Origin of the sequence: Pseudomonas sp. RIT-PI-r (assembly GCF_001297015.1) — a bacterium.
Classification (GTDB): domain Bacteria; phylum Pseudomonadota; class Gammaproteobacteria; order Pseudomonadales; family Pseudomonadaceae; genus Aquipseudomonas.
This window is the reverse complement of the sequence record NZ_LIGE01000037.1, coordinates 173015-229322: the sequence shown is the minus strand read 5'-3', so window position 1 is coordinate 229322 and position 56308 is coordinate 173015. Positions and strand designations below refer to the sequence as shown.

The following is a 56308-nucleotide window of genomic DNA, read 5'->3' as shown; positions in this document are numbered from 1 at the left end:
GCAACAGCAACTCCCGATCATTGGCCGAGTGCTTGAACACCTTTTGTTCCAGCGCCTGACGTGAGCTGAAGCGCTGCAATCCGCCGGACTGCCCGGGCCAATACAGCAGCAGGCTTTCAGTGGCACCGGGCTCCAGCGCAAAAGGCGCAGCGATGACCAGCACACCGTTCAGATCCTCTACCATCGGTTGGTCATCTGCCGCTGCCGCCAAAGTCACACGGGCAAATACTGTTTCCTGATGGAGCAGCGGACGCTCGGGTGCCTCGAGCAAGGCAATGATCCGCCGGTGTTCATCGACGGAGAGCTGATTGAGCGTCAGTTGCAGTTCGACTTCTGCACGCAACCCGCGTAACCGGGCCTGATGCAGGACGTGGTAATGGGCATTGGTGGCGTGGCGCAGCTCAAGCATTTTCAGTGGCGCGCGGTGGTCGAGCAACGCTGACGCCGCGTTATGGCTGGCGTTTTGCGCCTCGCTCAAGGCGTCGAACTGTTGCGTCAGTTTCTGCCGTAACGGGGTGTTCAGGCTGGCTGCCACGGCATCGCCCAGCAACTGTTCGAGGGCTTTCTGCTCAAGGGCCAAAGCTTGGCTGCGCTGGCTGAAAGGAATGTCGGGGTTCAGCAGACCGAACAGGGTCGGGTCGTCGACAGGCTCTGCTTCATCGGGAGTTGGCAAGGGTGGTTCGGCGATCAGGCTCGACAAGTCGGGCGATGCGGGTGAAAGGCGCGCATCGGCTGGCAGGTTGAAAAGTGCTTCAAGGTTACTCCCGAGTGGGTCGTGATCGAGCGCGACTTCCACCACTGTCGGTGCTTTCAGCTGCGGCGGCGGGCTGTGTTTCTGGCAATGTCCGATCAGCCAGCGGTGCAGATCGGCGTGTTGCCTGAAGAGACTCAAGGCTGGCGAGTATGAAGGCAGATACAACAGATGACAGCCGGGCGAATCGTTGCCAATGCGCAATAGCAATGCACCCGGCAACGAGACGTGGCTGTCATCGGCACGTTTGAGCTGAAGCTGCGCGATATGCACCTCGGGTGTGACCGCTGTTGAAGGATCTACGGCCGCCGACAATGTCTGCAACTGTCCGATGCTGATCATCCCTTCTGCACAGGCGATCTGGCTGGCCGCCTCGAAGTGCTGACGGTAGATGCGCAGGGCCTGATCCCGGCGCGACAGTGGTGTGCCGGTTGCACGCAGGCTCCAGTCGCGGTCGCTGCCGGTCGGAAACCGGGCCATGAGGTCCAGCCACTGGCGGTGACAGTCGCGCAGACGTGCGCCAGCGCTCAGGTAAAGGTTTTGATCGAGGTTCGACCGTAGAGGCTGGTCCAGGCCGAAGTCGGCCGTAGAAGGGGTATCGGACATGCGACAGGCTCCAGAAAACATGAAGGCCGGCTTATCCCGGTCTTCATGCCATTAGAGGCGAGCCGTCACTGGCATCTGCGGTACATAGTTATCGCTTTTTGCCGCGATCGTTTCAGGAGGTGTCGAGGTCACGCGGGGCTGTCGTGAGCATGCGTGCATGACCATTCGGCAAACTTCATCAAACTGTCACGCAACTGTGGCAGCGCGCTTGAACAAACTTCATCAGACTCGCGCTCTACTGGGGTTCTGCGTTTCGGTGTTTTTCATGCGTTTATTTTTCCTGTTGGCCGCGCTGATGTTCGGCCTGCCGTCGATGGCGGCTTCGCGTTGCGATGTCAATGTACCGACCGAACGGGTCGACCTGGCGCAAGTGAGCCTGGCCTACCAGAGCATCGGCCGTGCATCGGATCCGGCGTTGCTATTGGTAATGGGCCTTGGCGGGCAGTTGATCCACTGGCCGGATGAAGTCGTGGCGGCTCTGTGTCAGCAAGGCTTTCGGGTGATCCGCTACGACAACCGCGATGTCGGTCTGTCGACCTGGCGCCAGGCACCGGCCGAGGCCAACCTGACGTTTGAAGTGCTGCGCTACAAACTCGGTTTGCCGGTGGCGGCGCCCTACAGCCTGACCGACATGGCCGACGATGCGTTGGGTTTGATGGATGCGCTGCACGTCGAGCAGTTTCATGTGCTGGGTGCCAGCATGGGCGGGATGATCGCCCAGCACATGGCCGCGATGGCGCCGCAGCGAGTCGAGAGTCTGACGCTCATCATGACTACATCCGGAGCCGAGGGGTTGCCGGCACCGAGCGCGGCGCTGGTGCAATTGCTGTCGCGACGCGGCGCACCGAATCGGCAGGCAGCGCTGGAGCAGCAGGCTGATTTGTTGGCAGCACTGGGTAGCCCGGCGGTCAGTGACGATCGGCAAACATTGCTGCAACAGGCGGCGGCGTCCTACGACCGCGCGTTCAATCCTGAGGGCGTGAAGCGGCAGATCATGGCGATCCTCGCCGAACCGAGCCGGGTGGCGCTGCTCAATCAGTTGCGGCTGCCGACGCTGGTGGTGCATGGCACGGCGGATCCATTGCTGCCGGTGATGCATGGCGTGCATCTGGCGGCGCATATTCGCGGCAGTCAGTTGAAGCTGATTCCGGGGCTGGCGCATCGTTTTCAGGAGGCGTTCAAGGAGCCGTTGCTGGCGGCGGTGCTGCCGTACTTGCAGGCGCATCGGGAAGACACATCGCACTGGGCGCAGATTGAGCCGGTGGTGGGCGGGAATTTGCTGTAACCGAGGGATTTTTGGTGTTGGTAGTTGCCCCTTCGCGAGCAGGCTCGCTCCCACATTTGGAATGCGTTCCCCTGTGGGAGCGAGCTTGCTCGCGAAGGGTACGCCACAAAATCCGGGGCAGGTGTATCGTGCAAACTTTCCCGCACGATTTTCCCCCGCGAGGTGAGTGATGAGTTCTGCCTTGAAAATCGATTTTGTCAGCGACGTCTCTTGCCCGTGGTGCGTCGTTGGTTTGTATGGCCTGTTACAGGCACTGGAAATCCTGCGCAACGAAGTGCAGGCCGAGATCCGTTTCCAGCCGTTCGAGCTGAATCCGAAAATGGGCGTCGACGGGCAGAACATTGCCGAACATATTCAAGAGAAATACGGCTCGACACCTGAGCAGTCGCAGAAGAACCGCGAAGCGATCCGCGCCCGGGGGGCCGAGCTTGGGTTTGCCTTCCGCACCGATGGCAACAGCCGCATCTACAACACCTTCGATGCACACCGCTTGCTGCATTGGGCGGGGCTTGAAGGTCTGCAATTGCCGCTGAAAGAGGCGTTGTTCAAAGCCTATTTCAGTGATGGCGGCAATCCGTCGGAACATCTGCAACTGGTGCAGATCGCTGAAAGTGTCGGGCTGGATCGCCAGCGGGCCGAGGCAGTTCTGGCGTCGGACGAGTTTGCCGATGAGGTGCGCGAGGAAGAGCAGCTGTGGCTGCAGCGCGGGGTGAGTTCGGTGCCGACAGTGGTGTTCAACGGTCAGTACGCGGTGACGGGCGGGCAGCCAGTGGAGACGTTTGTCGGGGCGATCCGGCAGATCATGGCCGACTCTAAGGGCGGTACCGTCAACTGAAGAGCAAAAGCCCCTTACCCTAGCCCTCTCCCGGAGGGAGAGGGGACTGAATGGGGATGCAGGAGTGATACGCCGACCTGAGCGTGCTGTACCGAATCCATAATCGACGGAATCTTTCAGGTCGATGTCAGCGGTCGGCCTCTTTCTGTGAGGGAGAGGGGACTGAATGGGGGATGCAAGAGTGATACGCCGACCTGAGCGTGCTTCGCTGAATCCATAATCGACTCGGTTTTTCAGGTCGATGTAACTTGAACGACACCTCGGTCGGCCCCCTCTCCCTCCGGGAGAGGGCTGGGGTGAGGGTCAGCTGTGTAGCCGAACCCAAACGGTCACCAAAACAGTGGCGGCCATCAACCATGCCACCGCCGCCACGGCCAGTGACGCTTCAAGCCGCAATCGATCAACCATCACATACAACGTCGCCAGATACACAAAATACGGAATGATCGACCACATGCCGAACACGATCGTGGTCTTCAGATCGTCGATCGAGCGCCCCTTGCCGACGATGTAATGCGCGATCAGCGCAAACGTCGGAAACAGCGGCACCAGCCCGGCGATGTAGTAGTTTCTGGTCTTCGACAATGCCGCCAGGATCACCACCACCGCTGCGCCCAACAGGGCTTTGAAAATCAGGTCCACGTCGTTCTCGCTTAATGGCTCAGGCCGTACTTTTTCACTTTGTCGAACAGCGTGGTCTTGGCCATGCCCAGCTCAAGGCTGGCCTGCGTCAGGTTGCCGCCGCTGCGTTGCAAGGCATCGCTGAGCAGGTTGCGTTCGAAAGCTTCCACCGCTTCGGCGAAGGCCAGGCCCTGTCCGCCGCTGCTGGCGCCGGACTTCTTGAAGGCCGGCAAGCCGAGAGCAAAGCGTTCGGCGACGTTGCGCAGTTCACGCACGTTGCCCGGCCAGTCGTGGCTCATCAAATTCGACAGGGTCTGGTTATCCAGTTCTGGCAGCGCACGATCAAAGCGCAGCGCCGATTGCTGGGTGAAGTGTTCGAACAATTGCAGGATGTCTTCGCGGCGCTCGCGCAGGGGCGGCAACTCCAGCGTCACCACGTTGAGGCGATAGTACAAGTCGCTGCGGAATGCGCCGGCCTTGCTCGATGCGTCGAGGTCGGATTTGGTCGCCGCGATCACCCGGCAATCCACCGCCACACTCTGGTTCGAGCCGAGGCGTTCGAGGGTGCGTTCCTGCAACACCCGCAGCAGTTTGATCTGCAACGGCAGCGGCATGCTTTCCACTTCGTCGAGGAACAGTGTGCCGCCGTCAGCGTGTTCGATCTTGCCGATCCGCCGTTTGCCCGCGCCGGTGAATGCGTTGGCCTCATGACCGAAGATCTCGCTTTCAAAGAGGTTCTCCGGCAGACCGCCGCAGTTCAGCGCGACGAACTGTTTGCTGTGGCGACGACTGAAATCGTGCAGGCAACGGGCGACCAGTTCTTTGCCGGTGCCGGTCTCGCCTTCGATCAACACGTTGGCCGAGGTGTCGGCAACGTTGGCGATCAGTTCGCGCAGGTTCTGCATCGCCGGTGAGCGACCGATGATCCGGCCTTCAAGGGAGTCACGTTCGGCCAGTTGTCGGCGCAGCGACGACACTTCGCGGGCGAGGCTGCGCTGCTCCAGCGCTCGTCGCGCGACATCCACCAGACGCTCCGGCGAGAACGGTTTTTCCATGAAGTCATAGGCGCCTTTCTGCATCGCGCCGACGGCCATGGAAATGTCGCCGTGGCCGGGGATCAACACCACCGGCAGGCTGCGATCGCGCTGCTTGAGGCGGGTCAGCAGTTCCCGGCCCTCCATGCCCCGCAGGCGGGGGTCGCTGGTGACGATGCCGGCCAAGTTTTCGCCGACCTTCTCCAGCGCTTCCTCGGCGCTGCCGACACCGACGCAGGGAATGTCTTCGAGGGTCAGCGCTTGCTGGCAGCCGAGCAGCACATGGGGGTCGTCTTCGACGATCAGTACACTGAGTTCGGGGTTCATATTGGCTCGGCCGGTGTAGGGCTTACCAACGGTAAACTGAGGACGAAGGCGGTGCCACCGCGGGCCGGGGGGTCAACACCCAGGTGTCCGCCGGTGGCGGCCGCGAGGCTGGCGGAAAGGGTCAGGCCCAGGCCCAGGCCCTGTTCGCCAGGCTTGGTGGTGAAGAATGGCTCGAACAGATGCTTGCGCGCTTCGGCATCGCTGCCGGGGCCGGTGTCGCGAACCCGCAGGCGCTACTTGCCGTTGAACTCCTCGCCGTCGAGCCACAGTTCGGGTTGTGGTTGCGCCTGCATGGCGTCGAGGGCATTGCCGATCAGGTTGACCAGAATCTGTTCGAGGCGGGTCTGGTCGATCTGCACTTGCACGTCGATGAACTGCCGATGCACGTTCAGCGCCGAGGTTTCCACCCGGGCACCGAGCACTTGCAAGGCGGCATCGACCGCTTTGCCGAGGCTGGCCTGACCCTGATTGTCGCCGCGTCGGGCGAACGAACGCAGGCTGGCGGTGATGCGGCCCATGCGGTCGATCAGGTCGTTGATGGTGTTCAGGTTGGTGCTGGCGACATCGAGCTGACCGCGTTCGAGGAAGCGTACGGTGTTGCCGGAGAGCGTGCGCATCGCCGCCAGCGGCTGATTCAGTTCGTGGGCAATGCTGGTCGACATCTGGCCGATGGCCGCGAGTTTGCCGGCCTGCACCAACTCATCCTGCGCGCGGCGCAAGGTCTCCTCGGCCTGGCGGCGTTCGCGGATCTGGCTCTTCAACCGCTCGTTGCTGGCGCGCAGGTCGGTGGTGCGTTCGGTAATCCGACGCTCCAGCTGATTGTTGGCTTCCTGCAGGGCTTCGCGGGCGGCGAGGCGGGTGGCGATGACCTTGCGCCGCTCGTTCCAGGCGATCAGCAGGAAGGCGACCAAGGCAAACGCTACAGCGACGAGAATGCCTTGGTTGATCGCTTCGCGACGCAGATCCTGAAGGGGCGTGAGCAGGGTGAAATTCCACGGCGTGTCACTCAGCGGTCGGGTTTGCGCCAGATAGCTGATGTCGTCCTCGCCTGACTGCACTTCACTGTTGGCCGGGAAAGTGAGTTTCTCCACGCCTTCGGACAGGGTTTCGCGAGCCAGCGGTTGCAGTTCGTTGAGCGGGAACCAGTAATACTGCAGGCTGCGGGCGAGTTTTTCCTTGGTGGCTTCACTCAGGGGAATAACCGCTTTCAGGCGCCGGGCCGGATCGCTGGAGAGAATGATGATGCCGTTTTCATCGCTGACAAACGCTTCCAGACGCGCCCGCTGCCAGCGTTCTTCCATGGCCTCAAGGCGCACTTTGACCACGGCGACGCCGATGATCTTGCCGTGTTCTTCGAGGCCATGGGCGAGGTAGTAACCGGGTTCACCGTTGGTGCTGCCGATGCCGTAGAAACGCCCGGGTTCGCCGCGTACGGCTTTCTGGAAATAGGCGCGAAAGGACAGGTCTTCGCCGAGGTAGCTGTCGACATCGCGCCAGTTGCTGGTGGCCATGACGCGGCCGGTGGTGTCCATCACGTAGATGGCCCGACTGCGGCTGCGCCGGTTCAGGCCTTCGAGGTAAGCGTTGACCGTTTCCCGGTACTCCGGGGTCGGGTCGGCCAGCAGCTGCGAAACACTGGTTTCGAGTTCCAGCAGGCTGGGCAGGTAGGTGTATTTGCTGATCTCGCTTTCGACCGCGCGGGCGTGCAGTTCCAGTTGACGCTGGCCGTTCTCGCCGAGGCTGCGGATGCCGAAATGTTCACTGGTCCAGAAGCCGATGAAACCCAGGCCGATCATCAGGGCGATGATCAGTGGCGGCAGGAACAGATGACGAATCAGACGGGGCTTCACGGCAAGTGATGGCGGCGCTGCGCGATAGAGATTGGGGTCGCATTTCATCACAGATGCCTTGGGTCAACCACCACAACAAACTTCACCAATCCCCTGTAGGAGCTGCCGCAGGCTGCGATCTTTTGACTTTGTTTCTAAAGATCAAAAGATCGCAGCCTGCGGCAGCTCCTACAAGGGGAGGCGGTGTTGCTTTTAGTGCTGCAGGATTTTCTCGAGGAAGTGTTGCGCGCGTTCGGAGCGGGCGCTGATGTCGCCGAAGAATTCCTCTTTCGGGCAGTCCTCGATGATCTTGCCGGCGTCCATGAAGATCACCCGGTCCGCTACTTTACGGGCGAAGCCCATTTCGTGGGTCACGCACATCATGGTCATGCCTTCGTGGGCCAGTTGCACCATCACGTCGAGCACTTCGTTGACCATTTCCGGGTCGAGCGCCGAGGTCGGTTCGTCGAACAGCATGACGATCGGGTCCATCGCCAGCGCGCGGGCAATCGCCACACGCTGTTGCTGGCCACCGGACAGTTGCCCCGGGTGCTTGTGGGCGTGCGCCGACAGGCCAACGCGTTCGAGCAGTTGCAGACCTTTCTTGGTCGCCTCTTCCTTGCTGCGGCCCAACACCTTGATCTGCGCGATGGTCAGGTTTTCGGTGATGGTCAGGTGCGGGAACAGTTCGAAATGCTGGAACACCATGCCGACGCGCGAACGCAGTTTCGGCAGGTTGGTTTTCGAATCGGCAATCGAGGTGCCGTCGACGACGATGTCGCCTTTCTGGAACGGCTCCAGCGCGTTGACGCATTTGATCAGGGTCGATTTGCCGGAACCCGACGGGCCGCAGACCACGATCACTTCGCCTTTTTTGACCTCGGTGCTGCAATCAGTCAGCACCTGGAAGTCGCCATACCACTTGTTGATGTTCTTGATAGAGATCATACGGCAAACCTTTTTTGCAGACGCTTGACCAGCAGCGAGGCGGAAAAGCTGATGATGAAGTAGACGACACCGGCGAAGATCAGGAACTCGTTGGAACGACCGATGATGTCGCCGCTGGAGCGGGCGGAGTTGAGGAAGTCCACCAGGCCCACGGTGTAGACCAGCGAGGTGTCCTGGAACAGGATGATCGACTGTTGCAGCAGCAACGGGGTCATCTTGCGGAACGCCTGGGGCAGGATGATCAGACGCATGGTCTGGCCATAGGTCATGCCCATCGCTTGTGCTGCGGCCATCTGGCCTTTGGGGATCGACTGCACACCGGCCCGGACAATTTCGCAGAAGTACGCGGCTTCGAACATCATGAACGCCACGACGCAGGAGGTGAACGCACCGATCGGCGTGTCTTCACCGGTGATCCAGCGCAGCACGAACGGCACCGCCAGGTAGAACCAGGTGATCACCAGCAGCAGCGGGATCGAGCGGAAGTAGTTCACATAAGCGCCGGCCACGCGCGACAGCAGTTTGCTCGACGACAGGCGCATCAGCGCGAGGATCGTCCCTAGTACGATGCCGCCGACCACGCCCATGACCATCAACTGCAAGGTCATGACCATGCCGTTCCACAGGCCCGGGATAGCGGGGATGATGCCGCTGAAATCGAAGTCCATTATTTACCCCCCACGGAGATCAGGCCGGGCACCGCAACTTTCTTCTCGACCATGCGCATCAGCAGCATCAGGCTCATGTTCAGGGTGAAGTAGATCAGCGTGGCCAGGGTGAAGGCTTCAAACAGGTTGGCCGAGAATTCGGCGGTCTGTTTGGTTTGCGCGAGCAGTTCCATCAGGCCGATCAGGGACGCCACGGAGGAGTTCTTGAAGACGTTGAGGAATTCCGAGGTAAGCGGCGGAATGATGATGCGGTAGGCCTGAGGCAGCAGCACGTTCCAGTAGATCTGCGGCAGCTTGAAACCCATGGCGCGAGCGGCGGATTCCTGGCCGCGTGGCAGCGCCTGAATACCGGTACGCACTTGCTCGCAGACACGGGCAGCGGTGAACAGGCCCAGGCACACGACAACGCTCAGGTAAGCCGAGGTGGTCGGGTTGAGATCCTGTTTGTACCAGTCCTGCAGGTTCTGCGGCAGCAGGTCGGGTACCAGGAAGTACCAGATGAACAGCTGAACCAGCAGCGGCACGTTGCGAAACAGTTCCACGTAGCAGGTCGCGATGCCCGATACGATACGGTTTGGCACCGTGCGCATGACCCCCAGAATGGAGCCCAGCAGCAAGGCGATGATCCATGCCACGATGGCAATGGCAATGGTCCAGCCCAAACCGGAGACGTACCAGTCGAGATAGGTCTCGCTGCCGACGCCGGTGGACTTGAAGAACACGCCCCAGTCCCAGTTGTAATTCATTAGGGGCTCCCCTCGAGATCGATCGATGTACAAGCACCCGCTTGGGGAAGATCCTTTCCCGCCTGACGTTGAACGTCAGGCACACGCGATCGGCTCGAAAACCGCCAGGTCGAGTGTTCCACAGTACAGCCCGCAGGTAGTAACAGACGCCTGAGGGAGAGTGGCTCCCTCAGGCAATAAGGTTAGTCAGGAATCAGATTTTTACGTCAGGCGCCGGCTTGTCGCTCGGGTTGGCGATCAGATCTTTTACCTTGTCGCTCATCGGGAAGTTCAGGTTCAGGCCTTTTGGTGGAATCGGGCTCTCGAACCACTTGCTGTAGATCTTGTTGATCTCGCCGGACTTGTACAGCGCAACGATGGCGTCATCGACAGCTTTCTTGAAGGCCGGGTCATCTTTGCGAACCATGCATGCGTAGGCTTCGAACGACTGCGGCGTACCGGTGATGATCCAGTCAGCCGGCTTCTTGGCCTTGGCTTCTTCGCCGGCCAGCAGGGCGTCGTCCATCATGAAGGCAACGGCGCGGCCGCTTTCCAGCATGTTGAAGGATTCGCCGTGGTCTTTGGCGGAGATGATGTTCATGCCCATCTGCTTATCGGCGTTCATCGCTTTGATGATGCGCTCGGACGTGGTGCCCGCGGTGGTCACGACGTTTTTGCCTTTCAGGTCAGCGAAGTCAGCGTAGGACGGCTTGCCTTCCTTGTCTTTCTTGACCAGCAGACGGGTGCCGATTTCGAAGATGTTGACGGTAAAGTCGACTTGCTGGGCGCGTTCGGCGTTGTTGGTGGTCGAGCCACACTCGATGTCCGCGGTGCCGTTCTGGATCAGCGGGATACGGGTTTGCGAGGTCACCAGGTTGTATTTGACCTGCAGATCGGGCTTGTTCAGGTCTTTTTTCAGGGCTTCAACGATGGCCACTTGAATGTCGTGGGAGTAGCCCACTGGCTTGCCGGAAGCATCGGCAATGTAGGAAAACGGAATGGAGCTGTCGCGGTGAGCGAGCGTGATGGTGCCCGAATCGTTGATTTTCTTCAGGGTGCCGGTGAGTTCGGCGGCGAAAACTGGCGTGCTGATCAGAGCGGCCGCAATGGCTGCGCCCAGGATATGGGGAACGATGCGCATCAAATTTTCCTCGAATTGTTTTTTTTATGGAGCCAGTTCGTCGGCCCTTTTGTGCTTCGAATGCCTGACGGCTCCTGAAGTGTTGGCACAACAGGCATTCGTCGAGAGAGTGTAGAGCATGAGTCGTGCCAGACCAGTCTCGAATGCTTAAAGTTATGATTTATAAGGATATTAAAGTTTTGTGGCGGATTTTTTTGTGGGGAGTGATCCGGTTTACCGAATTGACCGGGGAGTCTCGTTCGGAAAACCGAACGAGGTTTTGTAGGAGTGAGCCTGCTCGCGATAGCGGTGTGTCAGGCGCCAGGTATGTTGATTGACACACCGCCATCGCGAGCAGGCTCACTCCTACAGGGGTAGCGGTGTGTCAGGCAAACAAAAAAACCCCTGAACCTTACGATTCAGGGGCTTTTTGTTTAACCAATGTTCAAATCACGCCGCTTCAATCTTGCTACGGTTCTGCTCAACTTTACCCAGATACGCCGCAAGCTTCTCCTGCTCCGCCGGAGTGGTGAACAGACCGAGTTTGCTGCGACGCCACAGAATGTCATGCGCCGTGGTCGCCCACTCTTCGCTGCACAGGTAATCGACTTCACGGGTGTAGAGCCCACCGCCAATGTGCTCGCCCATGTCCGCGAGGCTTTCCACGCCTTCGAGCATGCGCCAGGTGCGGCTGCCGTAGGTGGTAGCCCAGCGACGGGATATCTCGGTCGGCACGAAGTCAAACTTGTCGCGAATCAGCGCGCTCAAGGCTTGTGGCGTGGTCATGTCTTCACCGCCGGGCAAGGTGGCCGTGGCGGTCCAGCTCGGGCGCATCTGGGTGAAGAACGGCATCAGTTGCGCCATCGCCGACTCGGCGAGTTTGCGGTAGGTGGTCAGCTTGCCGCCGAACACCGACAGCAGTGGCGCTTCTTCGCTGTTGCCCGACAAGGCCAGGGTGTAATCGCGGGTGACCGCCGACGGGTTATCGGACTCGTCGTTGCACAGCGGACGTACGCCTGAGTAGCTGTGCTGGATGTCGTCGCGGCTGATTTGCTTCTTGAAGTGGGCGTTGACCACTTTCAGCAGGTAATCGGTTTCGCCGTCGGTGATTGCCACTTTCGCAGGGTCACCGGTGTACTCACGGTCGGTGGTGCCGATCAGGGTGAAGTGGTTGTTTAGGTACGGAATGGTGAAGACGATGCGCTGATCTTCGTTTTGCAGGATGTGCGCGTGATCACCTTCGTACAGTTTCGGCACGATGATGTGGCTGCCCTGGATCAGGCGGATGCCGTACGGCGATTCCATCTTCAGGTCGTCACGAATGAACTTGGCGACCCACGGGCCGGCGGCGTTCACCAGCGCTTTGGCGGTGATCGAAAACAGGCTGCCGTCGGCACGTTCCAGGTTCAGGTGCCACAGGCCCTTGGCACGGCGGGCGCTGACGCAGCGAGTCTGGGTGTGCACGTGGGCGCCTTTTTCGCGGGCGGCCATGGCGTTGAGTACCACGAGGCGGGCGTCGTCGACCCAGCAGTCGGAGTATTCGAAGCCTTTCTTGATTTCACTTTTCAGTGCGCTGTCGGCGCCGAACTTGAGGCTTTTCGAACCAGGCAGTTTTTCGCGCTTGCCGAGGTTGTCATAGAGGAACAGGCCCGCGCGGATCATCCACGCCGGGCGCAGGTGCGGACGGTGCGGCAGTACGAAGCGCATCGGTTTGACGATATGCGGGGCCTTGGCCAGCAGCACTTCGCGCTCGGCCAGCGCTTCACGCACCAGACGGAATTCGTAATGTTCGAGGTAGCGCAGACCACCGTGGATCAGCTTGCTGCTGGCCGACGAAGTGTGGCTGGCGAGGTCGTCCTTTTCGCAAAGGAACACCGAAAGTCCGCGACCGGCGGCATCCGCTGCGATCCCCACGCCATTGATCCCGCCGCCGATAACGGCGACGTCGTAGATCTCGGAGATTGGGGGCGTACGCAAGGTAGAGGTGGACATCGGCTGGCCTCGGGTTCTTTTGATTTTCTATATTGGAAATCGAACATTAATGTTCATTTGCGAAAATGGTAGCCCATAAAGACGCGCGCAGCCAGTCACGTTCGATTGAAAAAACTCATCGAAGGGCAGGGAAAGGAAAAAATACGAACATTGAAAGCGAAAAGATCGTCCGATCGCGGCCCGAGCCTTCGGCAGCTCCTACATGGGTTCACGTAACCTGTAGGAGCTGTCGAAGGCTCGGGCCGCGATCGGACGATCTTTTGATCTTGGGGGGGGGTTAAACGACTTCCAACCGAATCTTGTGCTGACTCAACAACTGCGCCAACGCCGGCACCGGCTGCTGATCGGTCACCAGGCAATCGATCAGGCTGATCGGCCCCAGGCGAATCATCGCGTTACGCCCGAACTTGCTCGAGTCCGCCGCCAGAATCACCTGCCGTGCATTGGCAATGATCGCCTGGGAAACCCGTACTTCCTGATAATCGAAATCCAGCAGGCTGCCGTCTTCATCAATGCCGCTGATCCCGACCAGGGCGAAATCAACTTTGAACTGATTGATGAAATCCACGCTGGCCTGACCGACAACACCGCCATCACGACGCACATTGCCGCCGGTCAGCAACACATCGAAATCATCCTTGGCACTGAGCATCGACGCCACGTGCAGGTTATTGGTGATGATTTTCAGGTGATTGTGATTGAGCAGGGCGCGGGCAATCGATTCGGTGGTCGTGCCAATGTTGATGAACAACGAGGCGTGATCGGGAATCTGCGCGGCGATGGCTTCGCCGATGCGTTGTTTTTCATCGCGCATCTGGTCGGCGCGCATTGCATAAGCGGTGTTTTCAACGCTGGAATCATAGGCAGCGCCGCCATGGTAACGGCGCAGCAGATTGGCTTCCGCGAGCTGATTGATGTCGCGGCGGATGGTTTGCGGGGTAACAACGAACAGCGTGGCCATTTCCTCGATGCTCACATAGCCGCGTTCGCGGACCAGCTCGAGGATTTGCTGCTGACGGGGAGGCAGATTCATGGGGCTTCCTTTGGGCTGCCGTGCAAAATTTGCCCATGATGCCGCAGGAATCTCCTCCCGACCAGTTTCCAGCTTTAGTCCGTCCTCAGACTGGCTTATTCAGCGTCTTCACGCGCCCAGTCACGGGTGCGGCTGACGGCTTTTTTCCAGCCTTTGTACAGCTTCTCTTTCTCCACTTCGTCCAGGCTCGGTTCGAACTCGCGCTCGATTACTGCTTTGCCGCGCAGTTCTTCCAGGCTGCCCCAGAAACCGCACGCCAGACCGGCCAGATACGCCGCGCCGAGTGCCGTGGTTTCACGCATTTGCGGACGCTCGACCTGCGTACCGAGAATGTCGGCCTGGAACTGCATGAGGAAGTTGTTCGCCACCGCTCCGCCGTCCACGCGCAGGGCTTTGAGGCGTTCGCCGGAGTCCTGTTGCATGGCGTCGAGCACGTCGCGGGTCTGGTAGGCAATCGATTCCAGCGCAGCGCGGATGATGTGGTCAACGCGCACACCGCGAGTCAGACCAAACAGCGCGCCACGGGCATACGGGTCCCAGTACGGAGCGCCTAAACCTGTGAACGCCGGCACCAGGTACACGCCGTTGCTGTCCTTCACTTTATTGGCGAAGTATTCGGTGTCGTGGGCGTCGTTGATGATCTTCAGTTCATCACGCAGCCACTGCACGGTCGAACCGCCATTGAACACTGCGCCTTCCAGCGCGTAAGCGACTTCGCCACGCGGGCCGCAAGCGATGGTGGTGAGCATGCCGTGCTGGGATTTCACCGCTTTGTCACCGGTGTTCATCAGCAGGAAGCAGCCGGTACCGTAGGTGTTTTTCGCTTGGCCTGGTTCCACGCACATCTGACCGAACAGCGCCGCTTGCTGGTCACCGGCAATACCGCCGATGGCGATGCCGCTCTTGGTGCGGCCGTAGATTTCCGAAGACGCCTTCACTTCCGGGAGCATCTCGCGCGGAATGTCGAGGATCTCGAGCATCTTCGAATCCCACTCCAGCGAGTGAATGTTGAAGAGCATGGTACGCGAGGCGTTGGTGTAGTCGGTGACGTGTACTTTGCCGCCGGTGAATTTCCAGATCAGCCAGCTATCGACGGTGCCGAACAGCAATTCGCCGTTGCGTGCACGCTCGCGGCTGCCTTCGACGTTGTCGAGGATCCACTTCAGTTTGGTGCCGGAGAAGTACGGGTCGGTGACCAGGCCGGTGTTGTCGCGGATGTACTCTTCGTGACCATCACGCTTGAGTTGCTGGCAGATCTCGGTGCTGCGGCGGCACTGCCAGACGATGGCGTTGTACACCGGGCGACCGGTGGTCTTGTCCCAGACCACTGTGGTTTCGCGCTGGTTGGTGATGCCGATGGCGGCGACCTGGTCGTGATGCAGGCCGGCCTGCGCCAGCGCTTCAACCATCACCGCGCTCTGGGTTGCAAAAATTTCCATCGGATCATGTTCGACCCAACCGGCCTGCGGATAATGCTGAGCGAACTCGCGCTGCGCGGTGCAGACCACGTTCGCATCACGGTCGAAAATGATCGCGCGCGAGCTGGTCGTACCCTGATCGAGGGCAATGATGTAGTTCTTATTCTGAATGTCGGTCATGTCGATTGCCTTGGACGAAATAAGGGAGAGTGGGCCGTGGCGCAGGCTCTATTGGGCAGGAGCCTGCGCCGACTGTTTCAAGAGGTTCTTGGTTTGCCGTCAATGGCCGGTTCTGCATCCTTTGTAGCAGGTGTGGCGCCGGTCAGGTGACGGGCGATGAGCCCGCGATACCCGGCTGCGCCGAGGCAGGCACCGACAATCGGTGCAAAAATCGGAATCAGGAAGTACGGAATATCACGGCCGCCAGTAAAGGAAATTTCACCCCAGCCAGTGAAGAAAGTCATCAGTTTCGGACCGAAGTCACGCGCCGGGTTCATCGCGAAACCGGTCAGCGGGCCCATCGAACTGCCGATCACAGCGATCAGCAAACCGATCAGCAGTGGCGCCAGCGGGCCTTTCGGCAGGCCGTTGTTGTCGTCGGTCAGCGACATAATCACGCCCATCAGGATCGCGGTGATGATCATCTCGACCAGAAAAGCCTGAGCAGTGGACAGCACCGGGTTCGGGAACGTCGAGAATACCGAGGCCAATTCAAGGCTGGCGGCCGAACCGCGAACCATTTGGTGAGTTTGTTCGTAATCGAAGAACAGATTGCTGTAAAGCGTGTAAACCAACAGCGCACCGCAGAACGCGCCAGCGATTTGCGAGAGGATATAGAAGGGCAGTTTGCGCTTTTCGAAGTCGGCGAAGATTGCCAGTGCAATGCTCACGGCCGGGTTCAGGTGCGCGCCGGAAACGCCCGCGGTGAGGTAGATCGCCATGCTGACGCCGACGCCCCAGATGATGCTGATTTCCCACAGGCCGAAGCTGGCGCCCGCGACCTTGAGCGCGGCGACACAACCGGTGCCGAAAAAGATCAGGAGTGCAGTGCCCAGAAACTCGGCCATGCATTGGCTCGAGAGCGTTGGTTGCTGTAAAGCAGTCGTCATTGAAAACCTCGGTTTTTGTTGTTGTCTGGCGCATTGCCGTCAGGGCAGGGCGCGATTTTCACCGGGTTGGAATCCCCATTCGGTTCCCGGTTTACTGCTGGGTGCTGCAATGATGATAATTCTTACATTATTCAGATTCGAAAAAATATAGACAAGAAACAAACCTGTCAAAGGTCGAAAGTGAACCATCAGTCACAATGTAACTATTCGCTGGATGAATGATCCTGTGTCGGCGGCGTTCCATGGAGTGCTCGGAATGTCTGCAAGCCCCGGCATTCGTGGCTTGGGATAGAGCCTTTTAGGAGCTGATCGCCTAGAATCCGGCAGAAGATTTTTCTGTCACTGCCGAGCCTGGAGCTGCCATGACCCCTGCGTTGGACTTGTTGAAAAAAGTTCGTGCCGAACATCGCGTGCACAGTTACGAACATGATCCAAAAGCCGCTTCATATGGGCTGGAGGCTGCGGAAAAACTGGCACTTGAGCCGGCGCAGGTGTTTAAGACTCTGCTGGCGGCCAGCGAAAAAGGTGAGCTGCTGGTGGCGGTGGTGCCGGTCGTCGGAAGTCTCGACCTCAAGGGTCTGGCCCACGCCGCTGGGGTGAAGAAAGTCGAAATGGCTGACCCGGCGGCGGCTCAGCGCTCTACCGGTTATTTGTTGGGTGGTATCAGCCCGCTGGGGCAGAAAAAGCGTCTGCGCACCTTCATTGATAACTCGGCTCAGGGTTTTGCGACTATTTATGTCAGTGCCGGTCGGCGCGGGCTGGAGGTCGAGTTGCCCCCTGCGACTCTCGCGGAACACACTCAGGCCAAATTCGCCGATATCGGACGTGCCTGAGAGGGGGCTGCGCTGTATGAAGAAAATTGGCCGGTTCTGTCACTGGCGCTGATCCGTCTCGCGCTGCATGCTCTGCCGACTGACTTAGGGAGAAGGTTATGCAGCTTGAGTTTCATCAGGTCGACGCTTTCAGTGATCGGCCATTCAGTGGCAATCCAGCAATGGTGTATCGGCTGGATGCGTGGCTCGCGGATGAGCTGATGCAGAAGATCGCTGCCGAACACAATCTGGCGGAAACCGCGTTTCTCGTGCGTGAAGGCCAAGCCTGGCATATCCGCTGGTTTACTCCGACCACTGAAGTGCCGTTGTGCGGGCATGCCACGCTGGCCAGCGCTCATGTGTTGTTCGATATCTACCAGGAAGCGGCCGAGCGTATCGACTTCACCAGTAAGTCCGGGCCGTTGAGTGTCAATCGTGAAGAGGGCCGCTTATGGCTGGACTTTCCGTCGATCGTGCCGTCAGAGATTGGCGTGACCCTGGATGTCGAGCGCGCGCTGGGAGTTGAAGCGGTTGATGTGCTCGGTTCCAACGAACTGTTTGTGGTGCTGGAGTCGGAGCAGGCCGTGCTCGATTGCAAACCGGACATGGTCGCGCTGGCGAAGCTGCCGTGGCTGGGCGCGATCGTCACGGCGCGGGGCAATCAGCATGACTTCGTCTCGCGCTATTTCGCGCCGGCAATTGGCATCAATGAGGATCCGGTGACCGGGTCGACGCACTGCAGTCTGATTCCGTATTGGTCCAAGCGTCTGGGCAAATCGAGCCTGACGGCGTGCCAGCGTTCGGCGCGGGGTGGCGAGTTGTTCTGCCGGCTGGAAGGCGAGCGGGTAAAAATCGGCGGCAATGCAACGCTGGTTGCCAGCGGCACCCTGATCCTGGGTTAAAAGCTAAAAGATCGCAGCCTTCGGCAGCTCCTGCAGGGATCAATGCAGGAGCTGCCGAAGACTGCGATCTTTTGATCTTTAAAGCGTGGTGCTGTAGCGGCGGACGCCGTTTTCCGCCGCCGGAATTTGCGCAGCAGTGCTGCCGCAAGCCTGGAACAACACCAGATGTTCAGCGGCAACACGAATCCCCACTTGCGCACCAACCTGATGATCGGCATGGCTGGGGAAAATCGATTCCAGCTGTGCACCGGTCGGCAATTGCAGGCGATATAACGTTGAAGCTCCGAGGAACGTCTTGCCGACAATGCGCGCTTTCAACGCGCTGTCCGGCGCATAAATAATGTCATCCGGGCGCAGCAACACGTCCACCGCGCCGCCAATCGGCCACCCGTACGCCCGGTTGCCGCGCAGCACGCCGAGTTCCGTCTGCACCGATTCCGGGCTGCCGAGCTGGCCGCGAATGAAGTAGCCCTGACCGATAAAACTCGCCACAAACGGCGTTGCCGGTTCGTGATAGAGGTTGTACGGCGTGTCCCACTGCTCCAGCCGACCTTCCTTGAACACGCCAACGTGATCGCTGACGGCAAAGGCTTCTTCCTGGTCGTGGGTCACCAGAATCGCGCTGGTGCCACGTGCCTTGAGAATGTCGCGTACCTCATGACTGAGTTTGCGGCGCAACTCGCCATCGAGGTTGGAGAAGGGTTCGTCGAGCAGCAGCAGTTGCGGCTCCGGTGCCAACGCGCGGGCGAGGGCGACGCGCTGTTGCTGGCCGCCGGACAACTCGTGGGGGAAGCGCTTGCCGAGGTTCTTCAGGTTGACCAGTTCCAGCAGCTCTTCGGTGACGCGCGCCTTGTTCGGGTGCTTGCGAATGCCGAAGGCGATGTTGTCCGCGACGCTCAGATGCGGGAACAGCGCATAGTCCTGGAACACCATGCCGATCCGGCGTTTCTCCGGGGCGAGGGTGAAACCCGCGCTGGAAATGGTTTCGCCGCCAAGGGTGATTTCACCCTCGTGCACCGGTTCGAAACCGGCGATGGCGCGCAGGGTGGTGGTCTTGCCGCAGCCGGACGAGCCGAGCAGGCAGCCGATGTCACCGGCGTTGAGGTGCAGATTGAGGTTCTGCACCACACGTTGATCTTGATAGCCGCAAGCGAGGTTGCGCAGGTTCAGCAGTAATTCATGGCTCATGCGTGGTGATATGCCGGTTCAACGAGGAACTCGAGCAGGGCCTTCTGTGCGTGGAGACGGTTTTCTGCCTGATCCCAGGCGACGGAGCGCGGGTCATCAAGCAGGTCGAGGCTGATTTCTTCGCCACGGTGCGCAGGCAAGCAGTGCATGAACAGCACGTCCTCGGCAGCGAGGTCGAGCAGGGCACGGTTGACCTGGAACGGGGCGAACAGCTTGAGGCGCTTGGCAGTTTCCTCTTCCTGACCCATCGAAGTCCAGACATCGGTGCTCACCAGATGCGCACCGCGCACGGCATCTTGCGGGTCGCGAACGATTCTCACGCGATCGCCAGCCTTGGCCACGAACTCGGGATTCGGCTCATAGCCTTGCGGGCAGGCAACGCGCAGCTGGAAGTCGAACTGGATCGCCGCTTCTATATAGCTGTTGCACATGTTGTTGCCGTCGCCGATCCAGGCCACGGTTTTGCCCTGGATCGAGCCACGGTGTTCAAGGAAGGTCTGCATGTCGGCCAGTAGCTGACACGGGTGCAGGTCATCGGACAGGCCGTTGATCACCGGTACGCGCGAGTTGGCGGCAAATTCGGTCAGAGTACTGTGGGCAAAGGTACGGATCATCACTGCATCGAGCATGCTCGACATGACGATGGCGCAATCGCCGATCGGCTCGCCACGGCCCAGTTGAGTGTCGCGCGGCGAGAGGAAGATCGCCTGGCCGCCGAGCTGGATCATGCCTGCTTCGAACGAAATCCGGGTACGGGTCGAGGATTTTTCGAAGATCATGCCCAGCACGCGGTTTTTCAGAGGCTCGAACAGTACGCCGCGGTTACGCAGGTCCTTGAGCTCAACGCCTCGACGGATCACGCTGACCAGCTCTTCGGGCGTGCAATCCATCAGGGAGAGAAAGTGCCTTGCGCTCATCATTGACTACCTTTTTGCTACAAACCGCAGATGCTCAAAGCCTTGTTTAACGGAACAACGGGCGAGACCTGCGGCGTAAGCCGCACGGGGCGACGAAATAGGGGGAGGCGCGATATTGACACTAAATGTCGCGTTTTTCCAATAGGCTACGTTTTTGCGCGAACAGAGAAGCGTACTGAATGTTGCAGTGCGCATTTAGAGCCGCCATGAGGACAGCAGCGAGCCCCTTTGTACACTGGCCTCGCGGGGCTTGGCAATCAGGCGTAGCGGGGATGGCGTTACTCAGGTCGGTTCAAGACTGCACGGTTACGGATTCGCTTGGTCGGATGGCCGGTGTGAAACATTTGCTAAAGCAAAGTGCTGGGTTATAAATACCTTTCGAGCGACGCAGGAAGCCTCCGCATGGAATCGAAAGAAAAACTGTTAATGGAATTGCTGGGCCATACGGCTCGCTCTCTGACCCATCTCACCGCGTCAGTCACTTCAATGTCTTTTGAGTTGCTGCGCAGCGAAGACGAAGTGGTGAAGACTGCCGGGCGCCACATGATTGACCGCATGGCCACCATCAGCGCCGGGCTCGACGAGCATTGGCGGTTGATCGGCGAACTCACCGGCGTGCACGTCGCCCACGAGCAGATCGAAACCATTCAGGAAATCCAGCTGGCAGCACCGCCGCAGTTGCCATCGAACTGATCGTGCCGGCCTATCGGCCCACCTGATAGGCCTCGATTCACAAGACGAACGTCGCTGGCGCCAGACCTGCGCCGGGGCCATAGTTTTGTTCCCGCGGGCGTGATCGCCCGCCCAGAACAAGACAGAGACTGGCCATGACCAAGACTCTCCACCACCGTGCCTGCCACCTGTGTGAAGCCATTTGCGGCCTGACCATCGAGACCACCGAATCCGAGGGCAATGTCGCGATCTCCTCGATCAAGGGCGATGCGCTTGATACCTTCAGTCGCGGGCACATCTGCCCCAAAGCGGTGGCGCTGCAGGATATCCAGAACGATCCCGATCGCCTGCGCCAGCCGATGCGCCGCGTTGGCAGCGAATGGCTGCCGATCGAATGGGACGAGGCGTTTGCGCTGGTGGCTGGAAAACTGGCGGCAATTCAGGAGCGTCACGGGCAGAACGCCGTGGCGGTCTATCAGGGCAACCCGAGCGTGCACAATTACGGGTTGATGACGCACAGCAATTATTTCCTCGGTTTGCTGAAGACGCGCAATCGCTTCTCGGCGACTTCGGTCGATCAGTTGCCGCATCACCTGAGCAGTTATCTGATGTACGGACACGGCCTGCTGCTGCCGATTCCGGACATTGATCACACCGATTTCATGTTGATCCTCGGCGGTAATCCGTTGGCGTCCAACGGCAGCATCATGACCGTGCCAGATGTTGAGAAACGTTTAAAAGCGATCCAGGCGCGCGGTGGTAAAGTCGTGGTGGTCGACCCTCGGCGCAGCGAGACTGCGGCGATGGCCGATCAGCATTTGTTCGTGCGCCCGGGTGGCGATGCCGCGTTGTTGTTCGGTGTGCTCAATACACTGTTTGGCGAAGGCCTGACCCGCGACAGTCATTTGCCGGTCGACGGGCTGGACGAGGTGCGCGCTGCGGTGGAGACCTTCACCGCCGAGGCCATGAGTCCGCTGTGTGCGGTGTCCGCTGAGCAGATCCGTCAACTGGCGCGGGATTTTGCTGCCGCGCCGAGTGCGGTTTGCTATGGCCGGATGGGTGTTTCGACCCAGGCCTTTGGCACGCTGTGTCATTGGGTGGTGCAGTTGATCAATCTGGTCACCGGCAACCTTGACCGTGTTGGAGGGGCATTGTGCACTGAACCTGCCGTGGATCTGGTGGCGTCGACCTCGGGTGGGCATTTCAACAAGTGGCAGAGTCGTGTTTCCGGGCGTCCTGAGTACGGCGGCGAACTGCCGGTCTCGGCGCTGGCCGAAGAGATGCTCACCGCAGGCGAGGGCCAGATCCGGGCGCTGATCACTGTGGCCGGCAATCCGGTGTTGTCGACACCGAACGGGCGGCAACTGGAACGCGCGCTGGACGGCCTCGACTTCATGGTCAGCATTGACCTGTACATCAATGAAACCACGCGTTATGCCGACCTGATCCTGCCGTCGACCTCGGCACTGGAGAACGATCACTACGACACCACGTTCAACCTGTTCGCGGTGCGCAACGTCACCCGCTTCAATCGCGCGATCCTCGCCAAGCCCGAAGGCGCGCTGCACGACTGGGAGATTTTTGTTGGCCTGGCCAAGGCCTTTGCCGAGAAGACCGGTAAAGAACTGAAACCAACGATGCCGCCGGCGAAGATGATCGATATGGGGTTGCGCATGGGGAGGTACGGTGACGCGTCCGAGCAGCAACTCTCGTTGGCGACATTGTTTGATCATCCTCACGGAATCGACCTCGGCGCGTTGAAAGCGAACCTGGCACCGCGCCTGAAAACGCCGAACCAGCGTGTGCAGGCTGCTCCGCCAGAGATCCTTGCCGACCTCGCGCGTTTTGCCGCGCTGCAAGCACCGGCGGCCGATGAGCTGTTGATGATTGGTCGTCGTCATGTGCGCAGCAACAACTCATGGATGCACAACTATCACCGCCTGGTGAAGGGCAAGCCACGCCATCAGTTGCTGATGCATCCGGACGATCTGGCCAGCCGTGGACTCAACGATGGACAACTGGTGCGTGTGAGTTCACGGGTCGGGCAGATTGAAGTGGAGGTGCTGGGCAGTCTCGACATGATGAAAGGCGTGGTCAGCCTGCCGCACGGTTGGGGCCATTCACGCCCGGGCGTGCAAATGGCGATTGCCAGCGGCCAGCCAGGTTCGAGCGCCAATGACCTGACCGATGAATGTCAGCTCGACGAGTTGTCGGGCAACGCGGCGTTGAACGGCGTGCCGGTCACTGTAGCGGCAGCGTGAGCATGTCTGTCGGGGAGACCGAGCATGGCGCTCGGGATTCCGTTACAATGCGCCACCGTGCCGACCCATGAGTCGGAAAGTTCAGCCGAGGTGCTCCATGGATATCATCGAAACGATTAAAGAGCAGATTGCCAACAACACCATTCTGCTTTACATGAAAGGCTCGCCGAATGCCCCGCAGTGTGGCTTCTCCGCGAAAGCTGCGCAGGCTGTGATGGCGTGTGGCGAAAAGTTTGCGTACGTGGACATCCTGCAGAACCCGGAAATCCGCGCCAACCTGCCAAAGTACGCCAACTGGCCGACTTTCCCGCAACTGTGGGTCGGCGGTGAGCTGGTCGGCGGTAGCGACATCATGACCGAGATGGCTGCAGACGGTTCGCTGCAAAGCACCATCAAGTCGGCTGTTGAAGCGGCTGCGGCGAACAAGTCCGAAGCCTGATAAGGCCGGGTTTCGCGCGACACCTCCTGCTCCTGTAGGAGCTGTCGAGTGAAACGAGGCTGCGATCTTTTGATCTTCAGCCAATAAAAAGCCCCGCACCTTGAAAGAGGGCGGGGCTTTTTAGTGCGTTCGAAAAGTTACTGCAAGTTGCCGGTGCAATCTGAAAAGATCGCAGCCTGCGGCAGCTCCTACTCTTCGCCCATCTGCGATTGCAGATAGTTCTCAAGACCGACTTTATCGATCAGGCCCAGTTGGGTTTCCAGCCAGTCGATATGTTCTTCTTCGGATTCGAGAATGTCTTCGAGCAGTTCACGGCTGCCGAAGTCGCCAACGGTTTCGCAATGCGCGATCGCGGTCTTCAGGTCGGCGTGGCCGGTCTTCTCGATACGCAGATCGCACTCCAGCATTTCCTTGGTGTGCTCGCCGATGTGCAGCTTGCCCAGGTCCTGTACGTTGGGCAGGCCTTCGAGGAACAGGATGCGCTTGATCAGCTTGTCCGCGTGCTTCATCTCGTCGATGGATTCTTTGTATTCGTGCTTGCCGAGCTTGTTCAGACCCCAATCTTCATACATGCGTGCATGCAGGAAGTACTGATTGATCGCGACCAGCTCATTGGCAAGGATCTTGTTGAGATGCTGGATGACTGTAATGTCGCCTTTCATGATCGGAGTCCTGCCCTGTATTCGCTGTATATACAGCAGAGTTTGAGCCTCGTATTTATAAGTGTCAAACCTAAGTTATTGAATAATAAATGAAAATTAATCGGAATAAGAATGTTTGTGTTCCGCGTCTAGAGCGTAAGCAATTGATTTTCGGGCATAAAAAAACCGGACATAAGTCCGGTTCTTTGAAATGGGGTGTTATTACGCAGCAGTAAATTCTACCGGATAGGGGATCGCAGCCTGAGCGGTTTGCAGCTTGGTCAGGGTTTCGCGAACCACTTCCTTGGCGAGGCAGGCACATTTGCCGCATTGGCTGGCGACGCCGGTGGCCTGGCGGACTTCTTTATAGCTGCAGCAACCTTCATAGATCGCTTCGCGGATCTGTCCGTCGGTGACGCCAGTGCAGAGACAAACATACATAAGTGAGAACCGTCGCTGGTTGTGACTCAATTGCGATGGATCTTAATAATAACGAGAATGATTGTCAAAGTGCTTTGCGAGGCCTTTTTACCAGATTGGCGCGTGACTGACGAACGGTGATTACTGGCGATCTGCCTGGCCCCGTAAATGCAGCCTTGTGATCGGCAGACTGCAAAAAACCGTTAAGGACAGGCCAAATTCGCAGTGTATGATGGTCGGCCCTTGCGAAGGGGGTTCGTGTCACAGGGCTGTCGCCTGAGGGTGGCAGGCTGGCCCGGACCCTGAACTTCAAGTTTTTACACCAGGAGATATCAATGAGCGTACTCGTAGGCAAACAAGCCCCTGACTTCACCGTCCCGGCCGTACTCGGCAATGGCGAGATCGTTGACAGCTTCACCCTGTCCTCGGCCATCAAAGGCAAATACGGCCTGGTGTTCTTCTACCCACTGGACTTCACCTTCGTCTGCCCGTCCGAGCTGATCGCTCTGGACAACCGCATGGCTGACTTCAAGGCGCGCAACGTTGAAGTGATCGCTGTGTCGATCGACTCGCACTTCACTCACAACGCATGGCGCAACACCCCAGTGAACAATGGCGGCATCGGTCAGGTGAAATACACCATGGCTGCCGACATGAAGCACGACATCGCCAAGGCTTACGACGTTGAATCCGAAGGCGGCGTGGCTTTCCGTGGCGCGTTCCTGATCGACGACAAAGGCGTTGTCCGCTCGCAGATCATCAACGACCTGCCACTGGGCCGTAACATGGAAGAGCTGATCCGTCTGGTCGACGCTCTGCAATTCCACGAAGAGCACGGCGAAGTCTGCCCTGCCAACTGGAAAAAAGGCGACAAAGGCATGAACGCTTCGCCAGAAGGCGTTGCGGCTTACCTGACCGAGAACGCTGCTGCCCTGTAAGGCGCAACGTCGAGGTACAAAAAAACCGGCCCCTGTGGCCGGTTTTTTTATGCGCGGGATTGACTCAACGAGGATCAGTCGTCGAAGTCTTCCCAGCCGCCCATCTGTTTCCAGCGGTTGACGATGCCGCAGAACAGCTCAGCGGTTTTCTCGGTGTCGTAACGCGCCGAGTGCGCCTCACGGCCGTCGAAATCGATGTCGGCGGCCTGACAGGCTTTCGCCAGTACGGTTTGACCGTACGCCAGACCGGCCAGCGTCGCGGTGTCGAAGCTGGAGAACGGGTGGAACGGGTTGCGCTTCATGTCCAGTCGCGCGACCGCAGCGTTCAGGAAGCCGAGGTCGAAGCTGCTGTTATGACCGACCAGGATCGCCCGCTTGCAACCGTTGGCCTTCAACGCCTTGCGGATGCCTCGGAAGATGTCGGTCAGCGCGGTTTCTTCGCTGACCGCCATGCGCAGCGGGTGATCGAGTTTGATCCCGGTGAACTCCAGCGCCGCCGCTTCGATGTTGGCGCCTTCGAACGGCTCAACACGGAAGAAATAGGTGTGATCGGGGTAAACAAAACCCTTTTCATCCATGGCGATGGTGGTCGCAGCAATCTCCAGCAACGCATCGGTGGCCGAGTTGAAACCGCCGGTTTCTACGTCGACGACAACCGGCAGGTAGCCGCGAAAGCGTGCTGCCATCGGGTGGCGGGAACCGCCGCCGCCACTTTGACCGTCCAGTTCGTCGTCGAAATGGTCTTCACTCACGCGTGTTCCTCCAGCAGGCGCCAGCGCAGTTTTTCACCGGCGCGCAGCGGGATAACGGTCAGCTCGCCGAATGGCAGGCTGGTCGGGGCAGTCCATTCTTCACGAACCAAAGTAATGCGATCGGTGTTCGCCGGCAGGCCATAGAAACGCGGGCCGTTGAGGCTGGCGAAGGCTTCGAGCTTATCCAGCGCATTGCGCTGCTCAAAGGCTTCGGCGTACATCTCGATGGCGGCGTACGCGGTGTAGCAGCCGGCACAGCCACAAGCGGCTTCCTTGGCGTGCTGAGCGTGCGGCGCCGAGTCAGTGCCAAGGAAGAACTTCGCGCTGCCACTGGTGGCAGCGTCGAGCAGGGCTTCCTGGTGCGTATTGCGCTTGAGGATCGGCAGGCAGTAGAAGTGCGGCCGAATCCCGCCCACCAGCATGTGGTTGCGGTTATAGAGCAGGTGATGCGCGGTGATGGTCGCGCCAACGTTGGCCGAAGCCTCGTTGACGAACTGCACGGCGTCGCCGGTGGTGATGTGTTCGAACACCACTTTCAGCGTCGGGAAACGTTCGACTACTCGGCGCATGTGCTCATCGATGAAAATCTTTTCGCGGTCGAACACATCGACGTCGCCGCGAGTGACTTCACCGTGGATCAGCAGCGGCATGCCGACTTCGGCCATGGCTTCGATCGCCGGCAGAATCTTGTCGATGCTGGTCACGCCGGAGTCGGAGTTGGTGGTCGCGCCGGCCGGGTACAGCTTGGCGGCGTACACGAAACCGCTGGCCTTGGCCTCACGAATTTCTCCGGGCTGGGTGCGGTCGGTGAGGTACAGCACCATCAGCGGCTCAAAGCGACTGCCGGCCGGGCGGGCAGCGAGAATCCGCTGGCGATAGCCATCGGCTTCAGTGGCGTTGCGCACCGGAGGTACCAGGTTGGGCATGATGATGGCGCGACCAAAGGTGCGCGCAACATCGGCAACGGTATTGGTCAACACGGCACCATCGCGAAGATGAATGTGCCAGTCGTCGGGACGCAGCAGGGTCAGGCGGTCGGACATGAGGGGATTCCAGGCGGGTCAAACTGAGGCGAATGCTACCGGAAAAGACTCTTGCAGGCACTCGCTATCAAGTTTTGCGGGAACCTTCCGATATCCCGTAGGTATGCCGTAAACATAGTGTGAATCGGTCTTTGTGTTTCAGAAGCCAATGGAGCCTCCCGTGCGCCAGCGTTATTTAGCCTTGCTCAGTGTGTTTGCCAGCCTCCCCGCGATGGCGCTCACGTACCAGACCCGTCTGGAGAACATTGAGTGGACGGTCGCCGGCGACAAGTTCGAATGTCGTCTGACCCAGCCGATCACTGATTTCGGCTCGGGTGAGTTCGTGCGCAAGGCCGGCGAGCAGGCGATATTTCGTCTGAACGCCTACAACGCGATGCTCGGCGGCGGCTCGGCGACGCTGCTGGCAGCGGCGGCGCCCTGGCAGCCGGGGCGCGGCGATATCAACTTGGGCAGCGTCAGAATCGGCAGCGGCAATGTGCTGTTCAACAGCTCGCAATCCCAGGCCGGCGGCTTGATCAGTGGCCTGCTCGACGGTCGCAGCCCGGTGGTGCGGCGTGCGTCTGGCGACGGACGGGTTTCGGAAGTGCGTTTGTTGCCAGTCAAGTTCAACAAGGCGTTCAACGACTATCAAACCTGTGTGGCGAAGTTGTTGCCGCAGAATTTCGACCAGATCAAGCAGTCGCAAATCGGCTTCCCTGGCGAAGGCGTTGACCTGGATTCCGCCGCCAAAGCCAAGTTGCAAGTGATGCTCGAGTTCATGAAGGCCGATCCGACGGTCAATCACATCGAGCTCGACGGCCACTCGGACAACAGCGGTAATCGCCTGACCAATCGGGAACTGTCGCGCCGCCGGGCGCTGGCTGTCGTCGACTTCTTCAAGGCCAATGGCATTCAGGAATCGCAGATCACCGTGCGGTTCCACGGCGAGCAATATCCGATTGTGCCGAACACCAATGCGGCCAATCGCGCGAAGAACCGTCGGGTCAATGTCAAACTGGCACGTGTGGCGCCGACAGCGGCTCCGGCACCGCAAGCGAGTACGCCAGCCAGCACTGCAGCGACTTCCTGACCCGCCGGTCATCGTCGCGCTCTCGACAGATTCTGTCGCTTTGTCGTCTTAAGCTGTCGCGCCTCTGTAAATTATCGCGTTTGGGCGGTAGACTCCTCGGCTTTCCGTAGAACCCCGTGGAGTGATGGCATGGCGGACGTAAACAAGGTCGTTCTGGCGTATTCCGGCGGCCTGGACACTTCGGTGATCCTCAAGTGGCTGCAGGATACTTATAACTGTGAAGTGGTGACCTTCACCGCTGATCTCGGTCAAGGCGAAGAGGTCGAGCCGGCCCGCGCCAAGGCTCAGGCCATGGGCGTCAAAGAAATCTACATCGACGATCTGCGCGAAGAATTCGTGCGTGATTTCGTATTCCCGATGTTCCGCGCCAACACCGTTTACGAAGGCGAGTACCTGCTGGGTACTTCCATCGCACGTCCGCTGATCGCCAAACGTCTGATCGAAATCGCCAACGAAACCGGCGCTGACGCCATTTCCCACGGCGCCACCGGCAAGGGCAACGACCAGGTGCGTTTCGAACTGGGTGCCTACGCACTCAAGCCAGGCGTAAAAGTCATTGCACCCTGGCGTGAGTGGGACCTGCTGTCCCGCGAGAAGCTGATGGACTACGCCGAGAAGCACGCGATCCCGATCGAGCGTCACGGCAAAAAGAAATCCCCGTACTCGATGGACGCCAACCTGCTGCACATCTCCTATGAAGGTGGCGTGCTGGAAGATACCTGGACCGAGCACGAAGAAGACATGTGGAAATGGACCGTCTCCCCGGAGAACGCTCCTGACAAAGCGCAATACCTGGAACTGACTTACCGTAACGGCGATATCGTTGCACTGGACGGCGTCGAAATGACCCCGGCTACCGTGCTGGCGACGCTGAACAAGATCGGTGGTGCTCACGGTATCGGCCGTCTCGACATCGTCGAAAACCGTTACGTCGGCATGAAGTCCCGTGGCTGCTACGAAACCCCGGGTGGCACCATCATGCTGCGCGCTCACCGCGCCATCGAATCGATCACCCTGGACCGCGAAGTCGCTCACCTCAAAGACGAACTGATGCCGAAATACGCCAGCCTGATCTACACCGGTTACTGGTGGAGCCCGGAGCGTCTGATGCTGCAGCAGATGATCGACGCTTCGCAGGTCAACGTGAACGGTGTTGTGCGCCTGAAACTGTACAAAGGCAACGTGATCGTCACTGGCCGCAAGTCCGACGATTCGCTGTTCGATTCCAACATCGCGACCTTCGAAGAAGACGGCGGTGCTTACAACCAGGCCGACGCGGCGGGCTTCATCAAGCTCAACGCGCTGCGCATGCGCATTGCTGCCAACAAAGGCCGCAAGCTGTTCTGAGCCCTTCAGACACGCAATAAAAAAGGCGGCTTGTCGTTATGACAAAGCCGCCTTTTTTTACCCACTACAAAAGGCTGCATGGGTTTCATGCGCCTTTCAGAATCGTGCTGGCGTGCGTACATACGTTATAGGCAATCACATGGGTCGCTCCAACGCGTTTTTTTGCATGCCGCAGAAGCTCCGCCATGATCTGCATAAGCAGAACCTCAGACGCCGGATCAGTCAGTAATACGATGATTTTCGAATGTTTGCCAGGGCGAGAGAAGCTTTCCAGCAAGGTGTCAAAGTCCATTCGATTGTTCATCTGACGCACGTCGATCGCTCGCAGGGTTCCCAGCGGTTTGGGCCATTGAACGTTATGTTCGATCCATGAACACGCGGTGTCGGCGACACCAGGTTCTGGCGGGGGACCGGACGGGTGCAGGTTCGCTTCTCTTGCAGGTACTCCGTTACTGGAGGAAGTCTCCTTGGCTTTTTCAGGCGATGGAGCTTTTTTCGTCGAACTGTTGCGCAATCCGCTTTCGGTATCTTTGATATCGGCAGACAGCTTTAAAAAACTGTCGTCCTTGTCGAAGTCGGAAGGCGCATAAAGAGATCGATAGTTGAAGTTTAATGTAATGAAAAATAGCAGTAACAAGTAAAAAGGAAAGCTCATAAGGAACCATATGTACATCTCGCGTTCCTGATCACCAAGGAATGGCAGTGATACGGCCGCGGAGGACTCGGATATGAAAGCAAATACAACGATTACTGTCATTGGGTTGGCAATTTTCTTTTTGAATTTCAGCATATTTGGCACTCATGAAATTTAGTTGTCCGTACTTATGGTTTGTTTTTAGTGGGTGTGTATTTTTATATTAAAACTATGGCGTTGGATAGAAGTATCTTGTTTCAGTTGTTTATGTTGTCGTGGTGAAAGATTTTGATTTGTTTTTTTAAAAGAACAGGTGTGTTGGTTTTTTTCAGAGTTAGAGTTTCGGGTTGTTGCTAGCGCCATGCAAGGTTCTTCAATCATTCGGGTATCAGCGCATGCTCGTGCGGCGCTCCCCTGAGGGCTTGTCTGGCAGGCGTTTTAACGGGTTGACACGGGTCGTAAACCGCGCCCGAGTGACACTTGATCTGCGGAGTTTGGAATTCTTGTAGGAAAAGTCTTTATTTGCTGTAGGGGATGTCTTTCGCTGTGCTTGCAATGGAACTCTCTTGTGCCATGTCGCAAGTGACTAGGCTATTGTGCCGGCTCTAAAAATTCGAACAGCGAAACTGGACTTGCCCATGAATAAAGTGCTGATCGTGGATGATCACCCCGTCATTCGTCTTGCTGTGCGCATGCTGATGGAGCGTCATGGCTACGAAGTTATTGCAGAGACGGATAATGGCGTAGATGCTCTGCAACTTGCGCGCGAACAAATGCCGGACATTGTCATACTGGATATTGGAATACCCAAGCTTGATGGTCTGGAGGTTATTGCGCGTCTGGCGTCGACTGCGATGCCGATGAAAGTCCTGGTGTTGACTTCCCAGGCGCCAGGGCACTTTTCAATGCGTTGCATGCAGTCTGGTGCTGCAGGCTATGTTTGCAAACAACAGGATCTGACCGAATTGCTCAGCGCCATCAAAGCGGTGCTTTCCGGTTACAGCTACTTTCCCAATCAGGCGTTACACACGGTGCGCACCAGCCTGGGAAATGCCAGCGAAGCCGATATGGTCGATCGTCTTTCCGGGCGCGAAATGATGGTGTTGCAGCAGTTGGCTCGAGGCAAGACCAACAAGGAAATTGCCGATGGCATGTTTCTCAGCAACAAGACAGTCAGTACTTACAAGACTCGATTACTGTTGAAGCTCAATGCCCGTTCTCTGGTTGATTTGATCGAATTGGCACAACGTAATGGACTTGTCTGAGTGTATTTTCAGCGACCGATCAGCATCAGCGTGCAGCGGACAGAAAAAAGCCTCCGTTTCGGGAGGCTTCAGATATCAGAGATCAAAATCGTAATCAGCCAATTGTTTTTGCAACCGGCGCTCCTCTAGCAGATTGTCGATGGTGCGGCGTTTGCTGAGGTTGGTTTTTGCGACCTCGACCACGGGTTCTGCGTCATCGGTCTCAGCGGCAGTAAAATCGTCTTCAACGTCCAATTGCTCTTTATCGGTACTCATCAGGTTAACTCCCGGCTAAGACTGCCTTTGGCGCTCCTTATATCGACAATACAACGACTGGTAAAAAAGATTTTTTCAATCGACAGATACAAAAACCTAATAGTTACTCAATCGTCTGAAGTTTTTTCCTTGTACTCGCACAAGTCCTCGATCCGGCAGCTGCCGCAGCGGGGTTTGCGTGCCAGGCATACGTAACGCCCATGTAAAATCAGCCAGTGGTGGGAGTCGAGCAGGTAATCCTTGGGCACAAATTTCATCAATTTCTTTTCCACTTCGACCACATTCTTGCCGGGTGCAATTCCGGTGCGATTGCTGACGCGGAAGATGTGCGTGTCGACTGCCATGGTCAGCTGGCGGAAAGCGGTATTGAGGACCACATTCGCTGTTTTACGCCCGACACCTGGCAGGGCTTCGAGCTCTTCACGCGTTTGCGGAACCTGGCTGTCGTGGCGTTCTACCAGCAAGCGGCAGGTATCGATAACGTTTTTCGCCTTGCTGTTGTACAAGCCAATGGTCTTGATGTATTCGGACAGCCCCTCGACACCCAAGGCATGAATCGCCGCTGGCGTATTGGCTACCGGGAAAAGCCTGGCCGTGGCTTTGTTGACACCGACGTCGGTCGACTGCGCCGAAAGAATTACAGCGATCAACAATTCGAACGGCGAGGAGTACGCCAGTTCGGTTTTCGGCTCGGGATTGTCTTCGTGCAGTCTGCGAAAAATCTCAAGACGTTTTGCGGCATTCATGGGCGATGCGTTTCCTTCGATATAGAGTTCGGGCGCGTCCACGCCTGATGTGCTGCGAGCAGCAGCCCCAGTAAAATCAGTGCGCCGGGAACCAGCGTCAGCCAGTGCAGGCCTGAGTGAAACAACACCCACTCTCGCCAGTGTTCGGACAGGTCCCGGCCAAGGCTGCCCTGACCGATGAGCTCACGCAACACCGCCAGTAGCACCATCAGCCCGCCGAACTGAATGCCGAGTTTGAGGCGCTGGGCCAGTGAATGGCGAAAGAAGCCGTTATGTTCCAGTACCACGCACTGCAGAGCGATCATCCCGGTATACAGACTGAGAGCCTGATGCCATTGCACAGACCAGCGTTGCGCGAATATCTCGGCGCAAGCGGTGAGGGTGGCGGCGAGTACCACACTGGTCAATAACGTGCTCAAGGGCATCAGGCGCGGGCGCAGCAACGACATGCAGACGCCATACACGCCCACCACCATCACCGACATAAACAGCATGCCTGAAGCTTCGGCGAGCGAGCTGCTGGTGCCGAGCAGCAGCACCAGCACCATTGAGTTCGACAGCTTCACCGATGTGTTCATGTACCACTCCCCAGCATGGCTACCCGATGCTCATCGAAATAGCGTAATGCATCGTGGATGGCATTGAGCGCCGCGCGAGAGGTAATGGTGGCCCCCGCCATCTGGTCGAATTGGCCCTGATCCTTTTTCAGTGCCCAGCCGTTATCGGTGGGTTCTTTGCGTGACTTGCCGGCAAACGCCTGAAGCCAAGTATTTGGCCAGTCGCCAAGATGTCCGCCGAGTGCCGGTGTTTCGTTTTGCCTGAGGGTTTTCACGCCAATCAGCTTGCCGCGGGTATCAACGGCGATCAGCAATTGGAGGGTGCCGGCGTAACCCTCGGTTTCACTGCGCAGCACCAGCGCCACCGGTTGTCCGGCCTTGGTTGCGCGATAAGCGCCGAGCAGACGGCTACGGGGCAAAGCGACATCGACCAGCGGCAACGGCTGTTCCAGCGGTTGATTGTCGTAGCTTTCGGCTGGGAGCACGTCGAGCAGTTTGCGATTGTCGAGCCGGCGCAGCTCGGCGGCAATCTGCGGTGCATTGGCGCGTTGTACCAGATACGTCACACCAACACCGCTGATCGTCAGGACTAGCACGATGACGACATTCGCTGTGCGGTTCATGGGGTCACCTGCGTCTGTCGCCTGGCGGCGAAACGTTCCAGTGCCGGCACGCCAAGATTCATCAGCAGCACCGCGAACGCGAGCCCGTCCGGGTAGCCACCCCACGTGCGAATCAGATAAGTCAGCAAGCCGACGCCGATACCAAACAGCAGGCGGGCGGGGGCGCTTTTTGCACCTGAGACCGGTTCGGTAATGATGAAGAAAGCACCCAGCATGGTCGCACCGCTCAGCAGGTGGAACAGTGGCGAGCCATGTGAGTCCGATCCCGAGCCGTTCCAGCACAACATGCTGACGACGAACAGGCTCGCGAGCATGCCGACCGGCGCGTGCCAGGCGATGACCCGCCGTTGCAGCAAGAACAGCCCGCCGGTGAGGAAAGCCAGGTTTATCCATTCCACACCGCGGCCGCCGAAGCGACCGAACGCTGGATTGCTGGCAAACAACTCATCCATTGTCAGGCTCTTGTTGATGCGCAGACTGTCCAGAGCTGTGGCCTGCACCCACGCATCCGGCGCCTGAGCCGGATTGAATACCTGCTGCACGGCGGCGAGCAGATCCATGCCGTGCGCGGGCCAGAGGGTCATCGGTTGCGGGAACGTCACCATCACCAAAGCGAAACCAAGCATTGCCGGGTTGAACGGGTTTTTGCCAATGCCCCCGTACAAGTGCTTGCCGAACAACAAGCCCGAGGCAATCGCTGTCGTCGTCAGCCACCAAGGGCAATAAGCCGGCAGGGCGGCAGCCAGTAATGCCGCACTGACCATTGCGCTGCCGTCGCTCAGTGAGGGGTGTAACGGTTGCCGGCGCAGTCGTGCGACGCCGGCTTCGACGATGAGTGCGCTCGTCATGCAGAGGATCAGGTTGATCAGTACGCCCCAACCGTACAACCAGAACTGCACGAGCAGCCCCGGCAGTACCGCGAGCAACACCAGCTTCATCGCCTGTTGCAGACGATCATCCGGCGTTTCAAGGGGCTGCATGTGCTTGCACCTGACGCTCGGCGTCGCGCAGCGCTTGCTCCAGAGCTGCGATTTGCTCCGGCAAAGCCTCGGCGGTTTGCGCTTTCTTCAGTTCGGCACGGCGCATGGCCACTTGGATTTTTGCACGTTTCAGATCGGCGTCCGACGCAGTGGCCACTGTCACGGCGGGAGTTGCCGGTGTGCCGCTTTCGAGTTTTGCCAGCGCCTGTTCGGCGGCTTCGAACTGTTGCTGCAACACGATCAATTGCGATTGCTGATCGAACGTCGGTGGATGGCCGAAGGCTTTCAGCGACTTATGCAATTGCGCGCGGCTCATTGCGACATCGATCCTGGCTTTCTTCAGAGCGGCGTCCGCGCTGGCGGTCTTCTGTGCACGCACACGTTCCAGCGCAGCCTGCACTGGATCAAGCGTGTTGACTTCGGGTTGCGCCGCACGTTTGGCCCGTGCCTCTCGCTCAGCCTGTTTCTGTTGTTCTTCTCGTTGCAAACGGGCATTGCGTTGCTCGAAGCGCAGACGTGCATGATCGCGCTTGGCGGCGCGTGCACGGTGTTCTTCGAGACTGAGTGCCAGACCGCCGACCACGGGCAATGTGCCCGGCTGCAGTGGATGCATTTCGATGCAGTCGACCGGGCACGGCGCGACACACAGATCGCAACCGGTGCATTCGTCAATCAGCACGGTATGCATCAACTTGGCGGCACCGACGATGGCATCAATCGGGCAGGCCTGGATGCACTTGGTGCAGCCGATGCATTCGGCTTCGCGGATATAGGCGACCTGCGGCGGTGCCGAGCCACGGCTGATGTCCAGTTCCAGTACCGGCACTTTCAACAGCTCGGCCAATGCCGCGATGGTTTCATCACCACCGGGCGGACACTTGTTGATCGCCTCGCCCTCAGCGAGGCCTTCGGCGTATGGCTTGCATCCAGGATGGCCGCACTTGCCGCATTGGGTTTGCGGCAAGAGGGCATCGATGCGTTGAATCAGACTCATGTTTTGATCAGTCCACTGAATCCGAGAAAAATCACCGCGATCAGTCCGGCACCGATCAGGTCGATCGGCAGGCCGCGAAAGGGCAGGGGAATATCATTGTCGGCCGTGCGCTCGCGCAAGTCGGTAAACAGGCCAAGCACCAGCCAGAAGCCGAACCCGGCACCGAGACTCAGGGCGGTTGCCTGCAGCAGACCTTGATCGTTCAGTGTATTGATCAATGCGACCCCGAGTACACCTGCGTTGCCAAGTAACAGTGGCCATAAACCTTCGAAGGGCAGATTCGGCAGCCAGCGCGTCAACAGTTTCAGCAGTGGCGCAATCAACAAAACGCTCAACGGCAGAAACACCAACAGGCGCAGGGCTTCAAGGTGAAACGGCACCAGCAACCAGTGCCAGATCACGTAACCGACTACAGCGACGACCAGCGTCAGGCACAGCGTCGCCAATCCCAGCGCGTGCACCTGACGACGACTGCCCGCCAACAGCGGATCGGCGCCCAGCGGCCAGTGCAACACGAAGTTGTTGAGCAGCGCAGCACTGATAAGCGTAAGCATGAGTTCAGTCATGGTTCTGTCGGCGAAACGGGCAGGTGTCTCTTAAGGTTAGGCAGTATCCGCCCAGATATGAAAAATCCCACCGGCATGCGGGGCACGTCGGTGGGATCGATTTTATTGCTGTCGCTTACTTGATGCGCTGACCCGGCTTGGCGCCGCTGTCCGGGCTCAACAGGTAAATCTCTTCGCCGCCAGGGCCGGCCGCCATCACCATGCCTTCGGAAATACCGAACTTCATTTTCCGTGGCTTGAGGTTGGCGATCATCATGGTCAGGCGACCGTCGAGCTTGGTGGGATCCGGGTAGGCGCTCTTGATGCCCGAGAACACGTTACGTTGCTCGTCACCGATATCCAGTGTCAGGCGCAGCAGCTTGTCGGCGCCTTCCACGTGTTCGGCCTTGACGATCAGTGCGACACGCAGGTCGATCGCGGCGAATGCATCGAAGTCGATTTCCGGCGACAGTGGATCCTTGGCCAGTTCGCCATTGCCGGCCGGGGCAGCAGCACCGGTATCGGTCTGGCTGGCGGTCAGGTCTTCTTTCGAGGCGTCGGACATGGCTTGCACTTTTACCGGGTCAATGCGGGTCATCAACGGCTTGAATTCGTTGAGCTGATGGTTGGCCAGCAGGGTGGTGTGGTCGTTCCAGGTCAGCGGGGCGACGTTGAGGAACGCCTCGGCATCGGCGGCCAGCAGCGGCAACACCGGTTTGAGGAAGATCACCAGTTGGCGGAACAGGTTGATGGCGGTGGCGCAGATCGCCTGGACTTCATCCTGTTTGCCTTCCTGCTTGTTCAACGACCACGGCGCCTTGTCGGCGATCCAGGCGTTGGCGCGGTCGGCCAGGGCCATGGTTTCACGCATGGCACGGGCGAAGTCGCGGGCTTCATAGGCGTCGGCAATGCTTGGCGCGGCGACGAGGAAGGCCTCGGTCAGCTCAGGCGCAGCATTGGTGTCGACCAGCAGGCCGCCATTGCCTTTCTGGATGAACCCGGCGCAACGGCTGGCGATGTTGACCACTTTGCCGACCAGGTCGGAGTTGACCTTCTGTACGAAGTCTTCGAGGTTCAGATCGAGGTCATCGACGCCACGGCCCAGTTTGGCCGCGTAGTAGTAGCGCAGGTATTCCGGCGACAGGTGATCGAGATAGGTGCGCGCCTTGATGAAGGTGCCGCGCGACTTGGACATTTTCTGGCCGTTGACGGTCAGGTAGCCGTGTACGTTGATACCGGTCGGCTTGCGGTAGCCCGCGCCTTCAAGCATCGCTGGCCAGAACAGCGCGTGGAAGTTGACGATGTCCTTGCCGATGAAGTGGTACAGCTCGGCGGTGGAGTCTTTGCCCCAGAACGCGTCGAAATCCAGCTCCGGCGTGCGGTCGCAGAGGTTCTTGAAGCTGGCCATGTAGCCGATCGGCGCGTCCAGCCACACGTAGAAATACTTGCCCGGCTCGCCCGGAATCTCGAAACCGAAGTACGGCGCATCGCGGGAGATGTCCCACTGTTGCAGGCCGGCGTCCAGCCACTCGGCGATCTTGTTGGCGACGGCGTCCTGCAATGTGCCGCTGCGGGTCCAGGCCTGCAGCATTTCCTGGAAGTCCGGCAGTTTGAAGAAGAAGTGCTGGGAGTCCTTGAGCACCGGAGTGGCGCCAGAGATGGCCGACTTCGGATCCTTCAGGTCGGTCGGCGCGTAGGTCGCACCGCATTTTTCGCAGTTGTCGCCGTACTGGTCTTCAGTCCCGCATTTCGGGCAGGTGCCCTTGATGAAGCGGTCGGCCAGGAACATTTTCTTTTCCGGGTCGAAATACTGGGTGATCGAGCGTTGGGCGATGTGCCCGGCGTCACGCAGCTTGATGTAGATCTGGCTCGACAGCTCACGGTTTTCTTCGGCGTGAGTGGAGTGGAAATTGTCGAAATCAACCAGGAACTCGGCAAAGTCGGCGCTGTGTTCAGCCTGCACGTTGGCGATCAGTTGTTCCGGGGTGATGCCTTCCTTTTCTGCACGCAGCATGATCGCCGAACCGTGGGCGTCGTCGGCGCAGACATAAATGCATTGATTGCCACGATGCTTCTGGAAGCGCACCCACATATCGGTCTGGATATATTCCAGCATATGGCCAAGGTGAATCGAACCGTTGGCGTAGGGCAGGGCGCTGGTGACGAGGATCTTGCGTGGTTCGGACATGTGGGGCTTCGCTACTTGATGAAACGGAGGTCGGCCACTATAAAGCGCTGGCGCATATTTTTCACCCTGTGCACCTGTTTCACTGGATGAGAAACAGCAAAGATCAACAGATCGTCCGAACGCGGCCCGAGCCTTCGGCAGCTCCTACACATAATCCCCGGTAGGAGCTGCCGAAGGCTGCAATCTTTTCAGGTACGATACCCGCCATCTTTTCCCAGTCTTGTTATCGGAGTTGCCCATGAGCGCCGTCACTCGCGCAGCGGTGGAAGCCGTCCTCAGCCAATACACCGACCCTTACCTGAACCAGGACCCGGTCAGCGCCGGATGCGTGAAGAACATCGAAATCGTCAGTGATCGCGTCAATGTGCAGCTGGAAATCGGTTACGCCGCCGGTCTGTTCAAGAGCGGCTGGGCGCAACTCCTGCAACTGGCCATCGAAAACCTCGACGGCGTGGTGACCGCCAAGGTTGAAGTCAACAGCGTGATCGCCGCGCACAAGGCGCAGGCGCAGATTCCGGGGCTGGCCAACGTCAAGAACGTGGTCGCCGTGGCCTCGGGCAAGGGCGGTGTGGGCAAGTCGACCACCGCCGCCAACCTCGCACTGGCGCTGGCCCGCGAAGGCGCCAAGGTCGGCATTCTTGACGCTGATATCTACGGCCCGAGCCAAGGCATCATGTTCGGCATCCCCGAACGCACCCGCCCGGAGGTCAAGGATCAGAAGTGGTTCGTGCCGCTCAAAGCGCATGGTGTCGAAGTCATGTCGATGGCCTTCCTGACCGACGACAACACGCCGATGGTCTGGCGCGGGCCGATGGTTTCCGGCGCGCTGCTGCAACTGGTCACGCAAACCGCATGGGGGGATCTGGATTATCTGGTCATCGACATGCCGCCAGGCACCGGTGACATTCAACTGACTTTGGCGCAAAAAGTCCCGGTGGCCGGTGCCGTGATCGTCACCACCCCGCAGGATCTGGCCCTGCTCGACGCGCGCAAAGGTGTGGAAATGTTCCGCAAGGTCAACATTCCAGTGCTGGGTGTGGTGGAAAACATGGCCGTGCACATCTGCTCGAACTGCGGGCATGCCGAGCATCTGTTCGGTGAGGGCGGCGGTGAGAAGCTGGCGACCCAGTACGGTGTGGAACTGCTGGCTTCGCTGCCGCTGTCGATGCTGATCCGCGAGCAGGCCGATGGCGGCAAGCCAACGGTGATCGCCGAGCCGGACAGCCAGATTGCCATGGTCTATCAGGAACTCGCCCGCCACGTCGGCGCGCGGATCGTGTTGCAGGAAGCCGCTACCCCGGCGATGCCGAACATCACCATCAGCGACGATTGATGCATCCGCAACACCGATAACCCTGTAGGAGTGAGCCTGCTCGCGATAACGGTCGATCATTCAACACATTTGTTGAATGTTAATCCGCTATCGCGAGCAGGCTCACTCCTACATTTGTTTTGTGTTGTCAGTTAGATGCGCAACCCGCCATCCATCTCCAGAATCCGCCCGGTGTAATAGTCGTTTTCGAAGATATACGCCGCCGAATGCGCGATCTCTTCCGGCTTGCCCATGCGCTTGAGCGGAATGCCCGACGTCATCTTCTCCAGCGCTTCCGGTTTCATGCCCAGGGTCATCTCGGTCTCGATGAAGCCCGGTGCGATGCCCGCCACGCGAATGCCATAACGCGCCAGCTCCTTCGCCCAGGTCACCGTTGCCGCTGCCACGCCAGCCTTGGCGGCGGAATAGTTGGTCTGGCCAACGTTACCGGCGCGCGAGATCGACGAGATGTTGATGATCGCGCCGCTGGTCTTCAGCTCGACCATTTTTGCCGCCACTTCACGGGTGCAGAGGAACACGCCGGTCAGGTTGACGTCGATGACGGCCTGCCACTGTGCCAGGCTCATCTTGGTCATTTCACCGTCCTTGACCTTCAACAACAGGCCATCGCGCAAAATCCCGGCGTTGTTGATCAGACCGTGGATCGCACCGAAATCGGCGGCGACCTGAGCGACCATGTGTTCGACCTGCTCTTCATTGGCAACGTTGCACAAATAGCTGCGCGCTTCGACACCCTTGGCCTTGCAAGCCGCAACCGCGTCGTCGAGTTTTTCCTGGTTCAGGTCGACCAGCGCGAGTTTCGCGCCTTTGCCAGCGAAATACTCGGCCATCGAGCGGCCCAAACCCTGGCAACCGCCTGTGATAATGATTACTTTGTCGTTGAGTTGCATTCGCATGCCCCGATAGCAGGTCTGAGTAGTTATTGTTGTAAGCGACTCCCGATCTGCACCGGCCGTGGCGGGTTTGCACATGAGAATTGCCTCAAGGCGTGACTGGGACTTGAATCCCGGCGCCTGTCCGTTTTTTCGACGGATTCTATTTAAGGAGTCATAAATTGAGCGTTGAAGTGGCCAAGAATGCCCGAGAATTGCTTCTCAAGGAATACCGTGGAGTGCTGTCGACCCACTCCAAATCGATGCCCGGTTTTCCTTTTGGCTCCGTGGTGCCGTACTGCCTGGACGAGCAGGGCCGCCCGCTGATCCTGATCAGCCGCATCGCCCAGCACACCCACAACCTGCAAAAAGACCCGAAGTGCTCATTGCTTGTCGGCGAGCGCGAGGCTGACGACGTGCAAGCCGTTGGTCGCCTGACCTATCTGGCTGAAGCGCAAAAGATCGAAGACGCCGCTGCGATAGAGTCCGCCGCCGAGCGTTATTACCGTTATTTCCCGGATTCGCAGAATTACCACAAAGCCCACGATTTCGATTTCTGGGTGCTGACCCCGGTGCGCCATCGCTACATCGGCGGTTTCGGCGCGATTCATTGGGTTGATCAATTGACCCTGGCCAATCCGTTCGCCGGCAAGGCTGAAATCAGCATGGTCGAACACATGAACAGCGACCACGCCAAAGCCATCGCGCACTACGTCGACCTCGCGGGTCTGCCGCAAACCGTGCCGGCACAACTGGCCGGGATCGACACCGAGGGCATGCACCTGCGCATCGGTCAGGCGTTGTACTGGCTGCCGTTCCCGGCGCTTTGTAATACGCCGACACAAGTGCGCGAAGCCCTGGTTTCTCTGGCTCACGCCGAGGTCTGGCCAAAAAATGAGGTGGCCGACGCTTGAATTCACGAAAGGTCGACGTCATCTAAGGCTTACTGCAAGGCATTTCTTGCGTTGAGGAAACTTTGATGCGCCCTTTTCTGTTGCTCTTTCTGCTGTTTCCGGTGCTGGAGCTGTTCGTATTCGTCAAAGTGGCAGGGGCTATCGGGTTTTTCCCGGCCCTGCTGCTGATCATTGTCGGCTCGATGTTCGGCATTTTCGTGCTGCGCGTCGCCGGTCTGGCCACTGCTTTGCGTGCCCGTGAAAGCCTGAACCGCGGCGAACTGCCTGCGCAAACCATGCTGGAAGGTTTGATGCTGGCATTGGCCGGTGGCCTGTTGATCCTGCCGGGCTTCATCAGTGATGTGGTCGGTCTGGTAATGCTGCTGCCGTTCTCCCGTCGTCTGCTGGCGAACAAAATGCGCCAGCGCGCCGAAGAACAGGCCATGCGCCAACGCGCGTTCGCCGACGATCTGCAACCCCGTGGCGGTCCTGCGCCGCGCGAGCCTCTGGGCCGCGAGGGTGATGTGATCGAAGGCGAGTTCGAACACCGCGACACCAAGTAACGGCGATATCGACACGGCACCTTCGGGTGCCGTGTTCATTTATGGGCTGCTTTTGTGCAGAACATCGGTGAAAAATTTTTCGCCTCGCCCTTGTAATAAGCTTATGCGCCCTTATGTATCGGTCACCGAAAGGTTTCTGGCATTTGAGCCAGTCAGTCTTCCGCGACTCGCTTGACGAGCCGCAACCGGCGCAGGCCGGATTTGTTAAACCCGCCGGGAATACACCGGCCGATGAAAACCACAATTAGGAGAGATCGACAATGAAGCTTCGTCCTCTGCATGACCGCGTCGTAATCCGTCGCAGCGAAGAAGAAAAGAAAACCGCTGGCGGTATCGTCCTGCCAGGTTCGGCTGCTGAAAAAGCCAACCACGGTGTGATTCTCGCTGTAGGCCCGGGCAAAGCTCTGGAAAACGGCGAAGTGCGCGCACTGTCCGTCAAGGAAGGCGACAAGGTTGTGTTCGGTCCTTACTCCGGCAGCAACACTGTGAAAGTCGACGGCGAAGACCTGCTGGTAATGAGCGAGAACGAAATCCTCGCTGTTATCGAAGGCTGATACCCCCGTTCATTTTCCCGCTACTACAAAGTATTTAAGGAATATCGATCATGGCTGCTAAAGAAGTTAAATTCGGCGATTCCGCCCGCAAGAAAATGCTCGTTGGTGTCAACGTCCTGGCTGACGCAGTAAAAGCGACCCTGGGCCCGAAAGGCCGTAACGTGATCCTCGAGAAGAGCTTCGGCGCTCCGACCATCACCAAGGACGGCGTTTCCGTCGCCAAAGAAATCGAACTCGAAGATCGCTTCGAAAACATGGGCGCGCAGCTGGTCAAAGACGTTGCCTCCCGTGCCAACGATGACGCTGGTGACGGTACTACCACCGCTACCGTTCTGGCTCAGTCGATCGTCAACGAAGGCCTGAAAGCCGTCGCTGCCGGCATGAACCCAATGGACCTGAAGCGCGGCATCGACAAGGCGACCATCGCCATCGTCAAAGAGCTGAAAAACCTGTCCAAGCCATGCGCTGACACCAAGGCTATCGCTCAGGTAGGCACCATCTCGGCCAACTCCGACAACTCCATCGGCGACATCATTGCCGAAGCCATGGAAAAAGTCGGTAAAGAAGGCGTGATCACCGTTGAAGAAGGCACTGGCCTGGAAAACGAACTGTCGGTTGTAGAAGGCATGCAGTTCGACCGTGGCTACCTGTCCCCGTACTTCGTCAACAAGCCGGAAACCATGGTTGCCGAACTGGACAACCCACTGGTTCTGCTGGTCGACAAAAAGATCTCGAACATCCGCGAAATGCTGCCAGTACTGGAAGCCGTTGCCAAAGCCGGCCGTCCACTGCTGATCGTTTCCGAAGACGTTGAAGGCGAAGCCCTGGCGACTCTGGTTGTGAACAACATGCGTGGCATCGTCAAAGTCGCAGCCGTCAAGGCGCCAGGCTTCGGCGACCGTCGCAAGGCCATGCTGCAGGACATCGCTGTTCTGACCGGCGGTACCGTTATCTCCGAAGAGATCGGTCTGAGCCTGGAAGCCGCTACCCTGGAAAACCTGGGCAGCGCCAAGCGCGTGACCATCTCCAAGGAAAACACCATCATCGTTGACGGTGCTGGCGTTGCAGGCGACATCGAATCGCGTATCGCTCAGATCCGCGCTCAGGTTGCCGAAACTTCCTCGGACTACGACCGTGAAAAACTGCAAGAGCGTCTGGCCAAACTGTCCGGCGGCGTTGCAGTGATCAAGGTTGGCGCTGGTTCCGAAGTTGAAATGAAAGAGAAGAAAGCCCGCGTTGAAGACGCCCTGCACGCTACCCGTGCAGCCGTTGAAGAAGGCGTGGTACCTGGCGGTGGCGTTGCGCTGATCCGTGCACTGGAAGCCATCCTTGACCTGAAAGGCGACAACGCCGATCAGGACGTAGGTATCGCTGTTCTGCGCCGTGCAATCGAAGCTCCGCTGCGTCAGATCGCTGCCAACAGCGGCGACGAGCCAAGCGTTGTGGTCAATGAAGTCAAGAACGGCAAAGGTAACTTCGGTTACAACGCTGCGACTGGCGAATACGGCGACATGATCGAAATGGGCATCCTGGACCCAACCAAGGTGACCCGTTCGGCTCTGCAAGCAGCCTCGTCGATCGGCGGTCTGATCCTGACCACCGAAGCAGCTGTAGCTGACGCGCCGAAGAAAGATGGCGGCGCTGGCGGCGGCATGCCAGACATGGGCGGCATGGGTGGCATGGGCGGCATGATGTAAGCCTGCCTTACCCCTGTAACGCAAAACCCCGCTGACGCGAGTCAGCGGGGTTTTTTATTATCCAGATCCTGGCTTCACCGCGAATCAATGTGGGAGCGAGCCTGCTCGCCAATTCGGTGTGTCATTCAACATTTATGTTGGCTGAACCGACGCCTTCGCGAGCAGGCTCGCTCCCACAATTGGATTGGTGTTTCAGGCGCTGACCGGTTGTGCCTTGGCGACTACCTCAGCCTTCACCGCCGGGCGATACAGCACCCAGTAATACGAGCCCAGGCAAATCAACCAGCAGAAAATCGCCGTCCACACGTTGTGTGAAAAGAAGTGCGCGCCCTGCATCATCCGGCTGATCGAAAACACCGAGCCCAGTGCAAAGGCGAAGATAAACGCCTGTCTGGCCAGACGCGGACGGCGGTCACGCAGCACAAAAAACAGCGCAAACAAGGTGAACCCGGTAGCCGCATGCCCCCCCGGCCAGCAACGACCAGGCTTGTCGGTCTGCGGACGATGCTCCATCAGCTTGCTGTAAGTCTCATGGCCGCCAAATTGCTCAAGGCTCCACGGGCACTGCACGGCGGTCACGGCTTTGACTGGCGTGACGAAAGACGTCGCCAGCCCCAGCGACAACACCAGGCAACCCAACTCACGCTTGAACGGTTTCAGCCGCTCAATGAAGAACGCACCGATGAAACCGAGGATCGCAAACACTGAAAAGGCGATGACCACTTCTTTGGCGCGGTCGTGCAGGATGTCTTCGAGAAAGTAACTGTGGCGCCCGATAAAGTCGCCCGCGACCGGGTCGTAAAACAGTCTGGCCAGATACATGTCCAGATCGGTGAGTTCGAGCAGTACCAGAATGATCGCCGCAATGGCAGGTAATCCCAGGCACCACCAGAAATTCAGCGGCCTGGAAACGGGACGGGCAGAGGTCGACACCATGATGATTCCTTGGTCGGTAAGTGTGTTCTGAGGAGCGCAGCCGCGGGGAGTCTGCGCGTGCCGGCGTCGAGGATTTGTTAATCGAAAGTGAAAAAAACGTTGCCCGGCACAATGAACGATTTTCTCCGCAAACAACCCAACACATGCCTAGCGGTAAGCCACACTTGGCCTTAAGCTGCGCGGGCCAAGACGGCCGTTACCGTGTACGGAAGAGGTGCCCATGCGAATCCTAGTGGTCGAAGACAACCGCGACATCCTGGCCAATCTGGCCGATTATCTGGGCCTCAAGGGCTATACCGTCGATTGTGCCCAGGACGGTCTGTCGGGATTGCATCTGGCGGCCACCGAGCATTACGACCTGATCGTGCTCGACATCATGTTGCCGGGGATCGACGGCTACACCCTGTGCAAACGTCTGCGTGAAGATGCCCGCCGCGACACGCCAGTGATCATGCTCACCGCCCGCGATCAGCTTGATGACCGTTTGCAGGGTTTCAAGTCCGGTGCCGATGATTACCTGATCAAACCGTTCGCCTTGTCCGAGCTGGCGGCACGCGTCGAAGCGGTGATGCGCCGTGCACAGGGCGGCGGACGACGGGCGTTGCAAGTGGCGGATTTGAGCTATGACCTTGATACGCTGGAAGTGACGCGCGACGGCAAGCTGCTCAAACTTAATCCGGTCGGCCTCAAATTGCTGGCCGTGTTGATGCAGAAAAGCCCGCACGTCTTGCGCCGTGAAGTCCTCGAAGAAGCGCTGTGGGGCGATGATTGCCCGGACAGCGACAGCCTGCGCAGCCATGTGCACCAGCTGCGCCAAGTGATCGACAAACCTTTTGCCAAACCACTGCTGCATACCGTGCACGGCGTGGGTTACCGCCTGGCCGATGCGTAATGGAGTTTAGACAGAGCCTTTCCCAACGGATCATCATCGCCTTCGCGCTGATGAGTGCGCTGGTGGCTGGCGCCTTCGCCATGGGCATCGTCGCGACCGTGCATCTGGTGGAAGAAAAGCTGATTTCGGCGGGGCTGGGCGGTGACCTGCAGCGTCTGCTTTTGATGGACAACGTCTCGGACTGGAGCCACCGGCCGGAGCCCGATCAACTGTTCTATTTCAGTGGTGGGCCGGGCGATTTCGAACTGCCGAAGGATCTGCGTCACCTCGATTCGGGTTTCCACGAAGTCTTTCGCGAGCAGCTGTCGTACCACGCAATGGTCGAAATCGTCGACGGTCGCCGTTATGTGCTGCTGCAGGATCAAAGCGATTTCGAAGAGCGCGAGCGTGTTTTGTTTGCCGTAGTGCTGGTGGGTTTTGTGCTCAGTCTGGCGCTGGCGGTATTCCTTGGCTGGGTGCTGGCACGCAAAGTGATGGCGCCGGTTGTACGCCTTGCACGGCAGGTGCGCCATCGTGATCAACTGCTCGGATTGGCGCCACCGCTGGCGCCCGATTACGCGGCTGACGAAGTCGGGGAATTGGCGGTGGCTTTCGATGCCACACTGGGACGTTTACGGCAGGCGCTGACCCGCGAGCGCTTGTTTACCAGTGACGTCAGCCATGAATTGCGAACGCCGCTGATGGTGCTGGCGAGCTCCTGTGAATTGTTACTGGAAAACCCGGGCATCGACCAGCGTGGACGTTCTCAGGTTGAACGCATCGCTCGTGCCAGCGAAGAGATGCGCGAGCTGGTACAGACTTTCCTCATGCTTGCTCGCGCTCAGCATGAAGACGCTGGCATGGCGCCTCAGCAAAACCTTGCCCAAGTAGCCGAAAACCTGCTTTGTCTGTGGCGCGGGCCCATTCAAAGCAAAGGTCTGAAACTGCTTTATGAGCCGGGCAGTCTGCGAGATACCCGTTATAACGCGACCCTGTTGAATGCTGTCATGGGCAACCTGTTGCGCAATGCATTGCATTACACCGAGCAGGGCTTCATTCGCCTGGCGCTCAATGCCAACGGGTTTGTGGTCGAGGATTCGGGCGTGGGTATCCCCGAAGAAAAACGCGAGGCGATGTTCGAGCCGTTTGTCCGTGGCAGTGAGAAGCGGGGAGAGGGATTGGGGCTGGGCTTGTCACTGGTACAGCGCATCTGCGAAGACCAGGGCTGGACGGTGTCCTTGAGCACCATGGAGCCCAATGGCTGTCGCTTCGAAGTTGATCTGGGCAAAGCCTGAGAGGCGGTGGTGGCACCCAGCCACTCCCGCCAACCTGTCTAAATCCTGTATAACCTTGAAATAGTTTGGCGGTTTACCCAACAATTTTTTCACAAATGGATGACCTGACGCTGACACGCTGCTCCCTAAGGTGGTGACAACAGCAATTCAGGAGTCCTGGTGATGGCCGGCCCGATCAAACTCGATTTTTCCGAAAAGTACGACGACAAGCACGCGCAAAAATATTTGCGCAAGCATCAAGCCAATCTCGGTCGGCGGTTGTCCCATTGGCGTGACGAACAGTTGGCCCGAAAAGCGCTGACGTTGGCCGGTGAACCAGGGCTGGTGCTGGATTTGCCGTGCGGTGCGGGGCGTTTCTGGCCACTACTGGCAGAAAAACCGAATCGGGTGATCATTGGCGCGGACAACTCCGAATCGATGATCAAGACGGCGATGCAGGCGCAAGCGGCCGATGTGGTGAAGCGGGTACAACCCTTGCACACATCTGCGTTCGACATTGCTTTGCCTGATAATGCCGTCGATAGCATTTTCTGCATGCGTTTGCTCCATCACATCGGTGAAGCCGAGCATCGACGGGCCATTCTGCGTGAGTTCGAGCGCGTCACCCGCGACAGCGTGATCATTTCGTTGTGGGTGGATGGCAACTTCAAGGCCTGGAAACGCAAAAAGGCCGAGGCCAAGCGTGGGCAGGAAGGTTACCAGAACCGTTTTGTGTTACCGGCTGCTACGGTCGAGAAAGAATTCGAGGCCGCAGGGTTCCGCATTCAGGAACAATTGGATTTCATCCCGCTCTATGCCATGTGGCGGGTTTACGTATTACGCAAGAGGTAGTGGGATGGCAGTGCAATTTGCAGCAGAAACGGGCGTCGCTCCGCAGGATCGCTTTGACTATTACTGGAACCAGCACGGTGAGTGGGTAGAAGAGCCCAACGTCCGCCGTGGTGGCGAAAGTGGTGTGCAACGGGTCATGGGACGTGACGGCCAGTTGTTGTATGCAAAGCGCCAGACCGGGCATATCTATCGCAGCTGGTTGCACCCTTTCGGCCGCCCGACGGTATTGCGTGAGCTGGATGCCCTGACCGGCGTCAGCAAAATCGGGGTGCGGGTGCCGGAAATCGTTTTCTGCGGCGCTCAGCCTGATCCGCAGTACAAGTGGCGTGCGCTGTTGGTGACCAAGTCGCTGGATGGCTTTGACGAGCTGGAAAAATGGGAAGCGGCAGGCGGGCGTGCGCAATACGGTGAAGCCGTTTACGAACGCGTATTGAAAGACCTCGCCGAAAACCTCGCGCGCATGCACAAGGGTCGTTGGCAGCACAGCTGCATCTATATCAAACACGTGTTCGTGCGGGTCACTGGCGAAGGCGATTCGGCCAAGGTCGAAGTTGCGCTGATCGATCTGGAGAAATGCCGCCAGCGTCTGACCGCTCATCGCGCCGCCTCCCACGACATGAAGCAATTGCGCCGCCATTCGTCGTTCAGCGAAACAGACTGGAAAAAACTCGTCTATTTTTATGAGACGGCGTTTGGCAGCGCTATCAAAGGTTTATAGCGATGAAACTAGAAATTGCACGAGGTTTGTTTCTGGTTGGAGCCTTGGCAGTTGCATCATTGGCGGTGGCAGCCTGGGAGCAGCCCCGCATGCAGGTTGTGGGTGCGTCGTTCGACGACGCCCACTGCGCAGTACCGCGGGTGGCAAAAGCCTCCGTGGCGACCAAACCCGATCATGATCTGTTGCTGTTCATGTTCGGACTTTCCCAAGGGATGAGGCCGCAGAGTTGAACCGATTGAAGCCCACATAAAAGGCCTCGCAGACGCGAGGCCTTTTTTATGCAAGCAAGATCAAACGATCGCAGCCTTCGGCAGCTCCTACATGGATCGGTGTAGGAGCTGCCGAAGGCTGCGATCTTTTTGCTTTCAAGGCTTATCAGGTTTCGCCAGCAAGGTGTAAACGCACGGCAGCACAAACAGCGTAAACAATGTGCCGATCGACATCCCCGTGGCAATCACCATGCCGATATCAAAACGGCTGACCGCACCGGCACCCGTGGCGAGAATCAACGGCACCATGCCAAACACCATCGCCGCCGTGGTCATCAACACCGGGCGCAAACGAATGGCCGCGGCTTCCTCAACCGCCTCGCGTGCGGTCAGCCCCTTGTCCTTGCGCAACTGGTTGGCGAATTCGACGATCAGGATCCCGTGCTTGCTGATCAGACCGATCAGCGTTACCAGCCCGACCTGGGTGTAGATGTTCATGCTCGACCAGCCAAGGAACAGCGGAATCAGCGCCCCGCAGATCGACAGCGGCACCGTCACCAGAATCACCAGCGGATCGCGGAAACTCTCGAACTGCGCTGCCAGCACCAGAAAGATGATCGCCAGCGCCAAGGCGAACGTCACCCACAAGGCACTGCCTTCCTGGACGAATTGTCGCGATGCACCGCCATAGTCGAAGGCAAACCCGGCCGGTGCCTCTTCGCGGGCGATCTGCAGCACGGTGTCGATGGCTTCGCCCATGCTCACCAGCGGAAAGCCGGAAATCTTCGCCGCGTTGAGTTGCTGGAACTGGTTGAGCTGGCGCGGTCGTGCGCGGTCGCTGACTTTGATCAGCGTCGACAACGGCAGCAATTCGCCCTGGGTGTTTTTCACGTAGTAACTGTTCAGCCAGTCCGGATTGTCGCGATAGGGCCGTTCAACCTGAGCAATCACCTTGTAGCTGCGCCCATCAATGGTGAAACGGTTGATTTCCGCCTCGCCCAGCAGCGTTGCCAGCGTGCCGCCCAAGTCCTGCATCGACACGCCCATCTGCGCCGCTTTGGCGCGGTCGATATCGACGACGACTTCGGGTTTGTCGAACGCCAGATCAAGGTCGACGAAGGCAAACTTGCCCGACTCCATGGCGCGCTTCTTGATCCGGTCGGCGACTTGCAGCAGCAGTTCGTAATCGTTGGCCGTATTGACCACGAACTCGAACGGCAGGCCCTCACCGGTGCCGGGCAGGGAGGGCAGGTTGAAACCGAAAATCTGCAATCCCGGGATCGCACCCAGTTTGCCTTGTACCTCGGGGAGGATCTGCATCTGCGTGCGGCTGCGCTCGTTCCATGGCTTGAGCAGGAAGCCGCCGATGCCCGCCTGTACACCGTTGTAGCCGTTGATCTGGAACGAGGAGTAGTACTCCGGGAATTCCTTGAAGATCTTGATGAATTCGTCGGTGTAGGTGCTCAGGTAATCAAGATTGGTCGGCTGCGGGGCGGTGGCCATCATGAAAATAATGCCCTGATCCTCGTCCGGCGCCAGTTCCGATTTGGTGAACTTGAGGAACACCGGGATCAGGCACAGCACGATCACCGCGAACACCAGCACCACCGGCCGCGTGTTCAGCGTGCCGTGCAGCATGCTCTGGTAGCGGCGCTTGAGGCCGTCGAAGATGCGGTCGAGACGATGGGCGAGGCCGCTGGGGTTTTGTTCATGGCGCAGCAGATAGGCGCACATCATCGGCGACAGGGTCAGGGCGACGATGCCGGAAATCACCACTGCCCCGGCCAGCGTCAGGGCGAACTCCTTGAACAACGCCCCGGTCAGTCCGGTGAGAAAACCGATCGGCGCGTACACCGCCGCCAGCGTAATGGTCATCGAGACCACCGGCATGGCGATTTCCCGTGCGCCTTCAAGGGCGGCTTCAAACGGCGTCTTGCCTTCCTCGATGTGCCGGTGGATGTTTTCCACCACGACAATTGCATCGTCGACCACCAGACCGATGGCCAGTACCATCGCCAGCAGCGTCAGCAGGTTCATCGAGTAGCCCATCATCTGCATGAAAAACATCACGCCGATCATCGACAGCGGAATGGTCACCACCGGGATCACCACCGACCGCAGCGCACCGAGGAACAGGAACACCACGACAATGACGATCAGCACCGCTTCGAACAGGGTTTTCACCACTTCATCGATCGAGGCCTGAATAAACAGCGTGGCGTCGTAGGCGATCTCGCTTTTCAGGTTCGGCGGCAGTTGCGCTTCCAGCTCCGGCATCAGCTTGCGCACTTCCTTGATCACGTCCAGCGGGTTGGCGCCCGGCGTGGCCTTGATGCCGATGTACACCGACGGCGTGCCGCCGAACGAGCTGATCGAATCGTAGTTTTCCGCACCCATTTCCACCCGCGCGACATCGCTGAGCAGCACCCGGCTGTCGCCACTGACCTTGAGCGGAATGGCCGCAAACGCTTCGGCGGATTTCAGTTCGGTGTTGGCGTTGATGCTGGTGACCACGTATTCGCCTTTCACCTCGCCGGCGGCGGAGAGGAAGTTGTACTGGCGCACGGCGTTGGTCACATCACTTGCGCTGAGGCCGAAACCGGCGAGTTTCACCGGGTCGAGCCACAGGCGCATGGCGAACACCTGATTGCCGAGAATCTCCGCTTCGGCCATGCCCGGCAGCGTCGCCAGTTTTGGCTGGATCACCCGTGACAGGTAGTCGGTGATCTGCGGATTGCTCAAATCCTTGCTGAAGAAGCTGATGTACATCAGCGCCGAAGCGTCGGCGGATTCCTTGCTCAACACCGGGTCTTCGGCGTCCTGCGGCAGCTTGTTTTTGACTTCATTGGCCTTGGCCAGCAATTCGGTGAACAAACGGTCGGTGTTGGCGCCGATGCGCGCATAAATCGAGATCACCGAGAAGTTCTGCCGGCTGACCGAGGTCATGTAGTCGATGCCCTCGGCGCTGGCCAGACTCTGTTGCATCGGCTGGGTGATGTAACCCTGAATGGTTTCGGCGTTGGCCCCCGGGTAAGCGGTGGTCACCGTGATCAGGGCGTTTTCCATTTGCGGGTATTGGCGCAGCGGCAACTTGCTCCAGGCTTGGAAGCCGAGCAACACAATCAACAGGCTGACCACGGTGGCGAGCACCGGGCGGCGGATGAACGGATCGGTAAAAGCCATGGGGATTCCTTGATCAGTCTGCGCGAGGCGGACTGTTCTGCTCGCCGAGGGTCTTGTCGTCGCTGATGGCAATGTGTGCGCCGTTGTCCAGTTTGATCTGGCCGGCCGTCACCACTTGTTCGCCGCTCTGCACGCCCTTGTTGATCATCACCAAGCCGTCGCGGCGTTCACCGGTTTCGATGAAGCGGCGTTCGGCGATCAGTACTGGTTGGCCTTTGTCGTCTTTCTCGACGTTGCCGTCCTCGGCTTTCTTCTGCCCGACCACGTAGATCGAGTTGCCGTAAAGGGTGTAGGTGATCGCGCTTTCCGGCACGACGATGTGTTTCTGCGGATCGGGCAGCAGCACTTCAAGGCTGGTGAACATGCCAGGCAGCAATTTACCGTCCGGGTTGCCCAGGGTGGCGCGGATCAGAATGTTGCGCGTGGTGCTTTCGACGATCGGGTTGATCGCGCTGATCTTGCCGGCGAAGTTTTGCCCGGGGTAAGCGGAGACCGAGATTTGCACCGGTTGACCGATGGCCAGTTTCGGCACCGATTGTTCGGGCAGGTAGAAGTCGGCGTAGAGGCTGCTCAAATCCTGCAATGTGGCAATTTTGGTGCCGCTGGCAAGGTAGTCGCCGACGTCGACCTGACGGATGCCGATGGTGCCGCTGAACGGCGCGAGGATGCGTTTTTTTGCCAGCGAAGCGTTGAGCTGATTGACCGTGGCTTTGTTCTTTTGCAGCACGGCGGAGAGGCGGTCGTATTCGCCTTTGGAGATCGCGCGGCTGTCGACCAGTTGACTGCCACGGCCGAAGTCCAGTTGCGCCAGACCCAGATCAGCCTTGGCGGTTTCCAGCAATGCGGTTTCGACGGCGCTGTCGAGTTGCAGCAGCGGTTGCCCGGCCTTGACCTTCTGTCCGGATTCGAATTTGAGTTCGGTGACGGTGCCGGCGACTTCCAGGCTCAGCTCGACGCCTTGCAGCGCCTTGAGCGTGCCGACGGTGGGCAGGCGCATCTGCCACGGCTGTTCGGTCGCGTTGGCCACGGCGACACTGATCGGCGGCTTTGGCTTGGAAAAGCCCTGGATCATCGTATAGATCGAAAAGGCTTTGTACCCGCCCAGCACCAGGACGATCAGTAACACAACACCCAACATGATCAGCATGCGGCGACGCAGCATATTTCCAGTTCCTTGGATAAATCAGGTGAGACAGGCGGGCACATTACTCCGAGTACAGGGGGGATTCCAACTGGCAGTTATTACAAGGGGGCGCAAAAAGATCGCAGCCTTCGGCAGCTCCTACAGAGGAGTGTATTCCAATGTAAGAGCTGACGAAGGCTGCGATCTTTTAAGGCTGTTTCAGGCCATCAGATGCAGATGGTTGTCCCAGAGCCCCGCCGGCAACTCCAGCGGCTTGGCCAACAGTTCATCCTGACGGCAATCGTAATAGCGGCAACGGCCCTGACCGGAGGTCACGACAAAACCGTCCTGCACCGCCCCCACGCCCGCGCAATCTGGCAACGGCGCATCGAGGCGCACTTCACCGCTGTCCAGATCCCAGATAAAGAAGCGGTTGCCACGTGGCGCCGTCAGTGCAACCAGACGCAAATCGCTATGCACCGCAACACTGGCGGTGTAATGCCCCATCGACTGCAACTGATGCTCCGGCACCGGGAACGCCACGAATGGCTGCCCCGGTCGCTTGATCGCCAGCAACTCCGAACGCTCGTGCGAGGCGCCCATGAATTGCTGACCGGCAACGATGGTGCCGTCGCTGGCGATGCCCAGATGGCGCACGCTGTTCATCTGCTGGGCGAGGGTTTCCTTGCTCAGCAACGTACCGTCGCGTTGCATCAGCACCAGACTCGGCTCCATGGCGTTGAGGTTCATGTCGACGCGGCTTTCCGCCTCGGTACGAATCCCGCCATTGGCCACCACCAGCGTCTCGCCGTCGGGCATCCACGACACTTGATGCGGACCGAGACCGTGGGTGGAAATCTCGCCGGTGTGCACCAGCCGCTCGCCTTCGAACCGGTACACGCCGAGCAAGCCACGGCCGGGATCGCTGGTGTCGTTCTCGGTGGCGTACAGGTACTCGCCATCCTTGTGCACCACGGCATGCCCGTAGAAATGCCGGTTCGGCTGCGAGGTCACGGTCTGCAACAGCGCGCCGTCGCGCAGGTCGATCAGATAGCTTTCAGTGCCCGGACGCCGTGCGACGAACAGCGCAATCGGCTGCGTCGGGTGGTTGATGATGTCGTGGCAGCGCTGCCCGACTTCGGTGGCGAACACGCGCGTGCCGTCCAGCCGATAACCGACGGCGTAGTGCTTGCCGTCGGTATCGTCGCGCGCCGACAGCAACAGCGGGCTCTGATCCTTGCGTTTGAACAGCGTCCAGCCGCCCAGCGTCACTGCTCCCAGCAGTGCACTACCTAAAGTCAGAACCTGGCGTCGCAGCATGGCACTTGCCCTCATCAGTCACCGTCGTTGGCGTTGAAGCCCAGCTGGATGCCCAGCGCCTTGGCCAGCTCGCCTTCGTGCAGGCGATGGACGACGTTGAGGCTGTCGTAGATATCGTTGAGTTGCTGGCGACCGGCGTCGTCTTCGAGCATTTCGCCGAGCGAGCGCTGAGTGCTGTCGAACAGTTTCAGCGAAGCGGCGTAGGCAGCATCGATCTTGTCCGCCAGTGGCTTTTGCTCAGCCGGCAACAGGCCGCGCAGGCCTTTGTTGTCGACGCCTTCCCACACGGTTTTCGCCGCCGCGAGGCTGGCTTCCAGTGCGGTCAGCGAAGACTGGCTGCGCCATGCATCGGCCTGGAACGGCTGTGGCACGCCTTTGCTCTGGCGGCCCATTGGCGTGCCGAGTTTTTTCTTCAGCGTGTCCAGCGCGGTGACTTGCACGCGCAGCAGATCGGCGATCGCTTCGTGGGAGTCGGCATAACGCTGGTTGGGGAACTTGGTCATCTGCGCAAGCATGCCGTCGGTGTTGTTCCAGTTTTGCAGAATCTCTTCGGCCAGTTGCTTCTGACGCTCGCCGATGGCGATCAGCAGTGGGCAGTACTTGGCTTTCTGATCGGCGTTGGCGACGTCCGGCTTGGCGTCGAACAGGATGTATTCGTAAGCCGACAGGCCTTGCACCACAACACTCGATTTGGCCAGTGCGGCGGCATCGATCTGTGGCTGCGCCACCACCAGTTGCTCGACCTGACGGCCGACGAGGTTTTTCTTGTCCGGCCAGAACTGCCCCTGCCACGAACGATTGCCCTCGGCCAACGGACCGATCAGCAGCGGTTGCAGCTCGGCCCAGGCTTTCTGCGCGTGGAGGAAGTCGGCGCGGGCGGTCTCCAGGGTTTCTTTGCCCTGACAGTAGGCGAGGGCGCTGACCGCCAGTTGCTTGTCGGCTTCGACCCAGCGGGTGTAGGTCGGCAGGATCACCGATTTGGCGATGGCCGCCGAGGTGACCGCTTGCGGATCCTGCGGCGAGCAGGCGCCGAGGGCGAGCGCGGCAAGGCTGGTGAACAGTAGCTTGGGACGGAACATGTCGGGCTCCCGATTCTTTATCAATGTTTAAAGTGAATTCAGAAACGCCAGCAGCGCGGCACGCTGCTCGGCATTGAAGGATAAAACCTGTTGCTGCGCCGCTTTCGCTTCGCCGCCGTGCCAGAGCACCGCTTCGAGCAGATTGCGTGCGCGACCGTCATGCAAAAACTGCGTATGACCGCTGACTGCTTGCGTCAAGCCAATCCCCCACAATGGCGGGGTGCGCCAGTCGCGGCCAGAGGCCTGGAATTCAGTGCGGTTGTCAGCCAGGCCGTCGCCCATGTCATGCAGTAGCAGATCGCTGTACGGGCGAATAACCTGGTTGGCCAGTTCCGGTTCGGC

54 protein-coding genes and 1 pseudogene (2 of these 55 cut by a window edge) are annotated in these 56308 nt (G+C 58.8%); 21 read left to right on the top strand and 34 right to left on the bottom strand.

The window, feature by feature from the left end; translation table 11 throughout:
- Positions 1 to 1357, bottom strand: partial view of a dermonecrotic toxin domain-containing protein gene (locus AK821_RS23165; RefSeq protein ID WP_064391990.1) — the beginning only. Its footprint begins 3845 nt before the window's first position; only the first 1357 of its 5202 coding nucleotides appear in the window; its start codon is at positions 1355 to 1357; its stop codon lies beyond the left edge, outside the window.
- A 265-nt stretch (positions 1358 to 1622) separates the two neighbouring features.
- On the opposite strand from AK821_RS23165, the gene AK821_RS23160 reads away from it, so the two are divergent.
- Together AK821_RS23160 and AK821_RS23155 are read left to right on the top strand one after the other, a co-directional pair.
- Positions 1623 to 2642: an alpha/beta fold hydrolase gene (locus tag AK821_RS23160; protein ID WP_064391988.1), complete on the top strand. Its 1020-nt coding sequence runs from the start codon at positions 1623 to 1625 to the stop codon at positions 2640 to 2642.
- A 169-nt stretch (positions 2643 to 2811) separates the two neighbouring features.
- Complete coding sequence (locus tag AK821_RS23155) at positions 2812 to 3477, top strand: DsbA family oxidoreductase (protein WP_064391986.1); 666 nt, start codon at positions 2812 to 2814, stop codon at positions 3475 to 3477.
- A 303-nt stretch (positions 3478 to 3780) separates the two neighbouring features.
- Here AK821_RS23155 and AK821_RS23150 read toward each other — a convergent pair whose 3' ends face one another.
- The 11 genes and pseudogenes from AK821_RS23150 to AK821_RS23100 form a co-directional block, all read right to left on the bottom strand.
- Complete coding sequence (locus AK821_RS23150) at positions 3781 to 4110, bottom strand: GlpM family protein (protein ID WP_161806673.1); 330 nt, start codon at positions 4108 to 4110, stop codon at positions 3781 to 3783.
- Between the two features lie 20 nt (positions 4111 to 4130).
- Positions 4131 to 5459 (bottom strand): sigma-54-dependent transcriptional regulator, encoded by a 1329-nt coding sequence (locus AK821_RS23145; protein ID WP_064391983.1) that lies wholly within the window; start codon positions 5457 to 5459, stop codon positions 4131 to 4133.
- A pseudogene (locus AK821_RS23140) lies at positions 5456 to 7357 on the bottom strand (sensor histidine kinase). Before AK821_RS23140 ends, AK821_RS23145 begins: the two are co-directional and overlap by 4 nt.
- A 144-nt stretch (positions 7358 to 7501) precedes the next feature.
- A complete protein-coding gene (locus tag AK821_RS23135) occupies positions 7502 to 8236 on the bottom strand; it encodes an amino acid ABC transporter ATP-binding protein (RefSeq protein WP_007963947.1) in 735 nt (244 codons plus the stop codon).
- Complete coding sequence (locus AK821_RS23130; protein ID WP_003227756.1) at positions 8233 to 8904, bottom strand: amino acid ABC transporter permease; 672 nt, start codon at positions 8902 to 8904, stop codon at positions 8233 to 8235. Before AK821_RS23130 ends, AK821_RS23135 begins: the two co-directional genes overlap by 4 nt.
- On the bottom strand, positions 8904 to 9650 hold the full coding sequence (locus tag AK821_RS23125) for an amino acid ABC transporter permease (protein ID WP_038369085.1): 747 nt from the start codon (positions 9648 to 9650) through the stop codon (positions 8904 to 8906). Before AK821_RS23125 ends, AK821_RS23130 begins: the two co-directional genes overlap by 1 nt.
- A 193-nt stretch (positions 9651 to 9843) precedes the next feature.
- Entirely contained in the window at positions 9844 to 10770 is a 927-nt protein-coding gene (locus AK821_RS23120; protein ID WP_064391980.1) for a glutamate/aspartate ABC transporter substrate-binding protein, read from the bottom strand.
- Positions 10771 to 11199: 429 nt separating this feature from the next.
- Positions 11200 to 12741 carry a glycerol-3-phosphate dehydrogenase gene (glpD, locus tag AK821_RS23115; RefSeq protein ID WP_064391978.1) on the bottom strand — a complete coding sequence of 514 codons (1542 nt, stop codon included), beginning with the start codon at positions 12739 to 12741 and terminating at the stop codon, positions 11200 to 11202.
- Positions 12742 to 13018: 277 nt separating this feature from the next.
- Positions 13019 to 13774, bottom strand: coding sequence for a DeoR/GlpR family transcriptional regulator (locus AK821_RS23110; RefSeq protein WP_007916700.1), 756 nt, complete (start codon positions 13772 to 13774; stop codon positions 13019 to 13021).
- A 95-nt stretch (positions 13775 to 13869) separates the two neighbouring features.
- Positions 13870 to 15372: a glycerol kinase GlpK gene (gene glpK, locus AK821_RS23105; protein ID WP_007916698.1), complete on the bottom strand. Its 1503-nt coding sequence runs from the start codon at positions 15370 to 15372 to the stop codon at positions 13870 to 13872.
- 77 nt (positions 15373 to 15449) lie between these two features.
- Entirely contained in the window at positions 15450 to 16301 is an 852-nt protein-coding gene (locus AK821_RS23100; RefSeq protein WP_064391976.1) for an MIP/aquaporin family protein, read from the bottom strand.
- 362 nt (positions 16302 to 16663) lie between these two features.
- On the opposite strand from AK821_RS23100, the gene ybaK reads away from it, so the two are divergent.
- Both ybaK and AK821_RS23090 read left to right on the top strand, forming a co-directional pair.
- On the top strand, positions 16664 to 17134 hold the full coding sequence (gene ybaK, locus AK821_RS23095) for a Cys-tRNA(Pro) deacylase (protein WP_064391974.1): 471 nt from the start codon (positions 16664 to 16666) through the stop codon (positions 17132 to 17134).
- Between the two features lie 98 nt (positions 17135 to 17232).
- A complete protein-coding gene (locus AK821_RS23090) occupies positions 17233 to 18015 on the top strand; it encodes a PhzF family phenazine biosynthesis protein (RefSeq protein ID WP_064391972.1) in 783 nt (260 codons plus the stop codon).
- Positions 18016 to 18093: 78 nt separating this feature from the next.
- On the opposite strand, the gene AK821_RS23085 is transcribed toward AK821_RS23090, so the two are convergent.
- Both AK821_RS23085 and argF read right to left on the bottom strand, forming a co-directional pair.
- Positions 18094 to 19203: an ABC transporter ATP-binding protein gene (locus AK821_RS23085; protein WP_064391970.1), complete on the bottom strand. Its 1110-nt coding sequence runs from the start codon at positions 19201 to 19203 to the stop codon at positions 18094 to 18096.
- Entirely contained in the window at positions 19200 to 20120 is a 921-nt protein-coding gene (argF, locus tag AK821_RS23080; RefSeq protein ID WP_064391968.1) for an ornithine carbamoyltransferase, read from the bottom strand. Before argF ends, AK821_RS23085 begins: the two co-directional genes overlap by 4 nt.
- Before the next feature lie 402 nt (positions 20121 to 20522).
- On the opposite strand from argF, the gene AK821_RS23075 reads away from it, so the two are divergent.
- From AK821_RS23075 to grxD, 3 genes are all read left to right on the top strand, one after another.
- Entirely contained in the window at positions 20523 to 20813 is a 291-nt protein-coding gene (locus AK821_RS23075; RefSeq protein ID WP_027612069.1) for a hypothetical protein, read from the top strand.
- A 134-nt stretch (positions 20814 to 20947) separates the two neighbouring features.
- Positions 20948 to 23053, top strand: coding sequence for a molybdopterin oxidoreductase family protein (locus AK821_RS23070; RefSeq protein WP_064391966.1), 2106 nt, complete (start codon positions 20948 to 20950; stop codon positions 23051 to 23053).
- A 97-nt stretch (positions 23054 to 23150) separates the two neighbouring features.
- A complete protein-coding gene (gene grxD, locus AK821_RS23065) occupies positions 23151 to 23492 on the top strand; it encodes a Grx4 family monothiol glutaredoxin (RefSeq protein WP_008079424.1) in 342 nt (113 codons plus the stop codon).
- A 188-nt stretch (positions 23493 to 23680) separates the two neighbouring features.
- Here grxD and bfr read toward each other — a convergent pair whose 3' ends face one another.
- Together bfr and AK821_RS23055 are read right to left on the bottom strand one after the other, a co-directional pair.
- Entirely contained in the window at positions 23681 to 24154 is a 474-nt protein-coding gene (bfr, locus tag AK821_RS23060; RefSeq protein WP_007916671.1) for a bacterioferritin, read from the bottom strand.
- A gap of 201 nt (positions 24155 to 24355) precedes the next feature.
- On the bottom strand, positions 24356 to 24574 hold the full coding sequence (locus tag AK821_RS23055) for a bacterioferritin-associated ferredoxin (protein ID WP_003227725.1): 219 nt from the start codon (positions 24572 to 24574) through the stop codon (positions 24356 to 24358).
- Between the two features lie 314 nt (positions 24575 to 24888).
- Between AK821_RS23055 and AK821_RS23050 the strand changes: the two genes are divergently transcribed.
- Positions 24889 to 25491: a peroxiredoxin gene (locus tag AK821_RS23050; protein WP_003227723.1), complete on the top strand. Its 603-nt coding sequence runs from the start codon at positions 24889 to 24891 to the stop codon at positions 25489 to 25491.
- 74 nt (positions 25492 to 25565) lie between these two features.
- Here the strand turns inward: AK821_RS23050 and rnt are convergent, their stop codons facing one another.
- Both rnt and pyrC read right to left on the bottom strand, forming a co-directional pair.
- A complete protein-coding gene (gene rnt, locus AK821_RS23045; RefSeq protein ID WP_007916667.1) occupies positions 25566 to 26243 on the bottom strand; it encodes a ribonuclease T in 678 nt (225 codons plus the stop codon).
- Positions 26240 to 27286 (bottom strand): dihydroorotase, encoded by a 1047-nt coding sequence (gene pyrC / locus AK821_RS23040; RefSeq protein WP_064391965.1) that lies wholly within the window; start codon positions 27284 to 27286, stop codon positions 26240 to 26242. Before pyrC ends, rnt begins: the two co-directional genes overlap by 4 nt.
- A 160-nt stretch (positions 27287 to 27446) precedes the next feature.
- Here pyrC and AK821_RS23035 point away from each other — a divergent pair, with 160 nt between their 5' ends.
- Positions 27447 to 28355: a flagellar protein MotY gene (locus AK821_RS23035; protein WP_064391963.1), complete on the top strand. Its 909-nt coding sequence runs from the start codon at positions 27447 to 27449 to the stop codon at positions 28353 to 28355.
- Positions 28356 to 28484: 129 nt separating this feature from the next.
- Positions 28485 to 29702: an argininosuccinate synthase gene (locus AK821_RS23030; RefSeq protein ID WP_007916658.1), complete on the top strand. Its 1218-nt coding sequence runs from the start codon at positions 28485 to 28487 to the stop codon at positions 29700 to 29702.
- A gap of 85 nt (positions 29703 to 29787) precedes the next feature.
- Here the strand turns inward: AK821_RS23030 and AK821_RS23025 are convergent, their stop codons facing one another.
- Complete coding sequence (locus AK821_RS23025; RefSeq protein WP_064391962.1) at positions 29788 to 30492, bottom strand: hypothetical protein; 705 nt, start codon at positions 30490 to 30492, stop codon at positions 29788 to 29790.
- A gap of 482 nt (positions 30493 to 30974) precedes the next feature.
- On the opposite strand from AK821_RS23025, the gene AK821_RS23020 reads away from it, so the two are divergent.
- The gene (locus AK821_RS23020) at positions 30975 to 31601 is read left to right on the top strand and encodes a response regulator transcription factor (RefSeq protein WP_064391960.1); all 627 of its coding nucleotides are present in this window, start codon (positions 30975 to 30977) and stop codon (positions 31599 to 31601) included.
- 75 nt (positions 31602 to 31676) lie between these two features.
- Here the strand turns inward: AK821_RS23020 and AK821_RS23015 are convergent, their stop codons facing one another.
- The 8 genes from AK821_RS23015 to metG form a co-directional block, all read right to left on the bottom strand.
- Positions 31677 to 31856, bottom strand: coding sequence for a PA3496 family putative envelope integrity protein (locus AK821_RS23015; RefSeq protein ID WP_064391954.1), 180 nt, complete (start codon positions 31854 to 31856; stop codon positions 31677 to 31679).
- 107 nt (positions 31857 to 31963) lie between these two features.
- Positions 31964 to 32602 carry an endonuclease III gene (gene nth / locus AK821_RS23010; protein WP_064391953.1) on the bottom strand — a complete coding sequence of 213 codons (639 nt, stop codon included), beginning with the start codon at positions 32600 to 32602 and terminating at the stop codon, positions 31964 to 31966.
- The gene (locus AK821_RS23005; protein ID WP_064391951.1) at positions 32599 to 33180 is read right to left on the bottom strand and encodes an Rnf-Nqr domain containing protein; all 582 of its coding nucleotides are present in this window, start codon (positions 33178 to 33180) and stop codon (positions 32599 to 32601) included. Before AK821_RS23005 ends, nth begins: the two co-directional genes overlap by 4 nt.
- Entirely contained in the window at positions 33177 to 33782 is a 606-nt protein-coding gene (locus AK821_RS23000; RefSeq protein ID WP_064391947.1) for an RnfABCDGE type electron transport complex subunit G, read from the bottom strand. Before AK821_RS23000 ends, AK821_RS23005 begins: the two co-directional genes overlap by 4 nt.
- The gene (locus tag AK821_RS22995; RefSeq protein ID WP_064391945.1) at positions 33779 to 34762 is read right to left on the bottom strand and encodes an RnfABCDGE type electron transport complex subunit D; all 984 of its coding nucleotides are present in this window, start codon (positions 34760 to 34762) and stop codon (positions 33779 to 33781) included. Before AK821_RS22995 ends, AK821_RS23000 begins: the two co-directional genes overlap by 4 nt.
- Complete coding sequence (rsxB, locus tag AK821_RS22990) at positions 34749 to 35756, bottom strand: electron transport complex subunit RsxB (RefSeq protein ID WP_064391943.1); 1008 nt, start codon at positions 35754 to 35756, stop codon at positions 34749 to 34751. The genes AK821_RS22995 and rsxB overlap by 14 nt, the downstream gene beginning before the upstream one ends.
- On the bottom strand, positions 35753 to 36322 hold the full coding sequence (locus AK821_RS22985) for an electron transport complex protein RnfA (RefSeq protein ID WP_064391941.1): 570 nt from the start codon (positions 36320 to 36322) through the stop codon (positions 35753 to 35755). Before AK821_RS22985 ends, rsxB begins: the two co-directional genes overlap by 4 nt.
- A gap of 115 nt (positions 36323 to 36437) precedes the next feature.
- The gene (metG, locus tag AK821_RS22980; protein ID WP_064391938.1) at positions 36438 to 38489 is read right to left on the bottom strand and encodes a methionine--tRNA ligase; all 2052 of its coding nucleotides are present in this window, start codon (positions 38487 to 38489) and stop codon (positions 36438 to 36440) included.
- A 238-nt stretch (positions 38490 to 38727) separates the two neighbouring features.
- Here metG and apbC point away from each other — a divergent pair, with 238 nt between their 5' ends.
- Positions 38728 to 39822 (top strand): iron-sulfur cluster carrier protein ApbC, encoded by a 1095-nt coding sequence (gene apbC, locus AK821_RS22975; protein ID WP_064391937.1) that lies wholly within the window; start codon positions 38728 to 38730, stop codon positions 39820 to 39822.
- A gap of 131 nt (positions 39823 to 39953) precedes the next feature.
- Here the strand turns inward: apbC and AK821_RS22970 are convergent, their stop codons facing one another.
- Positions 39954 to 40712 carry an SDR family oxidoreductase gene (locus tag AK821_RS22970; RefSeq protein WP_064391936.1) on the bottom strand — a complete coding sequence of 253 codons (759 nt, stop codon included), beginning with the start codon at positions 40710 to 40712 and terminating at the stop codon, positions 39954 to 39956.
- 164 nt (positions 40713 to 40876) lie between these two features.
- Here AK821_RS22970 and AK821_RS22965 point away from each other — a divergent pair, with 164 nt between their 5' ends.
- The 4 genes from AK821_RS22965 to groL all read left to right on the top strand — a co-directional run bounded on the left by AK821_RS22965 (position 40877) and on the right by groL (position 44401).
- Positions 40877 to 41608 (top strand): HugZ family pyridoxamine 5'-phosphate oxidase, encoded by a 732-nt coding sequence (locus AK821_RS22965; RefSeq protein WP_064391930.1) that lies wholly within the window; start codon positions 40877 to 40879, stop codon positions 41606 to 41608.
- Between the two features lie 65 nt (positions 41609 to 41673).
- Entirely contained in the window at positions 41674 to 42150 is a 477-nt protein-coding gene (locus AK821_RS22960) for an FxsA family protein (protein ID WP_064391928.1), read from the top strand.
- Between the two features lie 260 nt (positions 42151 to 42410).
- Positions 42411 to 42704, top strand: coding sequence for a co-chaperone GroES (locus AK821_RS22955; protein WP_007916610.1), 294 nt, complete (start codon positions 42411 to 42413; stop codon positions 42702 to 42704).
- 50 nt (positions 42705 to 42754) lie between these two features.
- Entirely contained in the window at positions 42755 to 44401 is a 1647-nt protein-coding gene (gene groL, locus AK821_RS22950) for a chaperonin GroEL (RefSeq protein WP_064391926.1), read from the top strand.
- Positions 44402 to 44593: 192 nt separating this feature from the next.
- On the opposite strand, the gene AK821_RS22945 is transcribed toward groL, so the two are convergent.
- Positions 44594 to 45337 (bottom strand): phosphatase PAP2 family protein, encoded by a 744-nt coding sequence (locus tag AK821_RS22945; RefSeq protein WP_064391924.1) that lies wholly within the window; start codon positions 45335 to 45337, stop codon positions 44594 to 44596.
- Between the two features lie 220 nt (positions 45338 to 45557).
- Between AK821_RS22945 and colR the strand changes: the two genes are divergently transcribed.
- The 5 genes from colR to AK821_RS22920 all read left to right on the top strand — a co-directional run bounded on the left by colR (position 45558) and on the right by AK821_RS22920 (position 49282).
- Positions 45558 to 46229 (top strand): two-component system response regulator ColR, encoded by a 672-nt coding sequence (colR, locus tag AK821_RS22940; protein ID WP_064391922.1) that lies wholly within the window; start codon positions 45558 to 45560, stop codon positions 46227 to 46229.
- A complete protein-coding gene (locus tag AK821_RS22935; protein ID WP_064391921.1) occupies positions 46229 to 47503 on the top strand; it encodes a sensor histidine kinase in 1275 nt (424 codons plus the stop codon). Before colR ends, AK821_RS22935 begins: the two co-directional genes overlap by 1 nt.
- A 162-nt stretch (positions 47504 to 47665) precedes the next feature.
- Positions 47666 to 48334, top strand: coding sequence for a class I SAM-dependent methyltransferase (locus tag AK821_RS22930; RefSeq protein ID WP_064391919.1), 669 nt, complete (start codon positions 47666 to 47668; stop codon positions 48332 to 48334).
- A 4-nt stretch (positions 48335 to 48338) separates the two neighbouring features.
- Positions 48339 to 49052 carry a lipopolysaccharide kinase InaA family protein gene (locus AK821_RS22925; protein WP_064391917.1) on the top strand — a complete coding sequence of 238 codons (714 nt, stop codon included), beginning with the start codon at positions 48339 to 48341 and terminating at the stop codon, positions 49050 to 49052.
- Positions 49053 to 49054: 2 nt separating this feature from the next.
- A complete protein-coding gene (locus tag AK821_RS22920) occupies positions 49055 to 49282 on the top strand; it encodes a hypothetical protein (protein ID WP_064391915.1) in 228 nt (75 codons plus the stop codon).
- A gap of 135 nt (positions 49283 to 49417) precedes the next feature.
- On the opposite strand, the gene AK821_RS22915 is transcribed toward AK821_RS22920, so the two are convergent.
- The 5 genes from AK821_RS22915 to AK821_RS22895 all read right to left on the bottom strand — a co-directional run.
- Positions 49418 to 52444, bottom strand: coding sequence for a multidrug efflux RND transporter permease subunit (locus AK821_RS22915; protein ID WP_064391912.1), 3027 nt, complete (start codon positions 52442 to 52444; stop codon positions 49418 to 49420).
- 13 nt (positions 52445 to 52457) lie between these two features.
- The gene (locus AK821_RS22910; protein ID WP_064391909.1) at positions 52458 to 53606 is read right to left on the bottom strand and encodes an efflux RND transporter periplasmic adaptor subunit; all 1149 of its coding nucleotides are present in this window, start codon (positions 53604 to 53606) and stop codon (positions 52458 to 52460) included.
- A gap of 180 nt (positions 53607 to 53786) precedes the next feature.
- The gene (locus AK821_RS22905; protein ID WP_064391908.1) at positions 53787 to 54887 is read right to left on the bottom strand and encodes a DUF1513 domain-containing protein; all 1101 of its coding nucleotides are present in this window, start codon (positions 54885 to 54887) and stop codon (positions 53787 to 53789) included.
- A gap of 14 nt (positions 54888 to 54901) precedes the next feature.
- Positions 54902 to 55966, bottom strand: a complete 1065-nt coding sequence (locus AK821_RS22900; RefSeq protein ID WP_064391906.1) for an imelysin family protein — start codon at positions 55964 to 55966, stop codon at positions 54902 to 54904.
- Positions 55967 to 55993: 27 nt separating this feature from the next.
- Positions 55994 to 56308: the 3' end of a di-heme oxidoreductase family protein gene (locus tag AK821_RS22895; protein ID WP_064391903.1), read on the bottom strand. 1113 nt of this gene lie beyond the right edge of the window; only the last 315 of its 1428 coding nucleotides appear in the window; its start codon lies off the right edge, out of view; its stop codon occupies positions 55994 to 55996.

What these genes read in the sequence shown, in the direction of transcription:
- pyrC (WP_064391965.1), bottom strand. Translation starts at nt 27,286, where the DNA reads ATGTCCGACCGCCTGACCCTGCTGCGTCCCGACGACTGGCACATTCAT.
- AK821_RS23050 (WP_003227723.1), top strand. Translation starts at nt 24,889, where the DNA reads ATGAGCGTACTCGTAGGCAAACAAGCCCCTGACTTCACCGTCCCGGCC.
- AK821_RS22960 (WP_064391928.1), top strand. Translation starts at nt 41,674, where the DNA reads ATGCGCCCTTTTCTGTTGCTCTTTCTGCTGTTTCCGGTGCTGGAGCTG.
- AK821_RS23135 (WP_007963947.1), bottom strand. Translation starts at nt 8,236, where the DNA reads ATGATCTCTATCAAGAACATCAACAAGTGGTATGGCGACTTCCAGGTG.
- metG (WP_064391938.1), bottom strand. Translation starts at nt 38,489, where the DNA reads ATGTCCGAACCACGCAAGATCCTCGTCACCAGCGCCCTGCCCTACGCC.
- AK821_RS23160 (WP_064391988.1), top strand. Translation starts at nt 1,623, where the DNA reads ATGCGTTTATTTTTCCTGTTGGCCGCGCTGATGTTCGGCCTGCCGTCG.
- AK821_RS22930 (WP_064391919.1), top strand. Translation starts at nt 47,666, where the DNA reads ATGGCCGGCCCGATCAAACTCGATTTTTCCGAAAAGTACGACGACAAG.
- AK821_RS23155 (WP_064391986.1), top strand. Translation starts at nt 2,812, where the DNA reads ATGAGTTCTGCCTTGAAAATCGATTTTGTCAGCGACGTCTCTTGCCCG.
- AK821_RS23125 (WP_038369085.1), bottom strand. Translation starts at nt 9,650, where the DNA reads ATGAATTACAACTGGGACTGGGGCGTGTTCTTCAAGTCCACCGGCGTC.
- AK821_RS22995 (WP_064391945.1), bottom strand. Translation starts at nt 34,762, where the DNA reads ATGCAGCCCCTTGAAACGCCGGATGATCGTCTGCAACAGGCGATGAAG.
- AK821_RS23130 (WP_003227756.1), bottom strand. Translation starts at nt 8,904, where the DNA reads ATGGACTTCGATTTCAGCGGCATCATCCCCGCTATCCCGGGCCTGTGG.
- rsxB (WP_064391943.1), bottom strand. Translation starts at nt 35,756, where the DNA reads ATGAGTCTGATTCAACGCATCGATGCCCTCTTGCCGCAAACCCAATGC.
- argF (WP_064391968.1), bottom strand. Translation starts at nt 20,120, where the DNA reads ATGAGCGCAAGGCACTTTCTCTCCCTGATGGATTGCACGCCCGAAGAG.
- nth (WP_064391953.1), bottom strand. Translation starts at nt 32,602, where the DNA reads ATGAATGCCGCAAAACGTCTTGAGATTTTTCGCAGACTGCACGAAGAC.
- colR (WP_064391922.1), top strand. Translation starts at nt 45,558, where the DNA reads ATGCGAATCCTAGTGGTCGAAGACAACCGCGACATCCTGGCCAATCTG.
- AK821_RS23015 (WP_064391954.1), bottom strand. Translation starts at nt 31,856, where the DNA reads ATGAGTACCGATAAAGAGCAATTGGACGTTGAAGACGATTTTACTGCC.
- grxD (WP_008079424.1), top strand. Translation starts at nt 23,151, where the DNA reads ATGGATATCATCGAAACGATTAAAGAGCAGATTGCCAACAACACCATT.
- ybaK (WP_064391974.1), top strand. Translation starts at nt 16,664, where the DNA reads ATGACCCCTGCGTTGGACTTGTTGAAAAAAGTTCGTGCCGAACATCGC.
- AK821_RS23090 (WP_064391972.1), top strand. Translation starts at nt 17,233, where the DNA reads ATGCAGCTTGAGTTTCATCAGGTCGACGCTTTCAGTGATCGGCCATTC.
- AK821_RS22955 (WP_007916610.1), top strand. Translation starts at nt 42,411, where the DNA reads ATGAAGCTTCGTCCTCTGCATGACCGCGTCGTAATCCGTCGCAGCGAA.
- AK821_RS23145 (WP_064391983.1), bottom strand. Translation starts at nt 5,459, where the DNA reads ATGAACCCCGAACTCAGTGTACTGATCGTCGAAGACGACCCCCATGTG.
- AK821_RS22935 (WP_064391921.1), top strand. Translation starts at nt 46,229, where the DNA reads ATGGAGTTTAGACAGAGCCTTTCCCAACGGATCATCATCGCCTTCGCG.
- AK821_RS22920 (WP_064391915.1), top strand. Translation starts at nt 49,055, where the DNA reads ATGAAACTAGAAATTGCACGAGGTTTGTTTCTGGTTGGAGCCTTGGCA.
- AK821_RS22915 (WP_064391912.1), bottom strand. Translation starts at nt 52,444, where the DNA reads ATGGCTTTTACCGATCCGTTCATCCGCCGCCCGGTGCTCGCCACCGTG.
- AK821_RS22970 (WP_064391936.1), bottom strand. Translation starts at nt 40,712, where the DNA reads ATGCAACTCAACGACAAAGTAATCATTATCACAGGCGGTTGCCAGGGT.
- AK821_RS23020 (WP_064391960.1), top strand. Translation starts at nt 30,975, where the DNA reads ATGAATAAAGTGCTGATCGTGGATGATCACCCCGTCATTCGTCTTGCT.
- AK821_RS23110 (WP_007916700.1), bottom strand. Translation starts at nt 13,774, where the DNA reads ATGAATCTGCCTCCCCGTCAGCAGCAAATCCTCGAGCTGGTCCGCGAA.
- AK821_RS23075 (WP_027612069.1), top strand. Translation starts at nt 20,523, where the DNA reads ATGGAATCGAAAGAAAAACTGTTAATGGAATTGCTGGGCCATACGGCT.
- AK821_RS23070 (WP_064391966.1), top strand. Translation starts at nt 20,948, where the DNA reads ATGACCAAGACTCTCCACCACCGTGCCTGCCACCTGTGTGAAGCCATT.
- AK821_RS23055 (WP_003227725.1), bottom strand. Translation starts at nt 24,574, where the DNA reads ATGTATGTTTGTCTCTGCACTGGCGTCACCGACGGACAGATCCGCGAA.
- AK821_RS23025 (WP_064391962.1), bottom strand. Translation starts at nt 30,492, where the DNA reads ATGCTGAAATTCAAAAAGAAAATTGCCAACCCAATGACAGTAATCGTT.
- AK821_RS22945 (WP_064391924.1), bottom strand. Translation starts at nt 45,337, where the DNA reads ATGGTGTCGACCTCTGCCCGTCCCGTTTCCAGGCCGCTGAATTTCTGG.
- AK821_RS22985 (WP_064391941.1), bottom strand. Translation starts at nt 36,322, where the DNA reads ATGACTGAACTCATGCTTACGCTTATCAGTGCTGCGCTGCTCAACAAC.
- AK821_RS23120 (WP_064391980.1), bottom strand. Translation starts at nt 10,770, where the DNA reads ATGCGCATCGTTCCCCATATCCTGGGCGCAGCCATTGCGGCCGCTCTG.
- AK821_RS23005 (WP_064391951.1), bottom strand. Translation starts at nt 33,180, where the DNA reads ATGAACACATCGGTGAAGCTGTCGAACTCAATGGTGCTGGTGCTGCTG.
- AK821_RS22905 (WP_064391908.1), bottom strand. Translation starts at nt 54,887, where the DNA reads ATGCTGCGACGCCAGGTTCTGACTTTAGGTAGTGCACTGCTGGGAGCA.
- AK821_RS22900 (WP_064391906.1), bottom strand. Translation starts at nt 55,966, where the DNA reads ATGTTCCGTCCCAAGCTACTGTTCACCAGCCTTGCCGCGCTCGCCCTC.
- AK821_RS23030 (WP_007916658.1), top strand. Translation starts at nt 28,485, where the DNA reads ATGGCGGACGTAAACAAGGTCGTTCTGGCGTATTCCGGCGGCCTGGAC.
- glpK (WP_007916698.1), bottom strand. Translation starts at nt 15,372, where the DNA reads ATGACCGACATTCAGAATAAGAACTACATCATTGCCCTCGATCAGGGT.
- AK821_RS23000 (WP_064391947.1), bottom strand. Translation starts at nt 33,782, where the DNA reads ATGAACCGCACAGCGAATGTCGTCATCGTGCTAGTCCTGACGATCAGC.
- apbC (WP_064391937.1), top strand. Translation starts at nt 38,728, where the DNA reads ATGAGCGCCGTCACTCGCGCAGCGGTGGAAGCCGTCCTCAGCCAATAC.
- AK821_RS23100 (WP_064391976.1), bottom strand. Translation starts at nt 16,301, where the DNA reads ATGACGACTGCTTTACAGCAACCAACGCTCTCGAGCCAATGCATGGCC.
- glpD (WP_064391978.1), bottom strand. Translation starts at nt 12,741, where the DNA reads ATGTCCACCTCTACCTTGCGTACGCCCCCAATCTCCGAGATCTACGAC.
- AK821_RS22925 (WP_064391917.1), top strand. Translation starts at nt 48,339, where the DNA reads ATGGCAGTGCAATTTGCAGCAGAAACGGGCGTCGCTCCGCAGGATCGC.
- AK821_RS22910 (WP_064391909.1), bottom strand. Translation starts at nt 53,606, where the DNA reads ATGCTGCGTCGCCGCATGCTGATCATGTTGGGTGTTGTGTTACTGATC.
- AK821_RS23085 (WP_064391970.1), bottom strand. Translation starts at nt 19,203, where the DNA reads ATGAGCCATGAATTACTGCTGAACCTGCGCAACCTCGCTTGCGGCTAT.
- bfr (WP_007916671.1), bottom strand. Translation starts at nt 24,154, where the DNA reads ATGAAAGGCGACATTACAGTCATCCAGCATCTCAACAAGATCCTTGCC.
- groL (WP_064391926.1), top strand. Translation starts at nt 42,755, where the DNA reads ATGGCTGCTAAAGAAGTTAAATTCGGCGATTCCGCCCGCAAGAAAATG.